Origin of the sequence: Chromohalobacter sp., assembly GCF_039830575.1 — a bacterium.
In the GTDB taxonomy this organism is placed as follows: Bacteria; Pseudomonadota; Gammaproteobacteria; order Pseudomonadales; family Halomonadaceae; genus Chromohalobacter; species Chromohalobacter israelensis.
The window spans coordinates 112,433-168,259 of the sequence record NZ_JBDOOX010000017.1 but is presented as its reverse complement, the minus strand read 5'-3'; the positions used below and the strand labels follow the sequence as shown (position 1 = coordinate 168,259).

Here is a 55,827-nt window from a genome sequence, read left to right as displayed (position 1 = left end):
CCCCTCCCGACCGCTTCGCGGATCCCGTTGACATTGATGCTGGCGATTTTCATACATGGTCCCTTTTTCGTCGCGCGTGTATGATACCTGAGCTTTCGACGTTTAGGTAAATGTGTAGAAACGATCAGGGTGATAGGGAGTCAGCGTGACCGCTCAACTGCAGCCGTACCAGCGGGAGTTCATCGAGTTCGCCATCGACGAAGGCGTGCTCAAGTTCGGTGAATTCACCCTCAAGTCCGGGCGGATCAGCCCCTATTTCTTCAATGCCGGTCTGTTCAAGAGCGGCCGTGCGCTGGCGCGCCTGGGCCGCTTCTATGCCCAGGCCATCGCGCATAGCGGGCTCGAGGCGGACGTGCTGTTCGGCCCTGCCTACAAGGGCATCCCGCTGGCGACGACCACCGCCGTGGCGCTGGCCGATCATCATGACCGCGACCTGCCGTTCGCGTTCAACCGCAAGGAAGCCAAGGCCCACGGCGAAGGCGGCAACATCGTCGGCGCGGCGCTCGCCGGTCGGGTGCTGATCATCGACGATGTCATCACCGCTGGTACCGCGATCCGTGAGGTCATGCAGCTCATCGACGCCGCCGGTGCCGAGGCGGCCGGCGTGGTCATCGCCCTCGACCGTCAGGAGCGCGGCCAGGACGAAAACGGCCTCAAGGCGCAAAGCGCGATCCAGGAAGTGACGAGCCAGTATGGCATGCCCGTCGTCAGCATCGTGACCCTGGACCAGGTACTGGCCTACCTGGAAACGCGCCAGTCGCAGGGTGACGAGAGCGACCAGTCGCTGCGCCAGCACGCCGACGCTATCCGTGCGTATCGTGACCGTTACGGTGTGCGTCTCGACGGATAAGGTTTGAAAACGGCGTTTTTAAACTGCCGTGATTATGCCATAGTGATGACAGTGTTCACCATCTTTTGCGAGAGTTTCCCATGATCAAGTCACTCGGTTCCGTGCTTGCTTCCGCCGGCCTTCTGCTGGCCAGCCATCAGGCCATGGCGCTCAGCGTGTCCGCCAACGCGGGTGCCGACTCCCGAGGCATCGAGGCGAGCCAAAGCATCTTTCCCACGCTGCGGGCCAGCGTCGGTTACTTCACGTCGGACGACAGCGGTCACGATGCCGATACCTACTCCGGGTCGTTGATGTTCTCGCCGTACCTGCCGCTGGTCGATCTGTTGGTGGGCGCGCGCTATCAATACCAGGACACGCATTTCGGTGATGGCGGTGGTGTCGGCCTGGGGGGCTCGGCCTTCGTCGACACCCCGATTCCACTGACCTCGGTGGGCGGCTACGGCTTTTATACGCCGGATGGCCTGAGTCACGGCGACATCAAGAAGAGCTATGAGTACGGTGCCCAGGCGCGGGTCAACGTCGTCTCGCAGACTTACCTGTATGGCGGCTACCGCTATTACCGCACCGACTTCGACGAGAGCGGCGAGCATACCCTCGACAGCGGGCCGGTGGTCGGCGTCAGCGTCGGCTTCTGAGGGCGCTGCAGAAAGCTCCGATCGGCGTCCCATTCGGGGCGCCGATTGCGTATCATGGGGGCTCATCGCCGCCATGGCACAGTGATCCTCATGCTCGATATCGTACTCTTTGAGCCCGAAATTCCGCCCAACACGGGCAATCTCATCCGTTTGTGCGCCAATACCGGCTTCCGCCTGCATCTGATCGAGCCGCTGGGCTTCGCGCTCGACGATAAGCGTCTGCGTCGCGCGGGGCTCGACTACCACGAGTGGGCGCGGGTCAAGGTACATGCCGACTGGCGCGCCTTCCTGGAAAGCGTGCAGCCGGCGCGCGTGCTGGCGGTGTCCACGCGCGGTCGCACCGGCTATCACGAGGTCGCCTACCGGAAAGGCGATGCCCTGGTCTTCGGCCCCGAGACCCGCGGGCTTCCGCAGGCCATGCTCGATGCCTTGCCGCCGGCGCAGCGGCTGCGCATTCCCATGCTGCCCGACAGCCGCAGTCTGAACCTTTCCAATGCCTGCGCGATCCTGGTCTTCGAAGCCTGGCGCCAGCTCGAGTTCGCCGGGGCGGGGATCGCCGATGCGGAGGCGGTGCCGACGTCATGAGCACCTCTCCCTCGATTCGCCAGCGCCTCGCCAAGCTCAATCCCCGCCAGCAGGAAGCCGCGCGGTATATCGACGGCCCTTGCCTGGTGCTGGCCGGTGCCGGGTCCGGCAAGACCAGCGTGATCACCACCAAGATCGCCTACCTGATCCAGGAATGCGGGATGAGCGCGCGCAAGATCGCGGCGGTGACCTTCACCAACAAGGCGGCGCGCGAGATGAAGGAGCGCGTGGGGGAGATGCTCCAGGGGCGCGAGGGCCACGGCCTGACGGTGTCCACCTTCCACACCCTGGGGCTCAACATCATTCGCGGCGAACTGAAGACGCTGGGCTACAAGCCGGGCTTCTCGCTGTTCGATCCCGAGGATGCCAAGGCACTGCTGCGCGACTTGATGCAGAAGGAAGCGGATACCGACGCCGAGCAGATCAACGCGGTGCAGGGGCAGATTTCCCAGTGGAAGAACGACCTGGTGCTGCCGGGGCAGGCGATCTCGCACGCCGCGGATGAAGACACGCAATACGCGGCGCGGGTGTATGAAGCCTACAGCCGGCATCTCAAGGCCTACAACGCGGTCGACTTCGACGACCTGATCCTGCTGCCGGTGGTGCTGCTGCGCGACAATCCCGACGCCCTGGCCCGCTGGCGGCGCAAGATCCAGTACATGCTGGTCGACGAGTATCAGGACACCAATGTCAGCCAGTATCAACTGGTCAAGCTGCTGATGGCCGAGCGCGCCACCTTCACCGTGGTCGGCGACGACGATCAGTCGATCTACGCCTGGCGCGGCGCACGCCCCGAGAACCTGGTCACCCTGGGGGAGGACTTCCCGCGCCTGAACGTCATCAAGCTCGAACAGAACTATCGCTCCACCGGTACCATTCTGCGCGCGGCCAATACCCTGATCGGCAACAATCCCCACGTCTACGAGAAGACCCTGTGGTCGGAGATGGGCCAGGGCGATGCCATTCGCGTCATCGTCAATCGTCACGAAGAGGCCGAGGCCGAGCGCGTGGCCAGCGAGATCCTCACCCGGCGCATCAAGGAGCGTGCCGAATGGCGCGATTTCGCGGTCCTTTACCGGGGCAACTTCCAGGCGCGGTTACTGGAGCTCAAGCTTCAGCATTACCAGATTCCCTACAAGCTCTCCGGCGGCACGTCGTTCTTCTCGCGCAACGAGATCAAGGATGCCATGGCGTACCTGCGCCTGTTGATCAACCCCGGCGACGACAACGCCTTCCTGCGTATCGTCAACGTGCCGCGTCGCGAGGTCGGGCCGGGAACACTGGAGAAGCTCGCCAACTATGCCACCGAGCGGCAGGTGTCGCTGTTCGCCGCATGTCACGAAATCGGCCTCGAGCAGGTGCTGCCCACGCGTGCGGTGGAGCGCCTGTCGCGCTTCACGCACTTCATCGACGGCGTGCGCCGGCGCATGGACCAGGGCGATGCCATCGCGGCGATTCGCGACATGCTGCGCGAGATGGATTACGAGGCCTGGCTGTTCCAGAACGCCAGCGCCCCGACCATCGCCGAGCGGCGCATGGCCAATGTGTGGACCCTGATCGACCAGCTCGAGAAGTCGATGCAGCGCGACGATGACGACGCCGACGAGACCGACGACGTGGAGTCCGCGATTTCGCGGCTGGTATTGCGCGATATCCTCGAGCAGCAGGCCGAGGAGGACGACTCCGACCGGGTGCAGCTGCTCACCATGCATGCCTCGAAGGGGCTGGAGTTCCCGCACGTCTACCTGATGGGGCTGGAAGAAGAACTGCTGCCGCACCGCAATGCGATCGAAGCCGGCACCATCGAAGAGGAGCGGCGCCTCGCCTACGTCGGCATCACCCGGGCGCGGCGCACCTTGACGCTGACCCTGGCCCGCCAGCGAAAGGCCTATGGCGAGCTGCTGGACTGCACGCCCAGTCGCTTTCTCGAGGAGCTTCCGCCCGACGATCTCGAATGGGAAGGTCGCGCCGACAAGGAAGACCCCGAGAAGAAGCAGGCGCGCGGCAAGGATGCCATCGCCGGACTGCGCTCGTTGCTGGGATAATCTGCCATTGCCTGAATGCCAACCGTGTCATTCGACGGAGCCTTTTATGAACCCGCACGCCCTGCGCTCGCTACTGTTCGTTCCGGCCACGCGGCCGGACCGCATCGCCAAGGCCTTGGCCAGCACGGCGGATGTCGTGATCGTCGATCTGGAAGATGCCGTGGCCGATGGCGACAAGGCCGCGGCCCGGGAGGCTCTGGCGGCCTTTCTGGCGGACAACCCTCAGGCCTCGCTCGTGGTGCGCGTGAATGCGCCCGCTTCCCCGCATCATGCGCTCGACCTGGCGCTGTGCGCGCGTGAGAGGGCCGTCACGCATCTGCTCGTGCCCAAGGCTGAAGCCGTCCCAGCGCTTGAGCAGGCCGCCGCCTGCGGCAAACCGCTGTGGCTGCAGATCGAAACCGCGCCAGGGCTGCTGGCGTTGCCCGGCCTGGTGGGCATGACCGGCGTCGAGCGGCTGAGTTTCGGGGCCCTGGATCTGATCTCCGAGCTGGGACTCACACCCGAGACGTCGGGGGCGCGCCAAATGCTCGACCAGGGGCGCTACCAGCTGGTGGTCCATTCGCGCGCGGCGGGCCTGGCCGCGCCGTTCGAAAGCCCGCATCCGGCCATCGACGATACGGACGCCGTGGCGCGGGCGGCCGTTCACGCCAAGGAGATGGGCTTCGCCGGCATGCTATGCATCCATCCTCGGCAGTTGTCCGCCGTCAATCGGGCGTTTTCTCCCAGCGAGGCCGATGTCGCCTGGGCCAGGCAAGTGATCGACGGTGCCGACCGCGAGGCCGGCGCATTCAGCGTCGCGGGCCAGATGGTCGACGCGCCGGTCGTCAGCCGCGCCCGGGGCATTCTCGCCAAGCACGAGGCGAAGGGGTAATGGCCGCAAATCCCCGAAGATAAGTAGGAAGCTATGGCGCTATCGCGGGAGGCGCGTATACCGATTGGGCCCTGTAAAAAGAGGTGGGATAGCAGAAGGAAGGCGTGGTTGCTAGAATGCTGCAGAAATGAATTCAAAATATAAAATTCGTTATTAGCCATCATAGTGCGGTTGAAGCATCACACGGTCAACTGGGTCGCCGCGTGCTTGTCATGTAGTGCGATACTGTGTACTCGGACATCGGATAGGTCTATGGATAAGATCAAGCAGAACACGCTACATGGTGAAGTCGCTGTACGTATCCGTGATATGATCGACGCGGGTACGCTGACACCCGGAAGCCGTGTTCCTGAAAAACAGCTCTGTGAACAATTTGGCGTCTCGCGCACCCCCCTGCGAGAAGCATTGAAAGTATTGGCTTCGGAAGGATTTGTAGAACTTCTGCCGAACCGAGGTGCACGCATCTCCAAACTGACCATCGATACTTTACAGAATACGCTGGAAGTTATGAGTGCACTCGAGGGGTTGTCCGGCGAACTGGCTTGCGCACATGTTTCCGATGCCGAACTCGCTAATATAGAAGCATTGCACTATCAAATGCTGGCTCATTACAAGAATTCCAACATGGCTGAGTATCTGTTGACCAACCAGCAGATACATGAAGCAATCGTGGTTGCCTCCCGCAATGATGTACTGATTGATGTCTACAAGAACTTGAATCAGAGGGTCCGGCGTGTTCGTTTTTCCGCCGAGCTCAGCAGAGAGTACTGGGCTAAAGCGGTACAGGATCACGAGGATATTATCGATGCCCTTCGTCGCCGAGATGGCGAGACACTGGGAAAAATTCTGCGCCGCCATCTCAGCGATAAAGTTGAGGTGTCTTCCCTGTCTGATATGGCGGAGCCCAAGAGTATGTCATGATGCATCTCGTTGGTGTGTGCAGGCCACCTTTTAAAAAGCAGGGTGGCCTGTTTTTTGAGTTGCTTTCAGGCTTTTTTGGCGCTCAGTTTCCGTATTTTTCTATATGCTTTTGATAATCGCGGGCCATAAAGAATGAGCGCGGCTAACGCGAAAAGTATCATGGCGATTGGGCGGTCAAGGAAGATCGTCAGGTCGCCGCCCCCCATGGAAGAAGTCTGGATTAGCGTCTTCTCGAACATCCCGCCAAGAACGATGCCGAGTATCAAAGGCGCAGTGGGATAGTCATAGCGCTTCATGAAATAACCGATTATTCCGAAAGCCAGTGCTAGCCAGACTCCCCACATACGGTTTTCAATGGCGTAAGCGCCGATGAAGGAAAGGAACAAGATACAAGGGTAGATCAGTTCATAACGGAAACGCAGGATCGAGGCAAATAGGGGGACTAGAGGCAGGTTTAGCAACAGCAAAATTACACTGCCGATAAAAAATGAGGCCATCAACCCCCAGACCAGATCAGGCTCGTTGGTGAAAAGTAAGGGCCCAGGCTGAATGCCGAACACAATGAAGGCGCCAAGGAGCACTGCGGTGGTACCCGACCCGGGAATACCCAAGGTAAGGGTTGGGACGAAGGAGCCATTGACGGCTGCGCTGTTCGCGGCCTCCGGTGCGGCCACTCCCTCTATCGCTCCCTTGCCGAATTCGCTTTTGTGCTTAGAGAAGTGGCGTGCCAGATCGTAACCTAGAAAAGAAGCGAGTGTGGCCCCGGCGCCCGGGAGCACTCCGATGAAAAAGCCAAGTAACCCACTACTGAATATTGTGGTCCGACATCTCCGCCAGTCCTCCCGCTTCAGGATCATATCGCGAAACCGTGTACGTATTGGCTCAACTTTGCCGCTACGGACTTGATGCAGTACTTCGGCAACCGCGAACAGGCCAATCACGACTGGCAAGAAACCGATACCCCCGAAAAGGTTAATGAAGCCGAAGGTAAAACGTGTGCTGCCGCTTTGAGGATCGAGGCCAATAGTGGTGATAGCAACGCCGAAAGTGGCCATGGCCAACCCTTTGATTCTCGACGTGCCACTGAAGCCGACGATGCTTGTGAAGCCAAGAACGATCAGTGCGCAGATTTCGGGTGGCCCGAAATGCAGCGCCAGCGAGGCAAAGACTGGCGCTAACGCCATGAGGAGAATCAAGCTGGTGATGCCCGACACAAAGCTTGAGACCGCACCGATGGCCAAGGCTGGTCCGGCCCTGCCTTGTCGAGCCATCGGATAGCCGTCGATGGCGGTGACGACGCTGGCCGAGTCGCCAGGCGTTGCAATTAAGACCGAGGTGATCGTCGCGCCATACTGGGCTCCATAGTAGATACCCGCGAGCATGATAAGCGCAGTGATCGGGCTGAGAGTGAGCGTTAGGGGTAATAGCAACGCGACGCCGGTGGCTGAGCCTAATCCAGGGAGCAGGCCAATGACCGTTCCGAGCAAGACCCCGATGAAGCAATAGAGCAAGTTCATGGGGGATAGCGCGGTGCCAAACCCCGTTATGAGGTGTGAGAAGAAATCCATTATTCAGCCTCCAAGCAGCGGGGCACTGATGCCGAGGGGTAAACGGATCCCCATGAATTGGTAAAAGATCAGCCACGCGAGCAGGCCTATACCCAAGCTGATAGCGAAACTGAATCCGATGTGTTCGCGCTCTACACCGGCCAAGATCACGAAGACAAGAATGGAAAAGGTTATAAGGAATCCAAGAATAGGCGCCAAGATGACCGCTATGAGCAATAACCCAAAGACGAGTGCCACGGTTTTTGTAGTGTTGTAGCGTAATTCTTTGCTGGTTATTGAACTGGACTCAGTGTCATTTTCTGATGGGGGCGTTGTAGACTTAACTCTTGATCGCCAAGTCTCCCAGCCGATCATTGCACCGAAGGCGACCAATAGCAGGCCGACTACGAAGGGGACGAAGCCCGGAGTAATTCGGGCTCCCTCCCCCCAGATGCCGTAATCGACCGAGAGGGTGGAGAACGCCGCTCCCACTGCGACGAGGATCAGCGCTCCCACATAGTCTCCTCTCGGTTTCATGGTGATTACCTCTCAGTCCGTTTCAGTCAGGAGCGGGGCAATAGTGTTATGTTGTTTTTCGAGGAAAGCGGCGAATTCTTCACCGGTGCGGACCTTGGGGGTTAGGTAATTGTTTTCGATGTAAGTCTTGTAGCCCTCGGTTTCAGACCACGACTTGACGGCGTTTTCCCAATAGGTTTTTTGTGCCTCGCTGAGACCGGGAGAAGCGAGTATTCCACGGAATTGCAGGGTGGGTGTGACATCGACATCGATTCCCGCTTCGGCGATTGTCGGCACTTCGGCCAAGGGGCCTTGGTCGAAACGTTCCTCCTTGAAGATAGTCAGGGCGCGGACTTTATCGGCCTTGATGAGTTCGATAGCCTCACCGGGGTTGGCGCCGGCGGCGGCGACATCACCGCCGAGTAGAGCTGCGTTGTTGGCCGATCCTGATTCGAAGACGACGCGGTTGAACGTTACGTCCTGGTTCTGTTCAATCAGTTGGAAGGCTAGTGATGCTGGGCTCCCCTTGCCTGAGATAGCGATGTTCACTTGGCCTTGCTTTGCCGCATCTACCAGGTCGCTAATGGATTCATGCGGAGAATCATTGGCGACGATGATCATTGTGTGATCTTCGGCAGCTTCAGCAATTGGCGTTAGCTTGTCCCAGCTGTACGGGACGTCGTTCATGAGGGGCAGGATGATGGCTGCCCCTGTCTCCGAGGCGAGCAGGTAGTGGGGGTTGCCATCTCGTTGCAGGAGTGTTGAGTAACCGATGGCTCCTGAACCACCTACAATATTATTGACGGAGATCTCGACATCTTCCCTGACCTCCTTGATTCCTGATGTAGCTGCGCGGCCGAACGTGTCGCTACCACCGCCTGGTTTAAAAGGCACCACCATCGATACGTTCTGCGAAGGAGACCAAGAGGACTCTTCGGCCTGGGCAGAGCTTGCGAATGTTGCGGAACCCAATGCAAAGGCTACTGCCATGGTACCGCCGATCTGTAGAAAACTGTTGCGTTTTGTTGTGATAGTCATGGTAGTTCTCCCGATATGTCTGTGAGCTGAGCGATTGTTCTTGTGAGCGTAAAGCGTTGACTGCCTCCTCTACTGATCAAAGAATGAATATTGCCGTCGAGAATTGCCTACTCGACGATGTGGAACTGGTCAAAATTGGTTTCACTGAGTGTGAGCCCAAGTCCTGGAAGGTCGTCGTTTAGGTCGAGATATCCGTCGATGGGCTCTGGATCGCCCTCGAACAGGTAGTAGAAAAGCTCATTGCCGATCTCGACGTCATGCACCGGGAAGAATTCGGACATCGGCGAGGCCAGCGAGGCCATCGTCAGATGGTAGTTGTGCATCTGCCCCGCATGCGGGATCACCGGTACCTCGAAAGCCTCGGCCATGGCGTTGATCTTGCGCGCCACGCTGATGCCGCCGACGCGGTTGGTATCGTACTGAATCACCGAGACGGCTTTCTTCTCCAGGAGTTGTCGGAAACCGTGCACGGTGAATTCGTGCTCGCCGCCGGAAATCGGCATGGGGGCGATGCGGTTGAGTTCGGCGTAGCCGTCGATGTCATCGGCGATCACCGGCTCCTCCAGCCAACGCAGCTCGAAGGGTTCGAGGCGGGGCAGCATGCGCCGGGCATAGTCGAGATTCCATCCCATGTAGCAATCGGCCATCAGGTCGATGTCCTCGCCGATCACCTCGCGTACCGCGGCCACGCTCTTGAGGTTCTCGCGCATGCCGCGGGGCCCATCCTTGGGCCCATAGCCGAAACGCATCTTCATCGCCGTGAAGCCCTGGTCGAGATAGACTTGCGCCTCGTGCTGCATCGTCTCGCGATCGGTGTTGTAGAGTTTGGAGGCGTAGCACGGGATCTTCTCCTTGGTCCGCCCGCCCAGCAGCTTGAATACCGGCTTGCCAAGCGCCTTGCCCATGATGTCCCAGATGGCGATGTCGACGCCCGAGATCGCCGCCATGCCGATACCGCGCCGTCCCCACGCCAGCGTTGCGCGATACATGCGCTGCCACAGGTACTCGTAGTCGAACGGGTCCTGGCCGATGACCAGAGGAGCAAGATGCTGATCGATGATCGTCTTGGCGACACGTGGCGCCAGGGCCACGTTGCCGAGCCCGACGATCCCTTCGTCCGTTTCGACCTCGACCACCGTCCAGCCATGAAACCGGAAACTGCCCATGGCATCGCCCCGATCCCACAGGGCATCCATGGCATTGGTGCAGAAATGCGGCTGCGGTGGCACTGTGTCGCCTTTCCATTCGAAGACGCGGGCTCTTACGCGCGTGATTTTCATAATCTTGTCCGTCTAGCGTCGTGATGAGGAGTTAGCTGGAAAGCCGGTTGCTGGCCGCCATTTGGCAAGCCAATTTGAAAGCATTGTGAGTGGGGCGCAGGTTGGCTTTCCCAGAGCTGGCGATGTCATAGGCCGTACCGTGTGCTGGTGTGGTAATGGGCACCGGCAGGCCGCCATGAACCGTGACCCCTTCATGAAAACCGAGAAGCTTTATGGCGATCTGCCCTTGGTCGTGAAACATGGTGACCACGGCGTCATATTCCCCGTCGCGCACTTTGAGAAATAATGTGTCAGCAGGGTGAGGGCCGGACACTGTGAGCCCCTCGTCTTGCGCTTCTTCCACTGCCGGGGCAATAGTGTCAACTTCCTCGCGACCGCAGGTTCCACTCTCGCCACCATGTGGATTGAATGCCGCGACGGCGATGCGTGGTTCAGCAAATCCGGCCAAACGTAGTGACTTATCGGTGAGGCGTGCCGCTTTCAGGATACGTTCACGCGTGACGTAGGAAGGCGCATCCTTCAATGGAATATGTGATGAGATACGCGAGGTCCAGATACTTCCGAATGTATTGAACTCGCAGGTGTAATCATTGACACCCAAATAATCGGCGAAGAATCCCAGTTCGTCCTCGAAGTTCATGCCTCCGAGCTTCATGGCATACTTGTTCAGCGGGCCGAAGCAAATCCCGTCGATATCACCCCGTACGGCGGCATCTAGACATTGCGTCAGGGCATGGCGCGCAGAACGTCCGCCCGCCGCGTTCGCTTCGCCGTAGCGAGTCTCGTCGCGAGAAATACTATCGATGGGCATCAGTACGGGGGTCGTGTATTCGCGTGCCTCGGCGAAGCGTTCGATCACAGGTAAATCGAGCCGAGTGCCGGCGATGCGCTGGCCTTCTTCCCAGAGCCAAGTGTCGGCAACCAGCACCGCATGGCCGCTTTCCTGAGAGGCAGGGTCCGCCAGAAGCTTGGCGATCAACTCCGGTCCAATGCCAGCTGGGTCGCCCAGGACGATGCCGATGAGGGGGCGGACACGAGTATCTTGGTTGTCGTTATGCGGTGTCATGGGGGCTGGGTCCTTTAATGCTGCATCGTGCAATTGGTGATGCTTTTGCCGTTATCTGGTCTTCTGGTTGTATTACCAGTCCAGTTAACGTCAAGCCTAGTTGCCAGCACGGGAGCGTCAAGGCCAAAAGTGCGTCGTTGTCTTATACTTAGGTAGCAATAACGTTGTGGTATTTTGATTCATGGACTAAAAGTTAGACCAGTTGGTGGGAGGTGATCTGAGATGGATAACCCGGCTTTTGCGTTCGAGCAGGCGCTGAGAAACAAGACCAAGAAAGAGTTGCTGGCCGACAAGTTGGTGGACATGGTGCGCAATCGGCTGCTCCAGGATGGTGATGAACTACCCAGCGAGCGTGAGATGGCGCAGCTTTTCAGCGTAAGTCGAGAGACGATTCGTGGTGCCGTGTCTCACTTGGCAGCCCTGGGGATGGTCAGCGTATCGCATGGTAGTAAGACTCGGGTGTGCGTCGATGAATCGGCACTCCAACATTACCGGCTTATGCAGGGCGAGGAAGCAACTGGCCCTGTCGGTGAGTCTCGCTATGACATTGATAGCGTTTACGAGAGCCGCCTGGTGATAGAGTCGGCGATCGCACGGCGTGCAGCCTTGAAGATCGACGATCATGGCGTCGCCCAGTTGGAAAAGATGCTCAAGACTCAGTCCGAGTGTAATGGCGAGTACCCAATACCCTTCCAGATGTCGGACAAGGCGTTCCACCGATTGATTTCGGAATATGCCGATAACGATATCTTGGTCAAATATGCCGATGAACTCTACAGCTTTGACCTGTACGTGAGGCGACGCGTATTGCTCGAGCCTGGAGCGGTCGAACGCAGCTACCGTGAGCATATATACATTGTCGAGGCCTTGAAGAGAGGCGATCCGGATGCTGCTGAAAGAGCCATGCTCGCCCATCTCGATAGTGTTTACCGGACGACCAAAGAAAAAATGGCGGGTGGGTCTGGCTAAACGCGTTCATGCGTCGCTGGGATCGGAAAGTCACCGGACAAGGTTATTGGTGCGTGGCTTCGACAGGGGGAGCGGCATTATGAGGCCGCCTGTAAAGCCGCACCCACTGGTCAATCTGAAAGCGTGACGAACAATGAAAGGAATGAATTATGCACGTACTGATAACCGGCGCTGCTGGCTTTCTCGGGCAGCGCCTGATTGCGGCACTACTCGACCGCGGACGCCTCGATGGGCAAGCGTTGACGCGATTGACATTGATCGACCCAGCTGCCCCCGCCCTGGAGTCACTTTCTAATGATGCCATCGATGTCGAGTGTCGCGACCTGGATATTGCCGAGCCTGGTGCCCTGAATGCATCTCTCGGTGAACGGCCCGATGTGATCTTTCATTTGGCCGCTGTGGTCAGTGCGGAAGCGGAGGCCGATCTTGACCTGGGTATGACGGTTAACTTCGATGCCACGCGTGCCTTGCTGGAAGGTTGTCGTCGTTATGCTCTTTCCGCAACGCGCCTCGTCATGACGAGTTCGGTCGCGGTTTACGGAGGTGAGTTACCTGAAGTGCTCGATGACATGACGGCGCTGACACCGCAGAGCTCGTATGGCACCCAAAAAGCGATGTGTGAACTGCTGATCAGCGATTACAGCCGGCGGGGTTTGATTGATGGCCGTGTACTGCGCTTGCCAACCATCATGATTCGCCCGGGGCGGCCCAATGCTGCTGCCTCTAGCTTCGCCTCGAGTATCCTGCGCGAGCCGCTCGGTGGTGAGACTGCCATCTGTCCGGTTTCCACCGAACTGGAAATGTTTGTGATGTCGCCGGGCAAGGTGGTCGCCGCGCTAATCCACGGTGCGGAAGTGTCCGGAGATGATTTTGGCGCCTCACGCAGTGTCATGCTGCCGGGCCTTACAGTGAGCGTTGCCGAGATGCTGGAGGCGTTGCGCCGTCATGGTGGCGAGCAGGCCTTGGCACGAGTGGAGCACCACCACAACAAGGATATCGAAACCATCGTTGCCAGCTGGCCAGCTCGTTTTCGCACCGACAAGGCAAAACGGCTGGGCTTCGCCGGGGACGACGACTTCCGGGAAATCGTAGAGAGCCACCTGCGCGAACGAGCCGCCTCAATGTAAGTACGCCATCGGCCCGGGCGGTACCCACAAGACCAACAAATAAGGAGTGGTAGTCCCATGAACTTGCAAGACGATGGCCTTTTCAAACAACGATGTTACATCGGTGGACGCTGGATCGAGGCTGATGATGGGGCGGCCATTGATGTCGCCAATCCTGCCACTCAGGAGCGTCTGGGCCGCGTGCCTAGCCTGTCCCGAGAAGAGGTGCGTGCGGCCGTCGATGCTGCCGACGCCAGCCAGCCAGCCTGGCGAGCCAAAACAGCGAAAGAGCGTGCCGTCATCCTGCGTCGCTGGTACGACCTATGCATGGAGCATCAAGATGATCTGGCGACCATTCTCACCCTTGAACAGGGCAAGCCCCTGCAAGAGGCAAGGGGTGAGATCGCCTATGGTGCTTCCTTCATCGAGTGGTTCGGTGAGGAGGCCAAGCGCATCTACGGCGATGTGATCCCTGCACACGCCGGCGATCGCCGTATTGTCGTCACCAAGGAGCCGATCGGCGTGGTTGCGGCGATCACGCCCTGGAATTTCCCCAACGCCATGATCACCCGTAAAGCCGGTGCTGCCATGGCGGCGGGTTGCACTGTGGTGGTCAAACCCGCATCGAGTACGCCTTATTCAGCGCTGGCGCTGGCCGAACTGGCCGAGCGTGCCGGCGTGCCCGAAGGAGTGCTCAACGTGGTGACTGGCTCGGCACGCACGGTGGGGGGCGAGCTAACCGACAACCCCATTGTCCGTAAACTCTCTTTTACCGGCTCCACCGAGGTGGGCAAGGTACTGCTCAGCCAATGCGCCAACACCGTCAAGAAGGTTTCGATGGAACTGGGTGGCAACGCACCGTTCATCATTTTCGACGATGCCGACCTGGACCAAGCCGTGGCTGGGGTGATGGCCTCTAAATTCCGCAATGCCGGCCAGACGTGCGTGTGTGCCAATCGTATCTTCGTTCATGACAACGTTTACGACGACTTCGCGGCCAAGTTGTCCCATGCCGTCAATGCGCTACGTGTCGGTGATGGCATGGAGCCGGATGTCACCATTGGCCCGCTGATCGATCAGGCAGCCGTCGAAAAGGTCGAGCAGCACATCGAGGACGCGCAGGCGCGGGGTGCCACGGTCTACCTGGGTGGTAGTCGTCACGACAAGGGCGGGGGCTTCTTTACGCCTACCATTCTCACCGAAGTCCCCGCTGAAGCTCGTCTTATGAACGAAGAAACCTTCGGTCCGGTGGCACCGCTGTTGCGCTTCAGTGACGAGGCCGAGGTGATCCGTCAGGCTAATGCTACTGAATTTGGTCTCGCCTGCTACTTCTATAGTCGTGATATTGGCCGTGTATGGCGTGTCGCCGAGGCTCTGGAGTACGGCATCGTCGGCATCAATGAAGGGTTGATTTCCACGGAACTGGCGCCGTTTGGCGGTATCAAGGAGTCCGGCATAGGGCGTGAGGGCTCCAAGTACGGAATCGAGGACTATATCGAAATCAAGTACATGTGCATGGGCGGTCTGTGAGTCTGCAGGAAGCTTAGCTGAGGATGATAACGACATGAATGACAATCGAGCGGATATACGGGTCGGCGTGGTCGGCATCGGCCTGATGGGGCACGGTATCGCCAGCAACATTCAGAAGCATGGCTGGCCGCTGGGGTTCCTCGATCACCCGGGTAACCAGCCAGTAGACACGCTCGTGGGCAACGGTGCCCAGCGCTTTGCCACTGGCCGGGAGCTGGCGGCTCATTGCGATGTGGTCATTGTCTGCGTCACTGGCTCGCCGCAAGTCGAAGATGTCTTGTTTCGCGATGATGGTGTGCTCAAGGGCTTGAAGCCGGGGGGAGTGGTGATCGACTGCTCTACGGCGATTCCCAGTTCGACGGAGCAGATAGCTGACGCCGTTGCGACAGCCGGTGGGCGCTTTCTGGACGCGCCGATGACGCGCACGCCGAAAGAAGCTGCAGAAGGTCGGCTCAACCTTATCGTCGGTGGCGATCGCGAGTTGTTCGAGAAGCATAAACCTCTACTGGAGAGTTTTGCCGAAAACATTACCTATGCGGGGCCGGTGGGAGCAGGCCACAAGCTTAAATTGCTGCACAACTTCGTGTCGGTGGGATTTTCTACTGTCCTGGCCGAGGCCGCGGCTTGTGCACAATTGGGTGGTATCGAGCCAGAGACACTGGTGGAGGTGCTCGCCAAAGGTGGCGGTGCTGGCGCTATCCTGCAGCGCCTGCAGCCGTACATTCTCGAACGAGACAGTTCCGGCTTTCGCTTCAGCATTGCCAATGCACACAAGGACCTGGGCTATTACGTGGCCATGGCGGGCGACCTGCAGGCCAACAAGAACGCAGCCAACGGCATCCTTGCAGTGCTCGAGGACGCGAGAAACGCGGGGCATGCCGAGGCTGCGATTCCTGAATTGATCGGCCTTCTCGCGGAAGGCGAGAGAGACGGTTAAGCGGCGCGCGCCAAAACGGAAAGGGCTTCGTCATGTCGAGCGCGAATGGCTCATGGCTGCGGGCCGCTTGATTAGTGTTCCGCTTAGGTATCGATTCGTTGGAGTTCGTGCCGGTAACGCTCCTTGCGCTCGACATAATTCTGGCTGCTTTCTTGCAGGCCTGCGATTTCTTCATCGCTGAGTGTGCGAACCACCCTGGCCGGCGAGCCTAAAATAAGCGAGCAGGGCGGGAACTGTTTATTTGAGGTGATCATGGCACCGGCGCCGACCAGGCTGTTCTCGCCAATGACGGCACCGTTTAGCACGGTAGCGTGCATACCGACCAGACTGCCGTTGCCGATCGTGCAGCCGTGCAGCATGACGAGGTGACCCACGGTGACGTTGTCGCCGATGGTCAGGGGAAAACCGGGATCGACATGCAGTACGCAGTTCTCTTGTATATTGCTGCCTCTGCCGATAGTGATTGCTGCGTTGTCTCCTCGAAGTACGGCTCCAGGCCAGACACTGACGTCCTCGCCCAGCGTCACCTCACCGATGATCACCGCCTCGGGAGCGGCGTATGCGCTCGGTTCTAATGTGGGAGATGCGTCTCTCAGCGAATAGCGAGTCATCTATGTTCTCCTGATCGTTGTTGATATGGCACAGCCTAGTGCAAGCGAGTAAATCATTGTACTTTGGAATTATGAATTCAAATTTGCTTTCACGCCACTTTCTGTTCCATACAGTAAGTCATTGTTTATAAAGCATTTGTAACTCTTTTTGGCCGGTAGACTAAAGTCTATTTTGTAAAAATGAATTATGAGTTCATTCTTTGAAGGCGAGTGTCGACCCAGGCCAAGGCCTTGCAGCGTGCAGCCGAGAACCGAGGAGAAGAGCATGGAACAGCAAGCGGAAATCGAGTGTGTTCGGGAAGGGCGACTGGCATGGGTGACATTCAATCGTCCCGAAGTCCGCAACGCCATGACATGGGGCATGTACGACGGTCTTGAGCGGCTATGTGACGAGCTGGAGAAAGACGACAGCGTCGATGTCGTGGTGTTGCGTGGCGAAGGAGGAGAGGCCTTCGTCGCTGGCACCGATATCAAGCAGTTCACGCAATTCGATGATGCGGCTGATGCAATCGGCTACGAGCGACGTATCGATCGCGTCATTGAACGTCTGGAAACCCTCCAGAAGCCGACCATTGCGCTGATTGAAGGCTTTTGTATCGGAGGAGGGGCGGCGATCGCCATGGCCTGCGACTTCCGCTATGCGACGCCAGAGCTCAAGTTTGGTATCCCCATCGCGCGCACCTTGGGTAACTGCGTATCGATGAACAACATTGCGCGACTCGTCGGCCTGGTAGGGGCGGCACGCGCCAAGGAAGTATTGATGCTGGCCCGGCTGCTCAAGGCGGAGGAGAGCTATAACGCCGGCCTGGTCACGCAAATCTGTGCGGCGGGCATCATCGAAGAGGAGGTGCGTGCCGTTGCTGACAAGTTGAGCAGCTTCGCACCGTTGACGCTCAAGGCATGCAAGGAAGGTATCCGACGAGTCCAAGCTCATCAGCGGCCCGCGCCGGGGATGGACGAGGACCTTATTGCGCTCTGCTACACCAGCCAAGATTTCCACAACGCCGTGGATGCCTTTATCCACAAGCAGACGCATACCTGGCTAGGAAAATAAAGACAAACGATAGACAGGAGGTTAGGAAATGCTCGCACTGCCAAATATGAAGGTGCTGGATATCTCGCAGATCATGGCCGGGCCTTACTGCACTATGGTGCTTGCCGATCTTGGCGCGGAGGTGACCAAGGTCGAGAAGATCAATGGTGGCGACGATAGCCGCCAGATGGGCCCTTACGTCAATGAGGAGTCGACGTGCTTTGCTCAGATCAATCGTAACAAGAAGAGTATTTCCATAAATCTCAAGGACGAACAGGGCAAGGAACTTTTCTACCAGTTGGCAAGAGATGCTGACGTCATCGTCGAGAATTACCGCCCGGGTGTCACCAAGTCGCTGAAGATCGACTACGAAACTCTCAAAGACATCAATCCGGGCATCATCTACTGCTCCATCTCTGGATACGGACAGACAGGACCTTATAGTCACAAGGGAGGCTTCGACCTGGTGGCCCAGGGCATGACCGGGCTGATGTCGATGACCGGTGAGCCAGGGCGTCGGCCGTTGAAGACCGGGATCGCCGTGTACGATATTGGCGCCGGTATCACGGCCGTCTATTCCATTCTCGCGGCCTACATCCACAAGATGAATACTGGCGAGGGGCAGTTGGTCGATGTTGCCATTGCCGAATGCGGCCTCCCCTGGTTTTCTTGGGAGGCGGCTGCATACTTCTCGGAAGGTACTGTTCCGCAGCCCACTGGCTGGCGACATCGCGTGTCGGCTCCTTATCAGGCGCTTCAAGCGCGCGACGGTTACTTCATGCTTGGTTGCGCCAATCAACGCACGTGGGAGCGACTGTGCCAGGAGGTCATCATGCGCCCCGACCTGCTGGAAGACCCACGCTTCACGACCAACTACCACCGTGGGCAGAATGTCGAGGCCCTCGAGGCGGTTCTGGAAGAGATTTTCACCACCGATGACATGCATGTCTGGTTGGCAAGATGTGATCAGGCGGGAGTCCCGGCCGGTCCCATCAATAACTTCGCCCAGGCAGTGCAAGATCCTCATTACCAAGAGCGCGGCATGGTGCAGGAGGTCGAGCATCCGGTGATCGGCAAGATGCAGATGGTGGGCTTTCCCAGCAAGTTGTCACTGACGCCACCTTCCATACGCCAACCAGCGCCAGTATATGCACAGCATACCGACGAAGTGCTGCAGGGCCTGGGATTGTCCGCCGAACGCTTGGCGGTGCTGCGTGAGCAGGGCGTGATCAAGTAGAGTGCTGTATCGCGCGTATCATGCGTAAAGTGGGCTCTTGGTTGCAGTGCCATCGTCATTGCTTGCCTTTGGAGCGCTCTTCCAGGAGTGCGGCGAAAGGAGAGGTGGCCCGATACGGTGATCAAGAGGCGTTGTCTGCCTTGGCGGTGGACAACCCTGTCCTGACATCGCAGCAGGGCATGTCGCGCTCCGCCTTGGCTTCGCTGGTTAGAGCGCTGCTCTCGGAAGGCAAAGGCCGAAGGTGCGAATTCTTCAGGGGGCCAGAATATCGAGAGCCGTCTCACACCCGCGGGTGCCCAAGGCCAGTCCGTCCCAGCGCTGGAGCAGCCTGCCGCCTGCGACAAGCCGCTGTGGCTGCAGATCGAAACCGCGCAAGGGCTGCCGGCATTGTCCGACCTGGCGGGCCAGGGGGAGATGCGCCGGCCGTCAGTCGTGCCCGGGGCACTCTCGCCAAGCACGGGGCGAGCCGCCATGGTGGACAACCCCTATCCTGACGCAGTAGGATATGCCGCGTTCCGCCCTTAGCTCAGCTGGATAGAGCGTTGCCCTCCGGAGGCAAAGGTCGAAGGTTCGAATCCTTCAGGGCGGGCCACGAATCGATGCCAAGCCCGCGAGTTCTCTCGCGGGCTTTTTCGTTTACAAGCCCCCCCCGCATAGAGCCGATACGTTCTGCCCCTCGGTATGATAGAGCACTTCGATGGCTGTATTAGCGATGGGTAGTGAATCACGCGGGGCTGATAATCAAATCGATTGTCGAAACGGGAGTCGTGGGCCGGGTTTATGTTTCCAGGTTTTTAATCCTCATCAATCAATGCGTTTGTCAGAGTCCATCTCCCTGCTACGTTGAAATAGCCATTTAAGTTCGCGAAAAAATGGAATTTCTCGTCAAGGAAATGGAGCACACCATGGTTATCAAGACCCCGAATGATCTTTTCGTTCGCCTGCTTTCTGAAATTAACAGCGCAGAAAAGTAGATTACGCGCGCATTGCCGAAACTGGCCCGTGCAGCGGACGACTCCAATCTGGTCGATGCCTTCAAGGAGCACCTGGAAGAAACGCGTGGTCAGGTGGAACGGATCGAGCAAGCGGCGGATACGATTCCCGACATTCGCGTCAAGCGTATCAAGAGCTATGCGATGGAGAGCCTGCTCGAGGAAGGCCAGGAGCTGATCGAAGCCGGTGAGAAGGGGCCATTGCTGGATGCCGCGCTGATCGGTGCTGCCCAGAAGGTCGAACACTTCGAAATCGCCGCGTATGGCACGCTGTGCTCGCTGGCCGAGCAGCTTGGCTACACCGAGGCGAGGGATATCCTTGCCGAAACGCTCAAGGAAGAAAAGTCCGCGGACGATAAGCTGACCAAGCTGGCCAAGAAAGACGTGAATAAAAAGGCGGGCTAAACCACTTCGATTGACTGAAATTTTTAATTTTTATCAGCCCGTCATAAGGTCCCGGCTCGCTCCATGCGAGCCGAGACCTTTCCTGTACTCATTTAGCACCATATGACAACGCAACGGTGCCACTTTTCCCTGGCTGCCGTACCGCCGACATGTGGCCCCTGAGCCGTTCCAGAACGTGTGTGGACCGGGCGCTCGGCGATCGTGGCGACCTGCGTGTCCGATTACTCGAGACGCTGGTGCTACTTGAACCGGCAGCCCGTGAAACTGCCGAGCTCGACGTCAGGCCCGAGTGCATCGCCGGGGAGGGCTCGGGTGGCGCACGATGGCTTGCTGGCCTGTCTCTTGCTCTTCGATTCTTGATTGCCGTATTGGCTTGCGCACACGCGCCGAGCGCGATTCTGTTATCCTGCCGCCATTCCATCCCGACCACCGTTGTTCATCATCGCGCACTGATTTTGCGTGACGCATGACGTGGTCGACACCCTTTACAGGATCGCCCAGTGTCCGACTTATCCCCTCGTCCCGACTTCGCCACCTTGCCGCTGGCGCCTGCGTTGCTCGCCAACCTGGCGTCGCTGGGCTACCACGCGATGACGCCGATCCAGGCCGAGAGCCTGCCGGCGATACTCGCCGGGCGCGACGTGATCGGCCAGGGCCAGACCGGCTCGGGCAAGACGGCGGCGTTCGGTCTGGGCGTGCTCGCGAAGCTCGAAGTGAAGGCATTTCGTGTGCAGGCGCTGGTGTTGTGTCCGACCCGCGAGCTGGCCGATCAGGTCGCCGGTGAGGTGCGTCGGCTGGCGCGTGGGCTGGGCAACGTCAAGGTGCTGACGCTGTGTGGCGGGGCGCCGCTCAAGCCGCAGCGCGATTCGCTGGAACATGGCGCGCATGTAGTGGTGGGAACCCCGGGGCGGATCGAGGAGCACCTGCGCAAGGGCTCGCTGACACTCGGCGCGCTGACCACGCTGGTGCTGGACGAAGCCGATCGCATGCTCGACATGGGCTTCCAGGCGGCGATCGAGACGATCGTCGGCCAGACGCCGACCTCGCGTCAGACGCTGTTGTTCAGTGCCACCTACGGCGAGGGCATCCGGCCGGTCGCCGAGCGTCTGATGCGTGAACCGCTCGCCGTGGAGGTCGCCTCGACGCATGACGACACCAGCATCCGTCAGCATTTCTTCCGGGTCGCCGACGAGGAGGCTCGCCTGCCGGCGCTGGAGCGGCTGTTGCTGAGCCATCGCCCGGAGTCCAGCGTGGTGTTCTGCAACACCAAGCGCGAGACGCAACAGGTCGCCGAGGCCCTGAACGCGGCGGGCTTTTCCGCGCTGGCGCTCAATGGCGATCTTGAGCAGCCCGACCGCGACCGCATCCTGGCGATGTTCGCCAACAAGAGCGTGTCGGTTCTGGTCGCCACCGACGTGGCGGCGCGCGGGCTGGACATCGATGCGCTGGATGCGGTGTTCAATTACCAGATCGCCCGCGAACTCGAGGTTCACGTACATCGCATCGGGCGTACCGGCCGGGCCGGTGGGCGCGGGGTGGCCTGTACACTGGTCGCCGAGGGGGAGCGCTATCGACTCGAAAAGCTCGGCGACTTCCTCGGCGAGCCGCTGGCCTGCGAACCGTTGCCGACGCTGCGCGGCAATCCGCAGCCCTTCACGCCGCGGATGACGACGTTGCAGCTCGGCGCCGGCAAGAAGCAGAAGGTACGTCCGGGAGACATTCTCGGCGCCTTGACCGGCGAGGGCGGTATCGCCGGCGACCAGGTCGGCAAGATCCAGATCACCGAGCGCAGTGCCTTCGTCGCCGTCGAGCGCGAGGTGGCCCGTGCTGCGCTCGATCAACTCGCCAATGGACGGATCAAGGGGCGGTCGTTCCGGGCGCGCCGCGTCACTCGCTGATTTCCCGATGGTGCTTCTGATGCTTGCCCCGATTACCGGCGCCTACTATGAAAAGGTGATATGAAAGTCCCCAAACGACTCCAACCGCTGCTCGAAGATGGACTGATCGACGAGGTCGTCAGCCAGTTGATGAGCGGCAAGGAAGCCCAGGTCTACGTGGTGCGCTGTGGCGCAGAGCGGCGTTGCGCCAAGGTGTTCAAGGAAGCCAGTCAACGCAGCTTCAAGCAGGCCGTTCAGTATCAGGAGGGCCGCAAGGAGCGTAACAGCCGGCGTGCCCGGGCGATGGCCAAGAAGACCCGCTATGGTCAGAAGGAGCAGGAAGCGGCCTGGCTCAGCGCCGAGGTGGATGCCCTGTACCGGCTGGACGCGGCGGGGGTGCGCGTGCCTCGGCCGCATGGCTTCGTCGACGGCGTGCTGCTGATGGACCTGATCGGCGACGGCGAGGGCGGTGTCGCCCCGCGCCTGAGCGAGGTGACGCTGAGCCCGCAACAGGCGCGCGATTATCACGACCGTGTCATCGCCGACGTGGTGCGCATGCTGTGCGCCGGGCTGGTGCATGGCGATCTTTCCGAATTCAACGTGCTGGTCGACCGCGAGGGCCCGGTGATCATCGACTTGCCCCAGGCAGTCGATGCGGCGGGCAACAACAGCGCGCCGATGCTGCTGGTGCGTGACGTCGACAAGATGCGCGACTGGTTCGGGCGCTTCGAGCCGGCGCTGCTCGACACCGACTACGGCAAGGAGATCTGGGCGCTTTTCGAGACCGGGGAACTGCATCCGGATAGCCGGCTCACCGGGCATTTCGAACCCGACACGTACAGCGTCGATGTCGTGGAGCTGATGGCGGTGATCGACGATGCGCGCGAGGAAGCCGAGGAGCGCCGCGAGCGCGCGCGCGACGACATCGAAGACGACGACTGAGGTCTCGACTGTCGCAAGCACCCTTGTCGGCATCGTTGGCGTCAATGATGCCAATGCGAATATTTATCATAATCATTGACTCTTGAGTCGAGGGTTTCCATACTTCGCGCTTCGGAAATGCCTCATGAAAGTGACGCCCATGACGCGTCCTCAAGGGAACACAATGAACAAACCTTCCTGTCGGCCGCACGAGTCAGGCCAGTCGTGCGGCCAAGCCCGCGCGCATTTTCTTCGCAGCCGCGCGTTACCGATCGCGTTGTTCTCCACCGTCTCGGTGCTTCCCCTCTCCTCGGCATGGGCACAGTCCGATGAGGCACCTGAGCTGGAGACGGTGACGGTCACAGCCGTGAACCTCTATGACAATGTCGGCTACACGCGCCGCACCACCGCGGCAGGCACGCGTTTCGAGCTGAGTCCCAAGGAGGTGCCGCAGTCGCTCAGCATCGTCACCGAGCAGCGCATCAAGGATCAGGATCTGCAGGACATCGAAGAGGTCCTCGCCAACACCACGGGCATCTCCGCCAGCCGCATCGACAGCAACCGCGTGTCGTTCTACTCGCGCGGTTTTCGCATCAACAGCTATCAATACGACGGCATTCCCACGCTCAACACGGACAGTCGCTGGTACTTCGGCGAGGGCTCCCAGAACACGGCGATCTATGATCGGGTCGAGGTAGTGCGCGGCGCCAACGGCCTGATGACGGGCGCGGGGAACCCTGGGGCCTCGGTCAATTTCGTGCGCAAGCACGCGGACAGCCGCGAGCTGACAGGGTCGGTGTCCGGCACGCTCGGCAGCTGGGACCAGCGCCGCGGCGTGGTCGATGTCACCACCCCGCTGACGGCGTCCGGCGATGTGCGGGCGCGGTTCGTCGGCGGCTACGACGATAGCGATTCCTATCTGGACCGCTACGCCGAGCGTGAGAAGTTCGGCTATGGGGTGATCGATGCGGACGTGACCGATCGCACCACCCTCTCGGTGGGTTACGACTACCAGAACACGCATGCCTCGTCGCCGACCTGGGGCGGATTGCCGCTCTGGTACAGCGATGGCAGCGAGACGGATTACAGCCGCTCGTTCAGCGTGGCCCCGGACTGGTCCTACTACGATTTCGAAGCCAGGAAGGTGTTCGCCCAGCTCGACCATCGCTTCGACAACGGTTGGGAGCTGCGCGGCACGGCGACCCACGAAGAGACCGACATGGACGGCAAGCTGGCCGCACCTTACTACGAGCCCTATTTCTCGTCTCCCGACCCCGTGACGGGACAAGGTCCATTCTTCTATACCGGCTGGAACCGGGGCGAGCGCGAGGTGGACTCGGTCGACGGCTATGCGAAGGGCCCGTTCGCACTGTTCGGTCGCGCGCACGAGCTCGTCGTGGGCGGCAGCTACAGCGACCAGAGCAATGACTACGAGAACACCTTCATCGACGGCTTTGCTCCCGGCGATTTCAATCACTGGGATGGCACGGCACCGAATGCGGGATGGGCGGATTTCACGCCGTCGGAGAGCGCCAGTGTGCGGCAGAAGTCGGTCTACGGCGTCACGCGGTTCTCGCTGGCCGATCCGCTGACGCTGATCGTCGGCGCACGCTATACCGACTGGCATGGCAGTACCTGGTCGAGCGGCCTGGGCAGCCATTCTCAGGACGAAGACGACATCACGCCGTATGGCGGCCTGGTCTACGACATCAACGATGTCTGGTCCACCTACTTGAGCTATACCGAGATTTTCCAGCCCCAAAGCTATCGCCTGGCAGGCGGTAACGGCTATCTCGATCCCCTCGTGGGCAAGAACTACGAGACCGGCATCAAGGCCGCCTGGTTCGATGGATTGCTCAACGCCTCGTTCTCGGTGTTCAGACTCGAGCAGGATAACGTGGCCGATATTGTCAGCACCCCCGGCTCGCTCATCACCACCGCCCCCCCTGTCAGCGACGTGGTCAGCGAAGGTTTCGAGGCCGAGCTGACCGGTGCGGTGACCGACGATCTCGATATGACCGTGGGAATTACCCACTACACGGCGACCTCCGCGGAAGGCTCGTTCAACACCGACCGCCCGCGTACCCAGGCCAACCTTTTCGCCAGCTACCGTGTACCACAGTGGCGTCAGCTGACGATCGGCGGGGGGGCCAGGTGGCAGAGCGATACCTTCATCGACGACCAGGCTGCGCCCGGCGGCGGAACCCGCGATTACGAGCAGAGCAGCTATGCGGTCGCGAATGTCTTCGGTCGTTACCAGTTCACGCCGCAGCTGGCGCTACAGGTCAACGTGAAGAACCTGTTCGACGAGAAGTACTACAGCTATTTCGACACCTACGGTGTCTATGGTGAACCACGACGGGTGACCTCGACGCTGACCTACGCGTTCTGAGTGTCCTGGCGGGCTCCGGCGCACGTGCCAACGCCGGCGCCCGCCAGCGTCTCGGCCGCTAGCCGGCTGGCCGTTTCCACGCCTCGAACCATCCCAGTCCCGCCCGGGTGCCGGCGCGGGGCTTGTATTCACAGCCGATCCAGCCCTCGAACCCGTCTGCGTCCAACTGCTGGAAAAGCCACGGATAATTCACTTCCCCGGTATCGGGTTCGTGACGCTCGGGCACGCCGGCGATCTGAATGTGGCCGACCCCTGCGCGATGACGCCGGTAGGTCGTCCAGAGGTCCCCGTCCATGATCTGGGTGTGGTAGAAATCCATCTGTACCTTGACGTTGGGCTCGCCCAGTTCGGCCACGATGGCGTGCCCCTCGGCCTGATGGTTGAGGCAGTATCCCGGCATGTCGCGGGTATTGATGGGCTCGATCAGCAATTCGAGGTCGTGTTCGGCGAGGCGGCGGGCGGCATGGCGCAGGTTTTCCAGATACACCTCGCGCCATGTTTCCCGTGCCACATCCTCGGGGGCCAGCCCTGCCATGGCATGCAGGCGCGGACAGTTCAGCGCCCGGGCGTAACGAATCGCGGTCTCGACGCTGTCGCGGAACTCCGCCTCGCGCCCCGGCAGGGCGGCGATGCCGCGCTCGCCGGCGTCCCAGTCGCCCGGCGGCAGGTTGAACAGCGCCTGCTGCAAGCCATGACGTCTCAACTCGGCAGCGATGTCATCGGCCTCGAACGCATAAGGGAACAGGAACTCGACCCCTTCGAAGCCGCAGGCGGCGGCCGCGGCGAAGCGCTCCATGAAGGGCTCCTCGTTGAACATCATGGACAGGTTGGCGGCAAAGCGGGGCATGGGGAGACTCCTTTCAGAAAGTGCTTACCAGTGGGCGCCGAAGGCCTGACGAAGCTCGTCGATTTCCGCTTCGCCCAGGGTGCGTACGTCGTGCTGGCGCAGCAGGAGATACAGCTTGGCGGTTTCTTCCAGTTCCTCGATGGCGTTGCGTGCCGCTTCCAGTGTCTTGCCCGCCACCACGGGGCCGTGGTTGGCCAGCAACACCGCACCATGGGACTTGGCATGTTCGCGTATCGCGTCGCCGAGGGCGGGATCGCCGGGACGATAGTAAGGAATCAGCGGCAAACGCCCCACGCGCATGACGAAATACGGCGTGATGGGGGGCAGGCAGGAGCGTTCATCGAGGCCGTTGAGACACGAGACCGCCGCCGAGTGTGTGGCATGCAGGTGAATGATGCCGCCGGTATCGGGGCGCTGATCGTAGAAGGCGCGGTGCAGGAACGACTCCTTGGTCGGTGGCTCGCCGTCGAGCAGGTTGCCGTCCCAGTCCAGCTTGGAAATTGCGGCGGGATCGAGGGCACCGAGGCTGGCGTTGGTCGGCGTCATCAGCCAGCCGTCATCGAGTCTGGCGCTGATGTTGCCGGAAGTGCCCGGCGCCATGCCCAGTAGTCGGAAGGAACGGCCGATCTCGGCAATCTCCTCGCGCAGGCGGTTTTCGTTGATCGTGGTGCTGATGTGGCTCATGGCAACATCCTCCATGCCTTGGTCATGAAGTCCCGGGCCCCGAAGTTGCCCGACTTGAGGGTCAGGGCGAGCGGCGCCGGCGTGCCAAAGGTGGTGGTCCAGGGCACGCCGGGATCGATGCTCGGGCCGATGCGCAATCCTTGCACCCCAAGCGCGTTGACCACCGCACCGGAGGTTTCGCCTCCCGCCACGAGCAAGCGCCGTACGCCATGGTGCTCGACCAAGGACTGGGCAATCTCGGCCATGGCGCGTTCGACCAGGGCCCCCGCTTCCGCGACGCCGAGGACCTCCTGCGCCCGTCGCACGTCTTCCGGCGAGGCGCTGGCATACAGCAGCACCGGGCCACGATCGAGATGCTCTTCGGCCAGCGCGAGCGCCGCCGCGATGACCCCTTCGAAATCATCGGCCAAGGCCAGGGCGTCGAGGTAATGGCTCGGGTAGTGCTCGCGGGCATGTTCGAGCTGCGCCAGGGTGGCGCGCGAACAGCTGCCGCTCAAGATGGCCTCTCGCCCGGCGATGGCGGGCAATGCATCGGCTTGTCCTGCCGCAGGCAACCGATCGGCCAGGTTGGCGGGTAGCCCCAGGGCCAGCCCGGAGCCGGCGGTCACCAGGGGCAGGTGGCGACAGGCGCGCGCCAGGGTATGCAAATGTGGCGTGTCGATGGCGTCGCAAACGGCGATGCCCACGCCCGCCGAGCGCAGTGCCTGCATGCGGGCCTCGACGGCCTCGACACCCTCGTTGAGCGTGGCGTAGTCGATCAGATCGACCCGCTGGTGCGTCTGGGCGCCGAGAACGCGCACCAGATTGGCATCCGTCATGGGCGTGAGGGGGTGATCCTGCATGCCGCTTTCGTTGAGCGGCACGCCCCCTGCGAACAGGTAGCCGTTGTAGACGGTGCGCTGGTTGGCGGGCAGTGCCGGGCAGGCCACGGTGAAGTCGGTGTCCAGCGCCGTCATCAGCGCGTCGGTCACCGGCCCGATGTTGCCCGCGGGCGTGGAGTCGAACGTCGAGCAGTACTTGAAATAGAACTGCTCGCAGCCCTGGGCCTGCAACCACGCCAACGCCTCGAGAGACTGCGCCACGGCCTCGTCGGCGGGCAGGGTGCGCGACTTGAGGGCGACGACCACGGCCTCGACGTCATCGTCCAGCGCCGTCGACGGGACGCCGATGGTCTGCAGCGTGCGCATGCCGGCACTGACCAGCATGCTCGCCACGTCCGTGGCGCCGGTGAAATCGTCGGCAATGCAACCGATGATGGGCATCGTCATTCCTCCTCCCCTGTCTCGTCATCGTTGGCCGCGAGAGACGGCAACCCGAAGCCCGGAAACGTCTTGATCACGGCAGCGTCATCGTCGCCGCCATGGCCTTGTGCCGAGGCTTGGGTAAACATGGTGAGCGCCTGACTGGTCAGTGGCAGGGGAAACTTGTCGCGGTGAGCGGTATCGTGAACCAGACCCAGATCCTTGACGAAGATGTCCACCGCCGAACGCGGCGTGTAATCGTCCTCGAGAATGTGCGGCACGCGATTCTCGAACATCCATGAGTTGCCGGCGCTCTGGGTGATGACTTCATACAGCACCCGTGGGTCGCAGCCGCCACGAATGCCATAGGCCATGGCTTCGGCGGCGGCGGCGATGTGCACCCCCGCCAACAGCTGGTTGACCAGCTTGACCTGCGATCCCTGTCCCATCGCGTCGCCAAGCCGAAAGACCTTGGTGGCGAGGGCGTCGAGGACATCCTCGACGCTGTCGAAGACATCGTCAGGCCCCGAGGCCATGATCGTCAGCGCGCCTTGTGCGGCCTTGGCGGCGCCACCGGAAATCGGCGCATCGAGCAGACGCAGGCCCCGGGCGGCGAGCTCCTCGCCCAGGGCGACCACGGCCTCCGGCGCGCAGGTAGCGCACGAGACGATGACGCTGCCGGGCGCCAGGCCGTCGGCGACGCCCTGGGGGCCGAACAGGACCTCGCGAGTCTGTTCGGCATTGACGACCACGCTGACGACGATATCGACGTGAGCGGCCATCTCGGCGGGCGTGGCGACCGCCCGGCCACCGTGGGCGTCGAATGCCTGTCGGGCGTCGGGTCGCAGGTCGCATCCCCAGGTCGTGAAGCCGGCATCGACCAATGAGGTCGCCATGCCCATTCCCATCGACCCCAGGCCGATGACCCCCACCCGCGCGCGTCGTGCTTGTGTCATCTCGCGTTCCTCGTCGTTGATGAAACGGCCGTTGATCAGGCCGACGTGTCGGTTCCGGTGTCCTCGATGCGTTCCAGCAGGTCCGTCGGCGCCTGGCGCAGGCGCCACTCGGCATGCTCGAGGTGGCGCGCGGCGGCCTGGGCGGCGGCCTCTTCGTCGCCCTGGGCGATGGCGTCGACGATCGCTTGATGCTCTTCGATGACCTGCGCCATGAACGTTTCGCGCAGCGACTCATTGGTTCGCGTCACGGTAACGGCGTGATGCAGGAAGCGGTTGTAGAAGTCGATGATCGCCGTGAAGTGCGTGTTGTTCGACGCCTCGGCGATGGCGCGGTGAAAGGCCATGTCCTGATCGACGCCGTCGGAGCCGACTTCGACAGCCTCGTCGATGTCGGCCATGGCATTGCGAATACGGCGCAATTGGGAGGGGGTGCGGCGCTGCGCCGCCAGACGCGCCGCCTCGACTTCCAGAGCCCGGCGCAATTCGAGAAGACGGATGATCGATTGCAGCGATGGGTCAGGAATCGCCAGGCGCAGTGCCACGGTGGGGACCTCGGCGACGAAGCTGCCGCTGCCGCGACGCGATGTGACCAGGCCAGCGTTACGCAGCATGGAAATGGCTTCGCGCACCACCGAGCGGCTGATGCCATAGCGTTCGCCGAGCGCCGCCTCGGTGGGCAAGCGCTCCCCGGGGCGCATCTCGCCGGTATGGATGGCGTGCGTCAGCTGCCGTGCGACCTGTTCCGAGAGTTGGGTACCACGGGTCGGTCGAGTCTCTGGGTCGGTGATCACCGCTGCTCCCTCTTGTCTTGTCGCGAGACGCAGGCTCTCGCCGGTATCGGCGTGAGCGTCTCCGACTAATGGTGGTGTTGCTCCGACAGATTTGTCAGACAACATTATAAATAGGGTGACGACGACGCAATACGTCTTTGGACCAACGCCACACCACCATGGGTAACTCATGCGGAGCGCTGCTTCGTTCGACCGGGGAGACATGCATGCAAGTCATCGTGACCGGAGGTGCCGGCTTTCTCGGCGCACGCTTGATCCAGACGCTGCTCGAGGAAGGTCAGCGCATCGAGGGAGAAGCGATTACACGGGTGACGTCGATCGATCTCGCGCCCTGTCCTCTCGACGATCCACGCGTCGAGTCATGGACCGGGGATATCGCCGACAAAGCGCTGATCGAGCGTGCCCTGGGAGACGATACGCTCGCCGTCTGCCATCTGGCCGCTGTGGTCAGCGCCCAGGCGGAGGCCGATTTCGAGCTGGGCATGCGCGTCAATCTCGAGGCGACACAGGCTCTGCTCGACGCCTGTCGTGCCCATCCGCGCCGCTTGCGTTTCCTGTTCGCCAGCTCTCTGGCGGTGTTTGGCCCCGGACTGGCACAGCCGGTGCCCGAAGAGACCGGCCCTCAGCCGCGTTCTTCCTATGGCGCGCAAAAGGCCATCGGCGAGCTGCTGGTCAACGACTACAGCCGACGGGGCTTCATCGATGGGCGTGTCTGCCGCCTGCCGACCATCGTGGCTCGCCCCGGCAAGCCCAATCAGGCGGCTTCCTCGTTCGCCAGCTCGATCATTCGTGAACCGCTGGCGGGGCAGCGTGCCGTTTGCCCCGTGGACCCCGACCTGCCGCTCTGGTTGTCCTCGCCGCGTGCGGTGGTTGGCAATCTGCGCCATGCCTTGCAACTCGACGACGCTGCACTGGGCGAGTGGCGCACGCTCAACTTGCCGGGCATCACCGTCACGGTGACGCAGCTGCTGGATGCACTTGAGCGCCAGGCAGGCGCCGAGACGCGCGGGCTGGTGGACTTCACGCCGGATGCTGCCATCGACAAGATCGTCGCGAGCTGGCCGGGGGGACTGGAGATCGCGCGCCCGTTGTCGCTGGGCTTCCAGGCCGATACCGATGTCGATGCCGTGATTCGCGCCTATCGCGAGGATTACTCGAGCACCTGACGCCCACCGAGGCCCGGCGGCGTGGGTGGCCGTCCGTGGCAACGGTGACACTCACGCATGCTTGCACCCCTGGATACAACAGCGCTGCTCAGACAGCCACAACAGTGCAAAGGAGTACGCCACCATGACGGAAACAGCCGCAGGTCCGCAGGTCATCATCGGCCTGGGTATCGCTATCTTCGTAATGATCGCGCTGGTCTTGAAAACCCGCGTGCACGCCTTGCTGGCGCTCATCATCGCCGCCTCGATCGCCGGCTTGATCGGCGGCATGCCACCCAATGCGGTGATCGGGGCGATCACCGACGGTTTCGGGAGCACGCTGTCGACCATTGGTCTGGTCATCGGCTTCGGGGTGATGATGGGGCGCATCCTCGAGGTGTCGGGCGCCGGCCAGCGCATGGCCTACTCCATCCTCAAGATGCTCGGCAAGGAGCGCGAGGACTGGGCGATGGCGCTGACCGGGTATATCGTTTCGATCCCGATTTTCTGCGATTCCGCCTATGTGATCCTCAATCCACTGGTCAGGGCGCTCGCACGCAACAGCGGCCGCTCGATTCTGGCGCTGGGCATTGCTCTGGCATCGGGGCTGGCCATCACCCACAGTGCGGTACCGCCGACGCCCGGCCCGCTCGGGGTGGCAGGCATCTTCGGTGTCGACGTCGGTCTGATGATCGCCTGGGGGATCGTCTTCACGATACCTGCCTTGATCGTCATGGTGCTCTATGCGCGCTTCATGGGGCCGCGCATCGAGGCGATGATCGAGCGTGACGTTCCCGATTCGTTGCGCCGCGATGAAGACGAGGACGATGCTCTTCCTGGGCAGCGGCCCATGGCGGAGTTGCCCACGTTGTTGAAATCGGTGCTGCCCATTGCGCTGCCGATTGCCTTGATTTTCCTCAATACGCTGGTGACCGCGATAGTGGGCGAGAGCGACGACCCCGCCCTGGCGGTGCAGATCATCCAGTTCGTGGGCCACCCGGTGATTGCCGTGGGGATCGGGGTTCTGGTGGCGGTGTATGGGCTCGTGCCCAAGATGCCGCGTGACCGGGTATTGGCGCATCTCGAAAAAGGTGTGGAAAGCGCCGGCATCATATTGCTGGTGACCGGTGCCGGGGGTGCCCTGGGGTCCGTATTGCGCGCCAGCGGGGCTGGCGATTACATCGGCGAAAGCGTCGCATCGCTGGCCATGCCGGCTTTCCTGATTCCTTTCATCATCGCCACGCTGGTGCGCTTCGTGCAGGGCAGCGGAACGGTGTCGATGATCACCGGCGCGTCGATTTCTGCCCCGATCCTGTCGTCCATGCCGGATGTCAATCTGGTTCTGGCGGCGCAAGCGGCGTGCCTGGGTGGGCTGTTCTTCAGCTATTTCAATGACAGCTACTTCTGGGTTGTCAATCGCATGCTCGGTGTAAGGACCGCCAAGCATCAGCTGCTGGTGCTGTCGGTGCCCACGACGCTGGGGTGGGCGGCTGCACTCGTCGCCTTGTTCATCGCCAACGCCTTCGTGGGTTGAGCGACACCCGGTCCGCATGGAAGAGGAAAGATGCCATTCCCCATCATCGAGTGACAATGCGCGGCGTCGCCTTGCATGGAGAAAGCGACGCCGCGACGTAACACGCCAACCGAATGACGTTTCATGTCAATCTAAAGCGTGGCGAGCTTTCGACAATGAAGGGGTTCGACGGCATCGTGCCGCCCATTCAGACGCTCAGGACGCCACCATGAATCGAAACGTCATTCTTACCTGTGCCATCACCGGCGCGGGTGACACGGCCGACAAGCATCCCGACCTGCCCATCTCGCCCAAGCAGATCGCCGACAGTGCCATCGAGGCCACGCGCGCCGGGGCGAGCATCGTGCACTTGCACGTGCGCGATCCGGAAACCGGTGGCGTGAGCCATTCCACCGAGTACTTCCGCGAGGCGGTGGGTCGCATCCGCGAGGCGGATGTGGATGCGGTCATCAACATCACCGCGGGCGGCGGGGGCGATCTGTTCCCCGAGGTTCGCGACGGTGTCATCCATGGTCTCGAAGGCACCGATCTGCAGACGCCGGCGGAGCGCCATGAGCCGGTCGGCGAGCTGTTGCCGGAAATCTGCACCCTGGATTGCGGCAGTCTCAACTTCGGCGACATGGTCTATCTCAACACCGCCGACTGGCTGCGCGAGCATGCTCGCCTGGTCAAGGACGCAGGGGTGAAACCCGAACTGGAATGCTTCGATCTGGGCCACGTGTGGTTCGCGCGTCAGTTGATCGAGGAAGGCCTGATCGAGGGCGATCCGCTGTTTCAGCTCTGCCTGGGGATTCCCTGGGGCGCCGAGGCGGATACCGAGACCATGCTCGCGATGCGCAACAAGCTGCCCGCCAACGCGCACTGGTCGGCGTTCGGCATCGGGCGCAGCGAGATGCCGATGGTCGCGCAGTCGATGCTGCTCGGCGGTCACGTGCGGGTCGGCCTTGAGGACAATCTTTACCTCAGCCGCGGCGTGTTCGCTACCAATGCTCAACTGGTGGAACGCGCCGCGACGATTGCCGAGAACCTGGGAGGCCGCGTGCAGACGCCGGCCGAAACACGTCAGACGCTGGGACTGCGCCAGCCGTGAGCGACAAGGAGAACACGATGTCTCGACAAGACACGGCCGCGGCGGCCGATGTGCCCGCGCGGGTCGCCGTCATCGGCACCGGCGTGATCGGCAATGGCTGGATCGTGCGGGCCCTGGCGGCGGGCTGCGATGTCGTGGCCTTCGACCCGGCCCCCGGCGCCGAGGCGACGACGCGCGCCTTCGTGGAACGGGTCTGGGAATCGGTGGCGACGATGGGCCTTGCCGACACGGCGGACCCGAGTCGGCTGCGTTTTGCGGCCTCGGCCATCGAGGCCGTCGAGGAGGCCGATCTGGTCCAGGAAAACGTGCCCGAGCGACTCGAGATCAAGCATCGCGTCCTGGCGGAGCTGGATGCACATGCCCCCGAGGGCGTGGTGATCGGCTCCTCGACGTCCGGCATCAAGCCCAGTGAACTGCAATCGGCCTGCACGCGCGACCCTGGTCGCGTCATCGTCGCGCACCCGTTCAACCCGGTGTACCTGCTGCCGCTGGTCGAGCTGGTGGGCGGTGAGCACACCGCGCCGGTCGTCACCGAACGCGCCCGGGCTCAGTATGCCGCGCTGGGCATGCGGCCGCTGGTGGTGCGTCGCGAAATCGAGGGTCATGTGGCCGACCGCCTGATGGAAGCCCTGTGGCGCGAGGCGCTGCACCTGGTCAACGACGGTGTCGCCACTACCGAGGAAATCGATGCCGCCGTGGTCTACGGTGCGGGGTTGCGCTGGTCGCTGATGGGCACCTTCCTGACTTTCCACCTGGCCGGAGGCGAGGGCGGCATGCGTCACATGCTGCACCAGTTCGGGCCGGCACTGAAGCTGCCGTGGACCAAGCTCGAGGCGCCGGAGCTGACCGACGAGCTGATCGAGAAGGTCGCCGACGGCTGCGAGCATCAGGCCGCCGGGCGCAGCGTCGCCGACCTGGAAACGCGGCGTGACGCCTTCCTTACCGAGCTGCTGGCATTGACCCGCAAGTACTGGCCGGAAGCCGAGGGACTCGAGGGGCGCATCTGATGAGCCGGATACCAGACAGTTCAACGCTCGGCCCCTTGCTGGAAACCCGGGTGGCCGACGCCTGGGTCGACTACAACGGCCACATGAACGATGCCGAGTATGCGCGGGTCTTCTCGCTGGCCGTCGAGGCGCTGATGGAGCGTATCGGCCTGGATATGGCGGGACGAGCCGAGCATGGTTACACGCTCTATACCCTCGAGACGCACCTTTGTTATCGAAAGGAGGCGCATCGCGGCGAGGCACTGGCGGTGACGCTCCTGCTGCTCGATAGCGACAGCAAGCGATTGCATGTGCTCTTCACGCTCACCAACGCCGCCGGCGAGACGCTGGCGACCAGTGAGCAGATGCTGATGGGCATCGACATTGAAAGCGGGCGGCCGGGAGCGTTTCCGGCGCCGGTCGCCTCGGCGCTCGAGACGCTCCCCCGGGCAGGCGAGGAGTGGCCCCGGGCCGCCGGGCGGCGCATCGGCATACCGCGTCGCTGAGCATGCGCGAGGCAAAAAACCCCCATGGCGTGCCATGGGGGTTTTTTGTGTCCGGGGCTCGCGTGGTCAGCCGTGCGCGAGGGCGTCGACGCGTTGCCGGCGGTGGGCTCGGCGCAACATGCGCAGCCGCGAGCGGGCCTCGTCGCGCTCCAGGTAGCAGCCCTGCAGCCAGCGGCGCCCGCCCTGGCCGACATCGAAGGCATCGCGGGCGTGCAACAAGCGGCGGTTGTCGAAGATCACCATGTCGCCGGGCGCGTAACTGAAACGCAACGCAAACTCCGGCTCGCGCAGCAGGCGCTGCAGCGCCATCAAGGCGGCATAGGCCGGCTCCACGTCCTCGAACGGCGCCATCAGCGGGCCGCGCAGAAAGTCGGCGATACGTACCTCGTCGAAGTGGCCGTTGGCGTCCAGCTTGATCATCGGGTCGAACCATACGTGGTCGGTGGTGCGGGCCGTGTTGGCGTAGCACCAGCGCACGCGCGTGAGCGTCGCGAAATGTTCGGGATGACGCTCGCGCAGGGCCTCGGCCACGGCGAAGCCGTCCATCATCACGGCATCACCGCCGACGGTGTCGTTTTCCAGGCAATGCAGCAACTGCAGACCGGGCTGGTACTCGCGGGTCGGCAGATCGACGTGCGGCGGCAGGGCGATCGAGGTATAGGCATTGGAATCGGGGTCGGGCTTGGCACGCACGTCGAACAGCGTACCGAAGTTGGTGGTGCGCGGCGGGCCGATGCGCCGGGCGATGGCATCCAGGCTGCCGGGGTCGGTGGGCAGATTGCGTAGCCTCACCAGGCCTTCGCCGATGACGGCCTCGAGGGCGCTTTCGAGGCAGGCGTCCGGTGCCAGGGGATCGTCGTCGGCGCTCAGCCAGTCATGCGCATCGAGAGTGGTGGGCGCGTCGCGCTCGCTGCCTTTCCACAGCGTCGTGGGGACCAGCGGCGCGTCTGCCGTGTCCAGGTTGGCGTAATCGTGGGCTCGCAGCCAGCCGGGATGAAATCGCAGGCGGCGTTGCTCCGGGGCGAAGACGATCTCCAGCGCACCGGCGTCGTCGAGGCGCGCCTCGCTGACCGTGGGCCACGCCCCGAGGCGTGACAGGTCGAGGATGCGCTCGCGGGTGGCCGGATTGACGGTGCTGTCGTCGGCGGCGTTTTCGCGCAGCCAGATGCTGTGGTATCGACTGACGCGACCGTCTTCCCAGCGCACTTCGACCTGACGGGGAGTGTGGCTCACGTGCTGGATGACGACCTCGATAGGCCAGGCATCGTAGTCCGGTGTCGCCGGCAAGGCGTCGAGCGGGGCGGTCGTGGGGGGAGAGAATGTCATGGCGGCCTCCTGGGCAGGGGAACATGGGCCTAGCATGGCGTTCCTCGCCACCGCCGTTTACACCTCAGGCGACGTCTTCTTGCCGTCAGTCGTCATGCCGTGGGTGGAGTGTCGGGGATGGAGTGTCGGGGCCGCGGCGGGCGTGGCGCGGGCTGGCGCCGAAATGCTGCTTGTAGGCCCGCGAAAAGCTGGAGGCGGAAGTGAAGCCGCAGGCCAGGCCGATGCTGAGAATATCGCGGTCGGTTTCCCGCAGCAGTTGCCGGGCGCGTTGCAGACGCAGGCGGAGATAGTGGTCGCGTGGCCGTTCGCCCAGCTCTTGCTCGAAGAGACGCTGAAGCTGGCGCAGGGAAATGCCGATACGCGCGGCGAGTCGCGCGAGCGGCAACGGCGCCTCGAGGTGACGCTCCATCAGGGCGACGGCCTCGATCACGCTGTGCTTGTGGGTCCCCAGGCGCTGGGTGAGGTCCTGACGCTGCTGGTCGTGACGCGGGCGCATGCGGGCGTGGATCAACTGCTCGGAGACGGCCGCCGCCAGGGCCTCGCCGTGCCGGCGCGCAATCAGGTCCAGCATCATGTCCATCGCGGCGGCGCCGCCGGCACAGGAGAAGCGCCGCGGCCCGACCTCGAAGAGCGACTCGACGGCGTCGAGCTCGGGGAAGCGCTCGCGAAACGCTGGCAGGCTTTCCCAGTGCAGGGTGACACGGTGCCCCGTGAGCAGGTCGGCGCGGGCCAGGATCAGGCTACCGGTATCGATGCCGCCCAGCACGCAGCCGTCCTGGTCGCGTTGGTGCAGCCAGCGCAGCAGGCGACGGGTCAGGCGTTCCTCGGGCTCGAAACTGGCGCAGATGGCGATGCTGGGCAGGGCGGGAGCCGACTCCAGCGAATCGTCGGCGAGCAGGGTCATGTCGTTGCTGGCGGTGACCGGAGCGCTGTCCAGACTGATGACACGCCAGGTGAACAGCGTCTCGCCGGCGATGCGGTTGGCGATGCGCAGCGGCTCGACGGCGGAGAAGAACGCCATCATCGAGAAGCGCGGCAGCAGCAGGAACCCGATGGGTTCGGGCAACGGGCCGGCATAGTGTAAGCGCATCAGTCCTCCCCCACGGCGATACATCGGGCGACGGGCGCCGCGACGTGGCTACCATAGCAAATTCCCCCGGCATGAGGGACGCATCGAGAAGAGGATCGGACAGGGCAGGCGGGGGGGCCGGCCGTGATGGCCGGCCCGGCTGGATCATTCGTCGACGAGCCACTCGTCGATGAGGTCGCGGTTTTCCTCGATCCATTGCTTGGCGCCTTGCGTGGGGTCGCCGACGTTTTCGATGGTCAGCATGAGATCGGCCAACTGGGCATGGCTCATGTGCCAGGTGTCGAGCATCTCGGTGACCTCGGGATGGCGTTCGCCAAAGCCCTTGGGCGACATCCACATGATGTCGTCACCGCCGCCGTAGCTCTTCTTGGGATCCTCGAGGGCCTTGAGGTCGTACTGCGCGTAGGCCCAGTGCGGTTGCCAGAGGGTGACCGCGATGGGCTCCTCGTTGGCGTAGGCCTCCTCGAGGGCTGCGAGCATGGCCGGCCCGGAGCTGTTCAACTGACGCAACGGCAGGTCGTAACTCTCGATGGCGTTCTCGGTCTCGCCGGAGATGGCCGAGCCCGACTCGATGCCGATGATGGTGGGCTGGCCCTGATAGACGAAGCGCTCGGCGTTGTCCTTGAGATCGCTGATGGTGTTGATGTCTTCCAGGTAGGCGGGCACCACCAGCTCGTCCTGAGCGCCGTCGAACCAGGCATCGTGAACGTCGATGCGGTCCTCGTAGGGCTTGATGTACTGGGCGTCGCCATTCGGGAGCCAGACTTCCAGCGAGATATCCAGATCGCCCTGTGCCAGCCCGCTGAACAGCACGCTCTTGCCCGTGGTGGTCAGCTCGACGTCGTAGCCCTGCTCCTCGAGAAGCTGTTGCCACATGTGCGAGACGGCGATGTTCTCCGACCAGTTGTTGGTGCCGATGGTCAGCGTGTCATCGGCCGAGGCGGTCATCGAGAGACCGGCCAGGCCACAGGCAACGAAAACGGCATTCAATGATTTCATACGCGTCCTTTTTGTGTCGTGAAGCGAAGGGATGAGAAAAGTGTTGCGCGATGGCGTCATTCTGCCATCAGCGTCTCGGAATAGCCGTAGGTCGAGAGGCGATCGATACCATCTTCGGTGATCAGCACCTGCTCTTCCAGCTTGACGCCCTCGGTGCCGTCGCGGTGGCCGATGTAGGCCTCGACGCACAGCGTCATGCCGGGCTCGATGTCACCATCGTAGCCTACGTCGTCCCAGTCCATGTCGTGGGCGATCAACGGCCATTCGCCGGTCATGCCGCAGCCATGGACGATATCCAGGTAGCGGTTCTCGCGATAGCCGTCGGGGATCGGCCATGCCTGGCGCGAGTAGTCGCGGAAACTCATGCCGGGGCGCAGCAGCGCGATGTTGCGCTCGAGCTGGTCGGCGGCCATGCGATACAGCGCTTTCTGCTCGGCATTGGGCGCACCTGCGCCGGGCACGTGGAAGGTCCGCGAGAAGTCGGTGTAGTAGCCGAAGCATCCCACGATGTCGGTATCGAAGGCGACCAGCTCACCCGGGGCGATGATCTTGTCCGAACATTCCTGGAACCACGGGTTGGTGCGCGCGCCGGAACTGAGCAGGCGGGTCTCGGCGTATTCGCCACCGGTCGCCAGCACATGCTGGTTGAAGATCGACCACAGCTCGTTTTCGCTCATGCCGGGGCGCAGGGCGGCCTCCATGTGCGTCATCGCGGCTTCGGTCAGCGTCACGGAACGATGGATGAGCGCCAGCTCGTCGACACTCTTGATCGACTTGGCGCCCTCGACCACGGTGGCGGCGTCGGTCAGTTCGAAGCCGGCCTGGCCCAGTGCCTCGATGGCGCCGGTGGGCGCGGATTCGATCCCCAGGCGCTGCCCTTGGGCATGCGAGCGCGCGAACAGACCGCGAATGTCGTCGACGAAGGCCTGGGTGTGCGTCGCGCAACGCGGGCCGCTGTATTGCGGCATCACCGCCCGGGCGGGGCGGACCTCGTCGAGCAGTTCGGCGTTGGCTGCCAGGTGCAGGCAGGCGCTGAACTCAAACAGCACCACCGGGCCGTCCGCCGCAACATAAAGGTAGCGCGCCGGGTTGCGCTGCGAATACACCTGCATGTTGCGCACGCCGCAGGCATAGCGAATGTTGATCGGGTCGAACAGGATCACCGCGTCCAGCTCGTGGTGACGCATCTGCTGACGCAGCCGCTGAAGCCGATAGCGCTCGACGCGCGAGAGCAGCTCGGCATCCAGCGTGGCGTGACGAAAGCTGCCGTCGGTGTAGGGACCGCCCGTGGGGACGGACCCGGCGAGTGAAACGATATCGCCCATTGAAAGATATCCTGGTTGAAAGTGAACGAAACGCCGGGAAACGCGTGCGAGGTGTCGTCAGCCCATGAGCGCGTCGTGGCGGCGCTGATTGTCGGCGTCGATGTGCTGTTGCGTGACGCGGCCGTAGATCCGCTTGGTGTGCTCCAGGCTGCCCATCATGTCGGGAGTCTTGGCGTAGCCGAGCAGCGTGCACAGGCGTTGTCCCTTTGCGGCGGCGACGCGGTGCATGGAGTAGCGCCCCTTGAACAGCTGCAGATCGCCGGTGTTGAGCGTCAACGACTCGACATCGGTGTGATCGCCCTCGAGCACGCGCTGAACGGCCGCGAAGTTCTCGTCGCCCGGGCGACGGATGTTGGGCGCGTACTGGAATTCACCGCCCTCGTTGGGACGCCGCGTCATCAAGCTGACGATGAATTCGTTGGTATCGAAGTGCCAGGGCAGCTCGGTGTCGTCGGGCATGACGTTGATGACCAGCCCCGCAATGGGATCGGCGAACTCGTAGATCACCGGCTCTTCGAGGCAGTCGGCCACGAAGCGTTGAAAGTCGGGGTCGCGATAGAGCTGCTGGACGATGGCGTCCTCGGGGATCAGGTCGCGTGCCACGAAACCGTTGGTGTAGTGCTGGAAGAAGCGAGCGGGATGATCCTCGGGCAGTGACGGGTCATCCGGCGTGACGTAGGGATTGACGTTGTTGTCCGAGTAGAACGCCTTGGGCGCCAGGGCCTCGCTTTCCTCGCGCAGCGGCTCGATGAGATCCTCGCGAATGAACTTCGACAACAGGGCGCAGCCATCGGTACGCAGTTGCTGGCGGACGCCCTCGACCGCCGCCCGGTAGGCGTCGCTGTCGCGCTCCAGGATCGGATAACGTTCGAGATCGATGATGCGTGCCAGGGGATGGCGGTCGGCGGTGACGTCTTGCTCGGTGGCTTGTGTTGCGAGTGTTGCCTGTGACATGAGATCGCCCCTCCTGATGGGTCGTGGCCGGCCAGTCGTGACGGGTCGGTCGTGACTGGCCGGTCGTGACTGGCCGTCGTGACTGGCCGTCGTGACTGGAAAGTGGCGATACGGTAAAAGCCCGGGGAGCGTGAAACTAATGAGAATGTCCGGCCATCTGCGACGAGATTCTTATCGTTCGGTCTCAGGCCCTTGGCGGCGCGCCTCGCGATCACTCATCGGCGCGATAGAGATGGCGTAGCGTGTCCGCCAGTGGTTCGGCGACGGCGGCGATGTGGGGCGTCTGCGTATAGGCCAGGTACCAGGGAATGCGCGGGATGTCGCCGGCCAGGGGGCGCATGACGACGTGCCCGGCCTGATGGGCGTCCCGGGCGGCCCAGCGCGACAGGATGCTCACGCCCTTGCCGGCGGCGACCAGCTCGAGGATCAGGGCAACCGACTCGATCTGTACCATGTGCGAGGGATAGACGCCGGCGGGCTGGAAGAAGTGCTCGAACTCGTGGCCGGACTCGGGCGTGATGCTGTAGGTGAAGTGTCGTCCCCGGTCGAATACCTCGGCGGGGATGGTGTCGCTCTGCGCGTCGGGGTGGTCGGGGGGCAGCACGGCCACCAGTGGCTCCTCGAACAGCAACTGGTGAGCGATCCCGCGCTGCGAAGGGACTTCGATCATGCAGATCATGTCGACCCGGTTGGCGAGCAGGGCCGTGGTCATGTCCGCCATGGGCAAGCGCACCAGGTCGATGTCGCGCTCATGCTGGTCGTAGAGATGCGGGATCGCCCGCGAGAAGGTGTCGTAGGGGCCGATGCCCAGGCGCAGGGCGGGCTCGGCGCGGCGAGCCAGCTGCCATGCCTCGAGCTCGGCATTGCGCAACTGGGGGAGTACCGCATGAGCGGTGTCGAGCAGACGCTCGCCCGAGGCGGAAAGCGTCAGCCGACGGCCTTCGCGATGGAACAGCGCGACGCCCAGGCGGCGTTCCATCTCCCGAATGCGATGCGTCGCCGCGGGCTGGGTGATGCCGATGGCGGCGGCGGCATCGTGCACCGTGCCGTGGGTCGCGATGGCGTCGATCAACACGTAATACTTGATATCCAGCATGGGACTCTCGGGTCTCTTGAAGGGTGGCGCGTCGCGTGAAACGACATGCTACGCTCGATGCCAGATGCGACAAGGAGCACGACACGATGTCGGACCACCACGATACGGCCAACACCGAGTTGGACGAGGCGACGATCAGGCTGGCCACGGAAATCTTCAACAGCGCGCGCAACGGCGAGACGGAAAAGCTGCGTGGCTGGCTGTCCCAGGGATTGCCCCCCAACATGTGCAACGACAAGGGCGACAGCCTGCTGATGCTGGCCAGCTATCACGGGCATCTCGACGCCACGCAACTGCTGCTCGAACATGGCGCCGACCCCGAGATGTACAACGACAACGGCCATCATCCACTCTCCGGCGCGGCCTTCAAGGGACACCTGGCCATGGCCGAACTGCTGGTCACGCATGGCGCCTCGGTCAATGCGCGTTCTCCCGACGACAAGACGGCCCTGATGTTCGCGGCGATGTTCGACAATGCCGAGATCGTCGAGTATCTGCTGGCCCAGGGAGCCGATCCGCGTGCCACCGACAGCCGTGGCATGACGGCCAGCGAGCTTGCCTCGGCGATGGGCGCGACACGCACGCCCGCGCTGCTGGATGCCGTCTGAGCGCATCTTGGCACGCCCGCGCGAGCACGACCGTCCGAAAACGGCGAGGCCCCTCGCCGCCCCTGGCATCGAGGGGGCAGCGAGGGGCCTCGTCGCATCAGCGTGCCGGCAGGGCGTGGTTTACACCGCGTCCTTGCCGGTCTCGCCCGTACGGATACGAATGACCTGTTCGAGCGGCGAGACGAAGATCTTGCCGTCGCCGATCTTGCCGGTGTTGGCCACCTGCGTGATGGCGTCGATCACCTTCTCGATCATGTCGTCGTCGACGGCGACCTCGAGCTTGACCTTGGGCAGGAAGTCGACCACGTATTCGGCCCCGCGATACAGCTCGGTGTGGCCCTTCTGACGGCCGAAGCCCTTCACTTCCGTGACGGTAATCCCCTGAACGCCGATCTCGGACAACGACTCGCGGACGTCGTCGAGCTTGAACGGCTTGATGATGGCGGTCACCAGTTTCATCGTCTTTCTCCTCGCATCGTATGTGCGGGTGGCGCATACCACCCTCGATTATGCCCAACGATCATGCTTTCAAGCATACACCGCTGGTCGCGGGATTAAAAAAAGGCCCCCCGAAGGGGGCCAGGGGAGCACGCCAGCTCACTCGGTATGTCGGCTCTCTTACTTCTTGCCGACGGAAAATTCGGGGTAGGCTTCCAGGCCGCATTCCGCCAGGTCCACCCCTTCGTATTCTTCTTCCTCGCTGACCCGGACGCCCATCACGGCCTTGAGGATCAACCACACGATCAGGCTCGCGATGAAGCACCACAGGAAGATGGCGACGGCACCGATGATCTGTGAGCCGAAGGAGGCGCTGGCGTTGGTGACAGGCACCACCAGAACGCCCCACAGGCCGGCCACGCCGTGTGCGGAGATGGCACCGACCGGATCGTCGATCTTCAGCTTGTCCAGCGCCACGATGGAGATGACCACCAGCAACCCGCCGACGGCACCGATGAGCGTGGCGCCCAGGCCGGTGGGTGACAGCGGATCGGCGGTGATCGCGACCAGACCGGCGATGGCACCGTTGAGGGCCATGGTCAGGTCCGCCTTGCGGAACCAGATCTTGGCGAGGATCAGCGCGGCGATCACGCCCCCGGCGGCGGCGGCATTGGTGTTGACCAGTACCTGCGCCATGTTGTTGGCGGAATCGATGTTGGAGACCATCAGCTCGCTGCCGCCGTTGAAGCCGAACCAGCCCATCCACAGGATGAAGGTCCCCAGCGTCGCCAGCGGCAGGTTGGCACCGGGAATGGCGTAGATCGCGCCGCTCTTGCCGTACTTGCCCTTGCGCGGCCCGAGTACCAGCACCCCGGCCAGAGCCGCGGCCGCCCCGGCCATGTGGACGATGCCCGAGCCGGCATAGTCGGAATACCCCAGCTCGGCGAGCCAGCCGCCGCCCCAGGTCCAGTAGCCGGACGTCGGATAGATGATCGCGGTCATCACCACGGCGAAGGCCAGAAACGCCCAGAGTTTCATGCGTTCCGCCACGGCCCCGGAGACGATCGACATGGCGGTCGCCACGAACACCACCTGGAAGAAGAAGTCGGCCCGGTTGGAATAGTAGATGTCGCCGTTGCTGCCCAGGACCTGGTCGGCCGTGTTCTCGGCGCCCAGCAGGAAGCCCAGGCTCGGCATGAAGCCGCCAGCGCCACTGGAATACATCAAGTGGTAGCTGAACAGCAGATACATCGTGCAAGAGATGGCGAACAACACCACGTTCTTGGTCAGGATCTCCGCCGTGTTCTTGGCGCGGACGAGACCGGCCTCGAGCATGGCGAAACCGGCGGCCATCCACATGACCAGTACGGCGCAGACCAGGAAGTAGAAGGTGTCGAGCGCGTACGATAGCTGTGTAATATCTTCAGTCATTTATTATCTCTCCTTCAGCCCGCGCCGTTATACGGCGTCGGCCCCGCGTTCACCGGTACGGATTCGAATGACGTCTTCGAGCGGCGTGACGAAGAGCTTGCCGTCGCCGATCTTGCCGCTGTTCGCGGCATTGCTGATCGCTTCCAGCACGCTTTCCAGCCGGTCTTCTTCGACCGCGATTTCGATCTTGACCTTGGGTAGGAAGTCCACGACGTATTCGGCGCCGCGGTACAATTCCGTATGCCCCTTTTGGCGCCCAAACCCCTTCACTTCCGTGACGGTGATGCCTTGGACGCCATTGTCGGCCAGCGCCTCGCGGACATCGTCCAGCTTGAAGGGTTTGATGATGGCGGTTATGAGCTTCATGCCAGTTCTCCCGTTGTCGGCTTTCGCCTCTCTGGAAGTACGCAGAAGCTATGCCATATTGGTCATGCGCCATACAAAACAGTCGTTTATGGCGCTCAAGGGGCTGGTGGTGGCAGGCATGCACGGGGGGCGGGCCAGCGTTTGGCGGATGTTGGTGCAGGGCCGCGCCGGCCGTGCACCAACATGGCGCATGCGTATTCCGCTGGCCTTGCGTATGCTTGTGACAAGAAGGACATGTTCAATCCGAGGGAACCCCCATGGCGACACAAGACCTCTTCTCACGTCTCGCGCAGCAAGTCGGCGACCGCCTCCAGGACGCCTCGCACGCGCCGGAAGACATTCAGCGCAGCGTGCAGGGCGTGATGCGTAGCGCCTTCGACCGCATGGAGCTGGTCTCGCGCGAGGACTTCGACATCCTGATGGAAGTGCTGCAGCGCACGCGTTCCCGGGTCGAATCCCTCGAGGCCCAGGTGGCGGCACTGGAGGCGGCCCTGGACGTGGGACAGAGCGCGCCGGTGGCCGCGGCCGAAGGGGCGGAACCCGCCGCCGACGATGCGGATGACGACGCGCGCCGCAACGACGCCGCAACGTCCGGCGGCGACCGCGAGAGCTGATCCCCTCCTCCTTGATGTGACGATGCGGCCTGGCGCGATGTGCCGCATCGATGTTCGATGACTTTGCCCGCCAGGCGCCGTTTCGGTGCGCGCGATGCCCGTGCTTTCTCGTCTGCAATGAATTAGTGTATGCGAATGTTACGGTTCAATCGCGAGGGAGCTCATGGCGCTTGCCATCATCAACACGCGCGCGGGGCTGGGGCTGGAGGCGCCGGACGTCCTGGTCGAGGTGCATCTGACCAACGGCCTGCCGGGCCTGGCGATCGTCGGCCTGCCCGAGGCAGCGGTCAAGGAGAGCCGCGAACGGGTGCGCAGCGCGCTGATCAATGCCGGTTTCGATTTCCCCACGCGGCGCATCACGCTCAATCTCGCGCCGGCGGATCTGCCCAAGGAAGGCGGGCGCTTCGATCTGCCCATTGCGCTGGGCATCCTGGTGGCCTCGGGGCAGATCCCGAGCGAAGCGGTGGCGGGGCTCGAGTGCCTGGGCGAACTGGCACTGGACGGCAAGCTGCGCCCCGTGCGCGGCGTACTGCCGGCGGCCCTGGAGGCGCGTCGGGCCGGGCGCACCTTGCTGCTGCCCGCCAGCAACGCCGACGAGGCGGCGCTGGCCGGCGACCTGGACGTCCGTCCCGCTGTCGATCTGCCTCAGGTCGTCGCGCATCTGCTCAAGCAGGAGAGGATCGCACCGCACCAACTTGGTGAGCGCCCCGCACCGCAACTGGCCGAGCCGGATCTCGCCGAGGTTCGCGGCCAGCACCAGGCCCGCCGGGCGCTGGAAGTCGCCGCCAGCGGAGGCCACAACCTCCTGTTTGCCGGACCTCCGGGCACCGGCAAGACCATGCTCGCCAGTCGCCTGCCGGGCATCTTGCCGCCGCTCCACGAGGACGAAGCGCTGGAGGTGGCCGCCGTGCGCTCGGTGTGCGGGCTGCCCATTCTCGAACGCTGGGGACAGCGGCCGTTTCGCACGCCTCATCATACCGCCAGCGGTGTGGCCCTGGTCGGCGGTGGCGGCAAGCCGCGTCCGGGGGAGATTTCCCTGGCCCACCACGGCGTGCTGTTCCTGGACGAGCTGCCGGAGTTCGACCGACACGTGCTGGAGGTGCTGCGCGAGCCGCTGGAATCGGGGCAGATCGTCGTCTCGCGGGCCTTGATGCAGCGTCGCTTTCCGGCGCGCTTTCAGCTGGTGGCCGCGATGAACCCGTGCCCGTGCGGGCATCTCGGCGATCCACGCCAGGCCTGCGTGTGCACGCCGGCGCAAGTGCAGCGTTACCAGTCGCGGCTTTCCGGCCCATTGCTGGATCGCATCGATCTTCAGGTGGAAGTCCCCGCGCTGCCCGCCGCGCAACTCACCGAGCAGCGCCGCGGCGAAAGCTCCGAGGCCGTCAGACAGCGCGTGCTCGCCGCGCGCCGGCGCCAGGCCAAGCGCGGTGCGCTCAACGCCTACCTGCCTGGCAGCGCGCTGGAGGAGCTCTGCGCCCTGGACGGGCAGGAGCGCACCTGGCTGGCCGACGTGCTCAATCGCCTCAACCTCTCCGCCCGCGCCTACCACCGCGTGCTGCGCGTCGCCCTCACGCTCGCCGACCTCGCCGAGGAGCCCCGCCCCCGCCAGCCGCAGCTGATGGAAGCCATCGGCTACCGTCAGATGGATCGGCTGATCGGGGGCAGCGCGGGCAGCTAGTCCTTCATGTCCCGGTCATTCATGTCGTAGGAGGGCGCATCGGCGCCGGGGATGCCCTCGCGGATGCGGGCGGAGAAGTCCTCGGCGTCGTCCGCTTGCAGGGCGCGGGCGTTGATGTGACCGGCGGCCTTGAGCCTTGCGAAGGGCACGTGCGGTGCCAGTGCACCGACACTGTGCACGTACTCGGGCAGGTAGCCCGAGAGCAGCAGGCGATAGTCGAAGGGCAGCCCGGGGACGATGCGCCGCATCATGTCGTAGACCAGCGTGGTGCAGTTGGTGGTGAGCGTATTGTAGTAGCGCGGCTCGCGTTGCAGCCGGTGGGCCTCGTCGAGATAGGCGAGGAACAGGTCCTGCATGACCGGCTTGGACATCTTCACACGATATAGATAGACGTCCTCGCCGCGCACATTGGTCCGCAGTCGCACGATGTCGCGCTCGTCGGCGGCAATGATGCTGACTTCATATTCCTTGAAGAAGCCGCCCAGGGTCGAGAAGGCCTCGCCGCGCTCCTTGCGGATTTCCACCGAGAAGGTGACGTGGCGCCCATCGTCGAAGCCGAAGCTGACCAGCGTATGGGCAATGGCGGGGCCCATCCAGTAGGACACCAGCAGGTCGACGGAGCGTATCCGGTCCAGGTCATAGTGGCGGGTGTCCCAGTGCTCGTCGAAGTCCTGCGGGGTGCGCCATTGAAAGTGACGCACGTTTTCCAGCGTGACGCGATGATCGTCCTGGCGCATGCCGTCGACGATATGGGCGACATCCGGCGCCCAGTCGCGATCGGAGGCGGGCTGGATCGAGACCCACCAGACGCACAGCACGAGATAGAGGATGCCATAGGCCAGCATCGCCCGCTGTGGCCAGCCCTTGACGAAGAGCCCGACGCAGCACGCCAGCGCGGCGGCGATCCATATCCCCGCGGCGACGTAGCGCAGCGCGACGGGGCCGGGCAAGCGGTACCACAGCGCCAGCACCGCCCAGCCGCTGCTGGCAATGATGAGCAGCGCCATGAGGCTGGCCAGGACCCCGTGCCACAGCGATGCCACCCAGCCGCGTGTCATGCTCAGGCCCGTGGCTCGAGTGCGCACTCCAGCGCGGCCAGTCGGCCGGGCACCAGGGCGTCCTCGAGCGTACTGATGCGCAGCACGTGGCCCAGCGCCGGATGCGCGGGGCGGTGCACGAGCGTGCCGGCCTCGAGCAGCTCGCGGTGCACGCGGGCGGCAAGGTCCGCGTCGGGCAGGCGCACGGCGATGAAGTTGGTGGCGCTGGGTGGCACGTCGGCGCCCAGCGTTCGCAGGTGGTCGGCCAGGGCATCGCGACGGGCGTTCACGTCCCGGATGTGTTGTGCGGTTTCCTCCGGGTGATCGAGCACGGTCTCGGCGGCCGCCAGGGCCAGCGACGAGACGGCATAATGAATGCGCACCTTGTGCATGATGTCGATCAGTGCCGGTTCGGCAATGGTGTAACCGATCCGCAGGCCGGCCAGACCATGGGCCTTGGAGAAGGTTCGCAGACGCACCACGCCGGGCCACACCTCACCGGCGGCGGGGGCGTCGGCATCGTCACGGAAGTCGTGATAGGCCTCGTCGAGCAACAGCGTGCAGTCCTCGGGCAGGGCATTGCGCAGCGCGAGGACGTCGGCATCGCTGTGCAGGTGACCGCTGGGGTTGTCGGGGTTGGCCAGATAGACCACGCGGGCTTGTTCATGCACCGCTCTGGCGGCCAGGGCGTCGAGATCCGGCGCCAGCCTGCCGGGGGCGTCGTGGTAGTCGACCTCGATCAGGCGACATCCTTGCCCCTCGGCGAAGTAGCGAAAGGTGGGATAGGTGCCCGCGCTGGCGATCACCGTGCTGCCGGGGTCGCACAGCGTGCGCAGGGCGAGCGCCATCAGGCTGTCGGCGCCGGCATCGACCAGCAGCGCCTCCAGTGGCGTGCCGAGCAGCGAGACGAGCCGCTGACGCACCTCTATGGCCTCGGCGTCGCCGTAGGCCCGGGCAAGCTCGGCGACCGCGTCGCCAAAGCGCGCCTTGAGCGCCCGGTGCGGCATGTCGAGGCCTTCGTTGGAGCCCAGCCGATGGGGGACTTCTCGGCCCAGCTTGCGCTCCAGCGCCTTGAGGCCGGGGAAGGGATTGGTCGGGCCCGAGCGGTCTAGGTGGCGAGCATAGCGGGACATGCAAGACTCCTGAGGGCAAAAGGCGCATTGTGCGACCGTGACGGGCCTGAAACAACGTGGCCGGGCCCGTGCCGGCTACAACGCGCTGGCATCCAGTGCCCCGGCGAGGGTGGCCCGCCAGCTGGGGGCCTCCTCACCGGGGCGGCGTAGCGTGATTTCCCACTGATAGGGCAGCAGCTCGCGATCCGACAGCCGGATCACGCCGTTGCCGTCCAGGCGGCTTTCGAGGATCCAGTGATTGGCCGGCGCGTCGTCGGCCATCATCGAGGGCGTCCAGTCGAGGACCTGAGGACCGTCCTCCAGTGCCAGCAGTGCGCGGCCCAGCGTCTCGGTGAGCCTTCCCGCACTGATGCCGAGCGTCGCGTCGACCGTCGGCGGCGCGAGCATCACGACCATGTCCTGCGACATCCCCGACCAGGGGGGCGAGGCAAGCAGCGCCTCGGCGGCCTGGCTGCTCATGCCGTACACGGCCTGGCGCATGTTGCGCGGTTCTTCATCGAGCCCCGCGCACCCCGCCAGCGACAGGCAGAGCGCAAGGAGCCAGACGCGAGGACGCACGCGGTGCCGGCTCATGGCGATTCCCGTGAGCAGGCGTCGGCGGACGTGCCCCGCGAGGTGCCGGCCTGCCGCTCGTAGCGTGCCAGAAAGGCGGCCAATTCCTCGAAAAGCGTATCGCGGATGGACTGGGCTTCGTTGACGAGATGATGCCGCGCGTCGGGATGGCGGTGTATCTCGGCGTTGGGGAACTTGCCCAGCAGGGTGTCCAGGTTCCACTGCCAGTCCACGGTGAGGTCCTGTTCGCCCTGCAGGATCAACACCGGCAAGTCACTGGGTGGCATGGACAGCAGCAGGGGAATCCAGTCGCGCATGGCGCTGACCCAGGTCAGGGCCAGGCGATCGGGTTGCAAGGGGTCGCCACTGCGCAGGAAATCGGCGAAACCGAGGTCGGTGGTATTGGCGCGAAACCGTCGCGGCACCGAACGCACGAAGGGGCTGACCACCCGGTGCAGCCAGCCGGATTGCTGCCAGCCCCAGGGACGCACCAGCGGCGCCAGCAGGGCGAGGCCGGCCCAGTGGGTGCGGTGGCCCTGGGTCAGGGCATCGGTGGCCAGAATCGCCGCGCCGGTGCTCTGGCCGATCCCGATCCAGGGCGCGTCGGCGACGTCGAGGCGCGCGACCTCCTCGGTCAGCACGCTCAGGCAACTGACGTAATCGTCGAAGTCGTCGATCGAGGCACGCGCGCCGCTGGACAGCCCATGGCCGGGGAGATCCCACATCACCACCCGCCATCCGCGTGCCAGTACCAGCTCGAGCAGGTGGCGGTAGAGTCCCAGGTGATCGAAGTAGCCGTGGACCACGAAGATCGTGCCCTGCGGGTCGGGCGGACTCCACACCTGGGCCCATAGTCGGAAGCCCCGCGCCTCGATGAAACCGGCGTGCAATGCGACGTCTTCGGCCAGCAAGGGCGTCAGGCGGTAATGATCGAGATAGGCGGCCATCGCCGACGAGGGCGGCAGGCCGATCGGCGCCAGCGGGCCTAGGTGTTGCAAGTGGGTAAAGTCGGTCATGCGGTTCTCCCGGTGATGTCCATGCTAGCGCCCGCAAGGCTTTGAAGCTACCGGGAAATGGCGGTGTCTTGTCCTGCGAGATGGGCAGTGTCGCGCGGCAGGGGGCGATGCGTACACGCTCAGACCAATGGGGGAGATGACAGGACGCCCATTTCGGTCTAATTTGTGGAATTATTTTCCACGTTTGAGGCGATGCCCGAGGAGAGCCGCATGACAGACCGTACGACACGCCATCGTTTGCAGGTGGCCAGCCAGCTCGACCGTTTCATCAACGACGAAGCGTTGCCGGGAACGGGCGTCGACCCCGAGGCCTTCTGGGCCGGGTTCGATGCCCTGGTCCACGAGCTCATGCCCACCAACCGTGACCTGCTGGCCGAGCGCGAGCGACTGCAGGACGAACTGGACGCCTGGCACAAGGCGAACCCCGGGCCGGTGCGGGACATGGCCGCATATCGTGCCTTCCTGAAGGACATCGGTTATCTGGTCGAGGCGCCGGCCAAGGTGCAGGCCACCACCGCCAATGTCGATGACGAGATCGCCGTGCAGGCGGGGCCCCAGCTGGTGGTGCCGGTAAGCAACGCGCGTTATGCCCTCAATGCCGCCAATGCGCGCTGGGGCAGCCTTTACGACGCGCTCTACGGCACCGACGTGATTCCCGAGACGGACGGCGCCGAAAAAAGCCAGGGCTACAACCCCAAGCGTGGCGAAAAGGTCATCGCCTACGCACGCGGTGTGCTCGACCAGGCAGCCCCCCTGGCCGAGGGCACGCATGCCGAGGCGAGCGCTTATGCTCTGCGTGACGGCAAGCTGGTGGTGAGCCTGCAGGGCGGCGGTGAGACGGGGCTGGCCGATCCTGCGCAACTGGTTGGTTACCGAGGCGAGGCACAGGCGCCCACGGCGGTGCTGCTCGCCAATCATGGCCTGCATCTGGAAGTCCAGTTCGACGCCACCCACCCCATCGGCAAGACCGATCCGGCCCACGTCAAGGACGTGCTGGTCGAGGCGGCGGTGAGCACCATCATGGACTGCGAGGACTCCGTGGCGGCCGTGGACGCCGACGACAAGACGCTGGTCTATCGCAACTGGCTGGGGCTGATGAAGGGCGACCTCGAGGAGCGCTTCGACAAGGGCGGCAAGACGGTGACGCGCGCCCTCAATCCGGACCGCGACTACACGGTCCCCGGCGGTGGCGAGTTGCGCCTGCCCGGACGCTCTTTGCTGTTCGTGCGCAATGTCGGCCATCTGATGACCACGCCGGCCGTGCTCGATGGCGATGGCAACGAGATTCCCGAGGGAATGCTGGATGGCGTGGTCACCAGTCTGCTGGCGATTCACGACCTCAAGAAAGGCGACGGCGCAGCCCCGTCCGCCACGGCACCGGAGGCCAAGCGTAATAGCCGGACGGGATCGGTCTATATCGTCAAGCCCAAGATGCACGGCCCCAGGGAAGTGGCCTTCGCCAACAGCCTGTTCATGCGCATCGAAGACATGCTGGGCCTGCCGCGCGATACCCTCAAGATGGGCATCATGGACGAGGAACGGCGTACCTCGATCAACCTCGATGCGTGCATTCACGAGGCGTCGTCCCGCGTGGCGTTCATCAACACCGGCTTCCTCGACCGTACCGGCGACGAGATGCACACCGCCATGGAAGCCGGCCCCATGCTGCGCAAGGGGGAGATGAAGGGCACCAAGTGGATCGCGGCCTACGAAAAGAACAATGTCCAGACCGGCTTGGCGTGCGGCCTGCGCGGCCGGGCGCAGATCGGCAAGGGCATGTGGGCCATGCCGGAGCTGATGGCAGCGATGCTCGAGCAGAAGATCGGGCATCCCCAGGCCGGTGCGACCACGGCCTGGGTGCCGTCACCCACCGCCGCCGTGCTGCATGCCCTGCACTACCATCAGGTCGATGTCGCGACGATTCAGCGTGAACTGGAGGCCAAGCCCGGTGGCGACTTTCTCGACGATCTGCTCACCGTGCCGGTGGTCGAAAGCGCGGCTTCGGGCGCTAACAAGAACCCGAGCTGGTCCGACGACGAGATTCAGCAGGAGCTGGATAACAACTGTCAGGGTATCCTCGGTTATGTGGTGCGCTGGGTCGAGCATGGCGTGGGCTGCTCCAAGGTGCCGGACATCCACGACGTGGGGCTGATGGAGGATCGCGCGACGTTGCGTATCTCCAGTCAGCACATTGCCAACTGGCTGCATCACGGCATCGTCAGCGAGGCACGGGTACGCGAGACGCTGGAGCGCATGGCCAAGGTGGTCGACGACCAGAATGCCCACGATCCCGACTATACGCCGATGACCTCGCACCTGGCGGAGTCCTGCGCCTTTCAGGCGGCATCCGACCTGATCTTCAAGGGGCGTGAGCAGCCCGCCGGCTACACCGAGCCGCTGCTGCATCACTGGCGCGCGGTGCACAAGGCAAAGTTGGGTTGATCTGAGCTGGGCGCCGAGGCTAACTCTTTTCTCGGCGCTCATCATCTGAACCTGGCATCCCGTTTTCTGTCATGTCAGAATTTTTGCCGCTTTTGAACGCAAAAGTTTGGCGAGCTACGTCGCTCGTCAGGCTGCACATGGCTGCCGCATAGTGTAAGGGTGTTTTTAATACTCATTTCAGCTTTATGGGATATAAAGTATTTGTACCCAATGAAATGAGGTGTGCCATGAAAGTGAAAATGATTGCATTGACAGCTCTTATCTCCAGCGTGTTAGCAATTCCTGCTGTTGCGAGCGTTGGTCATGATGGTGGCGTTCCCGCGCTAGAAGATGGTATTTCATCGAGTCAGATGATTAGCAATGGCAACGAAAACCGATATGCTGTGTCTATTGATAAGCCGACTACTTTAACAGTAACAAGTGAGCACTATGCTGGTAGTTCTAGCCGTGGAAACTATCTGAGGGCGGTGCTCTATGACGCATCAGGAGAAATGGTTGCCACAGCGTCAGATCCTGATGGGCACTTTTCTCTTGTCAGGTCATTAGAGCCAGGAGATTATCAGCTTATGGTTACTGGAAGTACTACCATGGGAGGCGCTCATGAAAGTCGGAATACCTACCAGCTCCACACCCAATATCAATAAGTGATGCATGGTAAATTAAGGGCCGGCTGACTGGAGTTGGCCGGTTCTTCTTATAAGGTGCAATCCTAAAATAGCATAGGGTGTGGATAATGAAGGCAACGGACTCATATAAATACTATGGCGTTGTTAGTCGCGTATTACATTGGATAACTGCTATATTAGTGATTGTGCAGTTAATCGATGTATATATGCGCAGCTTGGCCCCCAAAAATATTTTCAGCCAATATGTACAGCCGTGGCATATGACGATAGGGGTTTCTATTTTGGGGGTAATGTTGCTCCGTATGATCTGGTTGTTGGTGCAGAGAAAGCATAGGCCACGAAGTAGAAGTGTAATGGCAAGGTTTGGGCATTTTAGTATATACGTTGTTCTGATCGCTATCCCGTTGAGTGGCTTATTGCAAGGTTATCCCGTTTTAGTTTTTGATACTCTTCTGACAAAAGGTCTTGACACAAAATGGGATACGATTTTTCAGGAGCTGCATGGCCCACTTGCTTATATACTGACAGCGTTGATTGCAGGACATGTGTTTATGGCGATATTGCATCGCCTAGTGCATCGTGACGGAACTTGGGAAAAAATGATAGGGAAAAAGAAATAGCTTCGGTTAAGATTTTGTCGGGTGTAAAAAGGAGGGGAGCTGCTCCCCTCTAAAAGCCAGGCTGCGATGAAAATATTTTCTAAAAAGTCATGAAAGAATGGTTTTTATTATTTTTAAATTCATAGATTTCAAAGGGTGCTTCTTGAGCCCCGGGCATGCCTGGGGATCCTTTCGGCATGCCGGCAAGGCCGATGCCATTTATATCTGGTTGTTTAGAGAAAAGCGTTGCTAGTGCTTTCTTAGGAACGTGGCCCTCGATCCAATACTTACCCATTTCAAGGGTATGGCATGAAGCCAGGTTCTTGGGCACTCCTGCTTGCTTCTTGATACTATCCAGAGCAACATCATCTACGATCGTGATCTTGACATCTTGCGTTTCAAGGTAATGTGCATAAGCCGTGCAACAGTCGCACCTTGGATCTTTGTAAAGAGTTGCCTCGGCAGGTAGGTCGTTTGCCGACACGGCCGTTGTTGCCAAGAAGCTACATGCCAGTAGTGGAGCAAGGAGTCGTTTCATGGCTGTATCCTTAATGAGGACGCCTGAAGAGATACTTAATGAGAGAAGCAATGCTCAACCCAATAAGTAACAGTAATGTTAGTGGCATAAGCCACCCTATCCATCCCATTGAACCCATTAAAGCGAAACATTCTGAATTCATCATGAAAATCCTCTTGGCAGTGCTCCTCTTGGCAGTGCTATCCTAAGGTAAAGAGTACAGCCTTTGTGTAGCCCAAAGGTCAAGCTGTAGAAATGATCATGGCTTTTTGTTAGCAAACTAAGTAGATGTATTCAGGATCATTTCAGGTTGTGCCTCTATAAAGGGTAGACATCCACTTTTGTAGGAGAACACTGATGTATAAGAAGCATCTGGTATCAAGCCTTTTGGCAATCTCGTTGAGTACGCTGGCGGCGGCTTCCTGGGCCTCGGCCGGGCATGGAAATAGCGAAAAGGTGAGTGACGCTGACGTTGATCGCACCATCACGGTGGAAGCGGGAGACATGTGGTTTGATCCTGAGGACATTGAGGCCTCTACCGGGGAAACCATTAAATTCGAGATCACTAACACGGGTAGTATAGAACACGAGTTCACAATCGGAGACGAGTCTGCTCAAGAGGAACATCGTGATATGATGCAAGAAATGAGTGAAGGCGATGGGGGACACCATATGTCGGAAGGTGGTGATGGCATGGCTTCGGTGACCATTGAACCCGGTGAGACCAAAGAGCTGGTTTGGACAGCTCCTGACAGTGATAAAAGCTTAGAGTATGCCTGCAACATCCCAGGGCATTATGAGTCAGGCATGTATGGTAATGTTACAGTAAAATGATG

The 55,827-nt window shown here is 62.2% G+C and carries 54 protein-coding genes and 2 tRNA genes (1 of these 56 running past the window's edge); 30 read left to right on the top strand and 26 right to left on the bottom strand.

Features of this window, described 5'->3' with window-relative positions:
• Positions 1–53, bottom strand: partial view of an exodeoxyribonuclease III gene (locus ABGX75_RS16365; protein WP_035414233.1) — the 5' portion only. Its footprint begins 715 nt before the window's first position; only the first 53 of its 768 coding nucleotides appear in the window; the start codon lies at positions 51–53; the stop codon falls past the left edge of the window.
• Between the two features lie 92 nt (positions 54–145).
• Here ABGX75_RS16365 and pyrE point away from each other — a divergent pair, with 92 nt between their 5' ends.
• The 6 genes from pyrE (at position 146) to ABGX75_RS16335 (ending at position 5,907) form a co-directional block, all read left to right on the top strand.
• A complete protein-coding gene (gene pyrE / locus ABGX75_RS16360) occupies positions 146–850 on the top strand; it encodes an orotate phosphoribosyltransferase (RefSeq protein ID WP_011508494.1) in 705 nt (234 codons plus the stop codon).
• Positions 851–930: 80 nt separating this feature from the next.
• Positions 931–1,485: a YfaZ family outer membrane protein gene (locus ABGX75_RS16355; protein ID WP_347411042.1), complete on the top strand. Its 555-nt coding sequence runs from the start codon at positions 931–933 to the stop codon at positions 1,483–1,485.
• 90 nt (positions 1,486–1,575) lie between these two features.
• Complete coding sequence (gene trmL, locus ABGX75_RS16350) at positions 1,576–2,070, top strand: tRNA (uridine(34)/cytosine(34)/5-carboxymethylaminomethyluridine(34)-2'-O)-methyltransferase TrmL (protein WP_347411041.1); 495 nt, start codon at positions 1,576–1,578, stop codon at positions 2,068–2,070.
• On the top strand, positions 2,067–4,115 hold the full coding sequence (gene rep / locus ABGX75_RS16345; protein WP_011508491.1) for a DNA helicase Rep: 2,049 nt from the start codon (positions 2,067–2,069) through the stop codon (positions 4,113–4,115). Before trmL ends, rep begins: the two co-directional genes overlap by 4 nt.
• A 46-nt stretch (positions 4,116–4,161) precedes the next feature.
• Positions 4,162–4,986 carry a CoA ester lyase gene (locus ABGX75_RS16340; RefSeq protein WP_347411040.1) on the top strand — a complete coding sequence of 275 codons (825 nt, stop codon included), beginning with the start codon at positions 4,162–4,164 and terminating at the stop codon, positions 4,984–4,986.
• A gap of 252 nt (positions 4,987–5,238) precedes the next feature.
• Positions 5,239–5,907 carry a GntR family transcriptional regulator gene (locus ABGX75_RS16335; RefSeq protein WP_179152371.1) on the top strand — a complete coding sequence of 223 codons (669 nt, stop codon included), beginning with the start codon at positions 5,239–5,241 and terminating at the stop codon, positions 5,905–5,907.
• Positions 5,908–5,972: 65 nt separating this feature from the next.
• On the opposite strand, the gene ABGX75_RS16330 is transcribed toward ABGX75_RS16335, so the two are convergent.
• The 5 genes from ABGX75_RS16330 to ABGX75_RS16310 form a co-directional block, all read right to left on the bottom strand.
• Positions 5,973–7,475, bottom strand: coding sequence for a tripartite tricarboxylate transporter permease (locus tag ABGX75_RS16330; RefSeq protein ID WP_179152370.1), 1,503 nt, complete (start codon positions 7,473–7,475; stop codon positions 5,973–5,975).
• A gap of 3 nt (positions 7,476–7,478) precedes the next feature.
• Entirely contained in the window at positions 7,479–7,970 is a 492-nt protein-coding gene (locus ABGX75_RS16325) for a tripartite tricarboxylate transporter TctB family protein (protein ID WP_043558699.1), read from the bottom strand.
• A 33-nt stretch (positions 7,971–8,003) separates the two neighbouring features.
• Positions 8,004–9,008, bottom strand: coding sequence for a tripartite tricarboxylate transporter substrate binding protein (locus ABGX75_RS16320; protein WP_011508486.1), 1,005 nt, complete (start codon positions 9,006–9,008; stop codon positions 8,004–8,006).
• A 107-nt stretch (positions 9,009–9,115) separates the two neighbouring features.
• On the bottom strand, positions 9,116–10,288 hold the full coding sequence (locus ABGX75_RS16315) for an L-rhamnonate dehydratase (RefSeq protein ID WP_347411039.1): 1,173 nt from the start codon (positions 10,286–10,288) through the stop codon (positions 9,116–9,118).
• A 31-nt stretch (positions 10,289–10,319) separates the two neighbouring features.
• Positions 10,320–11,354 carry a 4-hydroxythreonine-4-phosphate dehydrogenase PdxA gene (locus tag ABGX75_RS16310; protein ID WP_011508484.1) on the bottom strand — a complete coding sequence of 345 codons (1,035 nt, stop codon included), beginning with the start codon at positions 11,352–11,354 and terminating at the stop codon, positions 10,320–10,322.
• Between the two features lie 222 nt (positions 11,355–11,576).
• On the opposite strand from ABGX75_RS16310, the gene ABGX75_RS16305 reads away from it, so the two are divergent.
• From ABGX75_RS16305 to ABGX75_RS16290, 4 genes are all read left to right on the top strand, one after another.
• Complete coding sequence (locus ABGX75_RS16305; protein WP_011508483.1) at positions 11,577–12,323, top strand: FCD domain-containing protein; 747 nt, start codon at positions 11,577–11,579, stop codon at positions 12,321–12,323.
• 149 nt (positions 12,324–12,472) lie between these two features.
• The gene (gene denD / locus ABGX75_RS16300) at positions 12,473–13,450 is read left to right on the top strand and encodes a D-erythronate dehydrogenase (RefSeq protein ID WP_011508482.1); all 978 of its coding nucleotides are present in this window, start codon (positions 12,473–12,475) and stop codon (positions 13,448–13,450) included.
• 57 nt (positions 13,451–13,507) lie between these two features.
• Positions 13,508–14,959: an NADP-dependent succinate-semialdehyde dehydrogenase gene (gene gabD / locus ABGX75_RS16295; RefSeq protein ID WP_011508481.1), complete on the top strand. Its 1,452-nt coding sequence runs from the start codon at positions 13,508–13,510 to the stop codon at positions 14,957–14,959.
• Positions 14,960–14,993: 34 nt separating this feature from the next.
• Positions 14,994–15,896: an NAD(P)-dependent oxidoreductase gene (locus ABGX75_RS16290; protein WP_011508480.1), complete on the top strand. Its 903-nt coding sequence runs from the start codon at positions 14,994–14,996 to the stop codon at positions 15,894–15,896.
• An 83-nt stretch (positions 15,897–15,979) separates the two neighbouring features.
• On the opposite strand, the gene ABGX75_RS16285 is transcribed toward ABGX75_RS16290, so the two are convergent.
• Positions 15,980–16,507 carry a gamma carbonic anhydrase family protein gene (locus ABGX75_RS16285; protein ID WP_011508479.1) on the bottom strand — a complete coding sequence of 176 codons (528 nt, stop codon included), beginning with the start codon at positions 16,505–16,507 and terminating at the stop codon, positions 15,980–15,982.
• Positions 16,508–16,772: 265 nt separating this feature from the next.
• Between ABGX75_RS16285 and ABGX75_RS16280 the strand changes: the two genes are divergently transcribed.
• The 8 genes from ABGX75_RS16280 to fhuE all read left to right on the top strand — a co-directional run bounded on the left by ABGX75_RS16280 (position 16,773) and on the right by fhuE (position 25,364).
• Entirely contained in the window at positions 16,773–17,561 is a 789-nt protein-coding gene (locus tag ABGX75_RS16280) for an enoyl-CoA hydratase/isomerase family protein (protein WP_347411038.1), read from the top strand.
• A 28-nt stretch (positions 17,562–17,589) separates the two neighbouring features.
• Positions 17,590–18,777, top strand: a complete 1,188-nt coding sequence (locus tag ABGX75_RS16275) for a CoA transferase (protein ID WP_179152363.1) — start codon at positions 17,590–17,592, stop codon at positions 18,775–18,777.
• A 191-nt stretch (positions 18,778–18,968) separates the two neighbouring features.
• Positions 18,969–19,039 (top strand) — tRNA-Pro (locus tag ABGX75_RS16270).
• 253 nt (positions 19,040–19,292) lie between these two features.
• A tRNA-Arg gene (locus ABGX75_RS16265) sits at positions 19,293–19,369 on the top strand.
• A gap of 394 nt (positions 19,370–19,763) precedes the next feature.
• A complete protein-coding gene (locus tag ABGX75_RS16260) occupies positions 19,764–20,174 on the top strand; it encodes a DUF892 family protein (protein ID WP_347411037.1) in 411 nt (136 codons plus the stop codon).
• Positions 20,175–20,674: 500 nt separating this feature from the next.
• Positions 20,675–22,072 (top strand): ATP-dependent RNA helicase DbpA, encoded by a 1,398-nt coding sequence (gene dbpA / locus ABGX75_RS16255; RefSeq protein ID WP_011508474.1) that lies wholly within the window; start codon positions 20,675–20,677, stop codon positions 22,070–22,072.
• A gap of 60 nt (positions 22,073–22,132) precedes the next feature.
• Positions 22,133–22,993, top strand: a complete 861-nt coding sequence (locus ABGX75_RS16250) for a PA4780 family RIO1-like protein kinase (protein WP_224113364.1) — start codon at positions 22,133–22,135, stop codon at positions 22,991–22,993.
• A 124-nt stretch (positions 22,994–23,117) separates the two neighbouring features.
• Positions 23,118–25,364 carry a ferric-rhodotorulic acid/ferric-coprogen receptor FhuE gene (gene fhuE, locus ABGX75_RS16245; protein ID WP_347411036.1) on the top strand — a complete coding sequence of 749 codons (2,247 nt, stop codon included), beginning with the start codon at positions 23,118–23,120 and terminating at the stop codon, positions 25,362–25,364.
• Positions 25,365–25,422: 58 nt separating this feature from the next.
• Here fhuE and otnI read toward each other — a convergent pair whose 3' ends face one another.
• Genes otnI through ABGX75_RS16220 form a run of 5 tightly spaced genes read right to left on the bottom strand, consistent with a single transcriptional unit; the run spans position 25,423 to position 29,883 of the window.
• Positions 25,423–26,211, bottom strand: coding sequence for a 2-oxo-tetronate isomerase (gene otnI / locus ABGX75_RS16240; RefSeq protein WP_011508471.1), 789 nt, complete (start codon positions 26,209–26,211; stop codon positions 25,423–25,425).
• 24 nt (positions 26,212–26,235) lie between these two features.
• The gene (gene otnC / locus ABGX75_RS16235) at positions 26,236–26,895 is read right to left on the bottom strand and encodes a 3-oxo-tetronate 4-phosphate decarboxylase (protein WP_011508470.1); all 660 of its coding nucleotides are present in this window, start codon (positions 26,893–26,895) and stop codon (positions 26,236–26,238) included.
• Positions 26,892–28,163 carry a 3-oxo-tetronate kinase gene (gene otnK, locus ABGX75_RS16230; protein WP_179152359.1) on the bottom strand — a complete coding sequence of 424 codons (1,272 nt, stop codon included), beginning with the start codon at positions 28,161–28,163 and terminating at the stop codon, positions 26,892–26,894. The genes otnC and otnK overlap by 4 nt, the downstream gene beginning before the upstream one ends.
• Positions 28,160–29,092, bottom strand: a complete 933-nt coding sequence (ltnD, locus tag ABGX75_RS16225; protein WP_347411035.1) for an L-threonate dehydrogenase — start codon at positions 29,090–29,092, stop codon at positions 28,160–28,162. The genes otnK and ltnD overlap by 4 nt, the downstream gene beginning before the upstream one ends.
• A 35-nt stretch (positions 29,093–29,127) precedes the next feature.
• Positions 29,128–29,883 carry a FadR/GntR family transcriptional regulator gene (locus ABGX75_RS16220; protein WP_011508467.1) on the bottom strand — a complete coding sequence of 252 codons (756 nt, stop codon included), beginning with the start codon at positions 29,881–29,883 and terminating at the stop codon, positions 29,128–29,130.
• 206 nt (positions 29,884–30,089) lie between these two features.
• Between ABGX75_RS16220 and denD (ABGX75_RS16215) the strand changes: the two genes are divergently transcribed.
• From denD (ABGX75_RS16215) to ABGX75_RS16195, 5 genes are all read left to right on the top strand, one after another.
• Positions 30,090–31,049, top strand: coding sequence for a D-erythronate dehydrogenase (gene denD, locus ABGX75_RS16215; protein WP_301968737.1), 960 nt, complete (start codon positions 30,090–30,092; stop codon positions 31,047–31,049).
• A 124-nt stretch (positions 31,050–31,173) separates the two neighbouring features.
• A complete protein-coding gene (locus ABGX75_RS16210) occupies positions 31,174–32,562 on the top strand; it encodes a gluconate:H+ symporter (RefSeq protein ID WP_128691536.1) in 1,389 nt (462 codons plus the stop codon).
• A 208-nt stretch (positions 32,563–32,770) separates the two neighbouring features.
• Complete coding sequence (locus tag ABGX75_RS16205) at positions 32,771–33,652, top strand: 3-keto-5-aminohexanoate cleavage protein (RefSeq protein WP_179152357.1); 882 nt, start codon at positions 32,771–32,773, stop codon at positions 33,650–33,652.
• Between the two features lie 17 nt (positions 33,653–33,669).
• Positions 33,670–34,659 carry a 3-hydroxyacyl-CoA dehydrogenase NAD-binding domain-containing protein gene (locus tag ABGX75_RS16200; RefSeq protein WP_181396287.1) on the top strand — a complete coding sequence of 330 codons (990 nt, stop codon included), beginning with the start codon at positions 33,670–33,672 and terminating at the stop codon, positions 34,657–34,659.
• Positions 34,659–35,144, top strand: a complete 486-nt coding sequence (locus tag ABGX75_RS16195) for a thioesterase family protein (protein ID WP_347411034.1) — start codon at positions 34,659–34,661, stop codon at positions 35,142–35,144. The genes ABGX75_RS16200 and ABGX75_RS16195 overlap by 1 nt, the downstream gene beginning before the upstream one ends.
• A gap of 66 nt (positions 35,145–35,210) precedes the next feature.
• On the opposite strand, the gene ABGX75_RS16190 is transcribed toward ABGX75_RS16195, so the two are convergent.
• From ABGX75_RS16190 to ABGX75_RS16165, 6 genes are all read right to left on the bottom strand, one after another.
• Positions 35,211–36,470, bottom strand: coding sequence for a TauD/TfdA family dioxygenase (locus ABGX75_RS16190; RefSeq protein WP_347411033.1), 1,260 nt, complete (start codon positions 36,468–36,470; stop codon positions 35,211–35,213).
• A gap of 85 nt (positions 36,471–36,555) precedes the next feature.
• Positions 36,556–37,560 (bottom strand): GlxA family transcriptional regulator, encoded by a 1,005-nt coding sequence (locus ABGX75_RS16185; RefSeq protein ID WP_287124737.1) that lies wholly within the window; start codon positions 37,558–37,560, stop codon positions 36,556–36,558.
• A gap of 144 nt (positions 37,561–37,704) precedes the next feature.
• Entirely contained in the window at positions 37,705–38,559 is an 855-nt protein-coding gene (locus ABGX75_RS16180; RefSeq protein WP_347411032.1) for a glycine betaine ABC transporter substrate-binding protein, read from the bottom strand.
• Between the two features lie 56 nt (positions 38,560–38,615).
• Complete coding sequence (locus ABGX75_RS16175) at positions 38,616–39,884, bottom strand: Xaa-Pro peptidase family protein (protein WP_011508457.1); 1,269 nt, start codon at positions 39,882–39,884, stop codon at positions 38,616–38,618.
• 57 nt (positions 39,885–39,941) lie between these two features.
• The gene (locus ABGX75_RS16170) at positions 39,942–40,838 is read right to left on the bottom strand and encodes a hypothetical protein (RefSeq protein WP_128691530.1); all 897 of its coding nucleotides are present in this window, start codon (positions 40,836–40,838) and stop codon (positions 39,942–39,944) included.
• Between the two features lie 211 nt (positions 40,839–41,049).
• Positions 41,050–41,934, bottom strand: coding sequence for a LysR family transcriptional regulator (locus ABGX75_RS16165; protein WP_011508455.1), 885 nt, complete (start codon positions 41,932–41,934; stop codon positions 41,050–41,052).
• Between the two features lie 86 nt (positions 41,935–42,020).
• On the opposite strand from ABGX75_RS16165, the gene ABGX75_RS16160 reads away from it, so the two are divergent.
• Positions 42,021–42,542, top strand: coding sequence for an ankyrin repeat domain-containing protein (locus tag ABGX75_RS16160; RefSeq protein WP_011508454.1), 522 nt, complete (start codon positions 42,021–42,023; stop codon positions 42,540–42,542).
• 120 nt (positions 42,543–42,662) lie between these two features.
• Here the strand turns inward: ABGX75_RS16160 and glnK are convergent, their stop codons facing one another.
• From glnK to ABGX75_RS16145, 3 genes are all read right to left on the bottom strand, one after another.
• On the bottom strand, positions 42,663–43,001 hold the full coding sequence (gene glnK / locus ABGX75_RS16155; protein WP_011508453.1) for a P-II family nitrogen regulator: 339 nt from the start codon (positions 42,999–43,001) through the stop codon (positions 42,663–42,665).
• A 159-nt stretch (positions 43,002–43,160) separates the two neighbouring features.
• The gene (locus ABGX75_RS16150; RefSeq protein WP_347411031.1) at positions 43,161–44,411 is read right to left on the bottom strand and encodes an ammonium transporter; all 1,251 of its coding nucleotides are present in this window, start codon (positions 44,409–44,411) and stop codon (positions 43,161–43,163) included.
• A gap of 27 nt (positions 44,412–44,438) precedes the next feature.
• Positions 44,439–44,777: a P-II family nitrogen regulator gene (locus tag ABGX75_RS16145; RefSeq protein WP_011508451.1), complete on the bottom strand. Its 339-nt coding sequence runs from the start codon at positions 44,775–44,777 to the stop codon at positions 44,439–44,441.
• Positions 44,778–45,034: 257 nt separating this feature from the next.
• On the opposite strand from ABGX75_RS16145, the gene ABGX75_RS16140 reads away from it, so the two are divergent.
• A complete protein-coding gene (locus ABGX75_RS16140) occupies positions 45,035–45,391 on the top strand; it encodes an accessory factor UbiK family protein (protein ID WP_347411030.1) in 357 nt (118 codons plus the stop codon).
• 163 nt (positions 45,392–45,554) lie between these two features.
• Complete coding sequence (locus ABGX75_RS16135) at positions 45,555–47,069, top strand: YifB family Mg chelatase-like AAA ATPase (RefSeq protein WP_011508449.1); 1,515 nt, start codon at positions 45,555–45,557, stop codon at positions 47,067–47,069.
• Here ABGX75_RS16135 and ABGX75_RS16130 read toward each other — a convergent pair.
• The 4 genes from ABGX75_RS16130 to ABGX75_RS16115 all read right to left on the bottom strand — a co-directional run bounded on the left by ABGX75_RS16130 (position 47,066) and on the right by ABGX75_RS16115 (position 50,807).
• Positions 47,066–48,127: a DUF4105 domain-containing protein gene (locus tag ABGX75_RS16130; RefSeq protein ID WP_347411029.1), complete on the bottom strand. Its 1,062-nt coding sequence runs from the start codon at positions 48,125–48,127 to the stop codon at positions 47,066–47,068. The genes ABGX75_RS16135 and ABGX75_RS16130 overlap by 4 nt on opposite strands.
• A 2-nt stretch (positions 48,128–48,129) precedes the next feature.
• A complete protein-coding gene (locus ABGX75_RS16125; RefSeq protein ID WP_347411028.1) occupies positions 48,130–49,239 on the bottom strand; it encodes an aminotransferase class I/II-fold pyridoxal phosphate-dependent enzyme in 1,110 nt (369 codons plus the stop codon).
• A 75-nt stretch (positions 49,240–49,314) separates the two neighbouring features.
• Entirely contained in the window at positions 49,315–49,812 is a 498-nt protein-coding gene (locus ABGX75_RS16120) for a hypothetical protein (protein ID WP_011508446.1), read from the bottom strand.
• Entirely contained in the window at positions 49,809–50,807 is a 999-nt protein-coding gene (locus tag ABGX75_RS16115) for an alpha/beta hydrolase (protein WP_347411027.1), read from the bottom strand. Before ABGX75_RS16115 ends, ABGX75_RS16120 begins: the two co-directional genes overlap by 4 nt.
• 210 nt (positions 50,808–51,017) lie before the next feature.
• Between ABGX75_RS16115 and ABGX75_RS16110 the strand changes: the two genes are divergently transcribed.
• The 3 genes from ABGX75_RS16110 (at position 51,018) to ABGX75_RS16100 (ending at position 54,495) form a co-directional block, all read left to right on the top strand.
• Positions 51,018–53,249 (top strand): malate synthase G, encoded by a 2,232-nt coding sequence (locus tag ABGX75_RS16110; RefSeq protein WP_347411026.1) that lies wholly within the window; start codon positions 51,018–51,020, stop codon positions 53,247–53,249.
• A gap of 227 nt (positions 53,250–53,476) precedes the next feature.
• Positions 53,477–53,893 (top strand): hypothetical protein, encoded by a 417-nt coding sequence (locus ABGX75_RS16105; RefSeq protein ID WP_128691521.1) that lies wholly within the window; start codon positions 53,477–53,479, stop codon positions 53,891–53,893.
• An 89-nt stretch (positions 53,894–53,982) separates the two neighbouring features.
• Positions 53,983–54,495 carry a cytochrome b/b6 domain-containing protein gene (locus ABGX75_RS16100; RefSeq protein ID WP_347411025.1) on the top strand — a complete coding sequence of 171 codons (513 nt, stop codon included), beginning with the start codon at positions 53,983–53,985 and terminating at the stop codon, positions 54,493–54,495.
• A gap of 79 nt (positions 54,496–54,574) precedes the next feature.
• On the opposite strand, the gene ABGX75_RS16095 is transcribed toward ABGX75_RS16100, so the two are convergent.
• Complete coding sequence (locus ABGX75_RS16095; RefSeq protein WP_084075885.1) at positions 54,575–55,012, bottom strand: DUF411 domain-containing protein; 438 nt, start codon at positions 55,010–55,012, stop codon at positions 54,575–54,577.
• Positions 55,013–55,348: 336 nt separating this feature from the next.
• Here ABGX75_RS16095 and ABGX75_RS16090 point away from each other — a divergent pair, with 336 nt between their 5' ends.
• On the top strand, positions 55,349–55,825 hold the full coding sequence (locus ABGX75_RS16090; protein ID WP_097021406.1) for a plastocyanin/azurin family copper-binding protein: 477 nt from the start codon (positions 55,349–55,351) through the stop codon (positions 55,823–55,825).
• The last annotated feature ends 2 nt before the right edge of the window (positions 55,826–55,827 follow it).

What these genes read in the sequence shown, in the direction of transcription:
- ABGX75_RS16355 (WP_347411042.1), top strand. Translation starts at nt 931, where the DNA reads ATGATCAAGTCACTCGGTTCCGTGCTTGCTTCCGCCGGCCTTCTGCTG.
- trmL (WP_347411041.1), top strand. Translation starts at nt 1,576, where the DNA reads ATGCTCGATATCGTACTCTTTGAGCCCGAAATTCCGCCCAACACGGGC.
- rep (WP_011508491.1), top strand. Translation starts at nt 2,067, where the DNA reads ATGAGCACCTCTCCCTCGATTCGCCAGCGCCTCGCCAAGCTCAATCCC.
- ABGX75_RS16340 (WP_347411040.1), top strand. Translation starts at nt 4,162, where the DNA reads ATGAACCCGCACGCCCTGCGCTCGCTACTGTTCGTTCCGGCCACGCGG.
- ABGX75_RS16335 (WP_179152371.1), top strand. Translation starts at nt 5,239, where the DNA reads ATGGATAAGATCAAGCAGAACACGCTACATGGTGAAGTCGCTGTACGT.
- ABGX75_RS16330 (WP_179152370.1), bottom strand. Translation starts at nt 7,475, where the DNA reads ATGGATTTCTTCTCACACCTCATAACGGGGTTTGGCACCGCGCTATCC.
- ABGX75_RS16320 (WP_011508486.1), bottom strand. Translation starts at nt 9,008, where the DNA reads ATGACTATCACAACAAAACGCAACAGTTTTCTACAGATCGGCGGTACC.
- ABGX75_RS16315 (WP_347411039.1), bottom strand. Translation starts at nt 10,288, where the DNA reads ATGAAAATCACGCGCGTAAGAGCCCGCGTCTTCGAATGGAAAGGCGAC.
- ABGX75_RS16310 (WP_011508484.1), bottom strand. Translation starts at nt 11,354, where the DNA reads ATGACACCGCATAACGACAACCAAGATACTCGTGTCCGCCCCCTCATC.
- ABGX75_RS16305 (WP_011508483.1), top strand. Translation starts at nt 11,577, where the DNA reads ATGGATAACCCGGCTTTTGCGTTCGAGCAGGCGCTGAGAAACAAGACC.
- denD (WP_011508482.1), top strand. Translation starts at nt 12,473, where the DNA reads ATGCACGTACTGATAACCGGCGCTGCTGGCTTTCTCGGGCAGCGCCTG.
- gabD (WP_011508481.1), top strand. Translation starts at nt 13,508, where the DNA reads ATGAACTTGCAAGACGATGGCCTTTTCAAACAACGATGTTACATCGGT.
- ABGX75_RS16290 (WP_011508480.1), top strand. Translation starts at nt 14,994, where the DNA reads ATGAATGACAATCGAGCGGATATACGGGTCGGCGTGGTCGGCATCGGC.
- ABGX75_RS16285 (WP_011508479.1), bottom strand. Translation starts at nt 16,507, where the DNA reads ATGACTCGCTATTCGCTGAGAGACGCATCTCCCACATTAGAACCGAGC.
- ABGX75_RS16280 (WP_347411038.1), top strand. Translation starts at nt 16,773, where the DNA reads ATGGAACAGCAAGCGGAAATCGAGTGTGTTCGGGAAGGGCGACTGGCA.
- ABGX75_RS16275 (WP_179152363.1), top strand. Translation starts at nt 17,590, where the DNA reads ATGCTCGCACTGCCAAATATGAAGGTGCTGGATATCTCGCAGATCATG.
- ABGX75_RS16250 (WP_224113364.1), top strand. Translation starts at nt 22,133, where the DNA reads ATGAAAGTCCCCAAACGACTCCAACCGCTGCTCGAAGATGGACTGATC.
- fhuE (WP_347411036.1), top strand. Translation starts at nt 23,118, where the DNA reads ATGAAAGTGACGCCCATGACGCGTCCTCAAGGGAACACAATGAACAAA.
- otnI (WP_011508471.1), bottom strand. Translation starts at nt 26,211, where the DNA reads ATGCCCCGCTTTGCCGCCAACCTGTCCATGATGTTCAACGAGGAGCCC.
- otnC (WP_011508470.1), bottom strand. Translation starts at nt 26,895, where the DNA reads ATGAGCCACATCAGCACCACGATCAACGAAAACCGCCTGCGCGAGGAG.
- otnK (WP_179152359.1), bottom strand. Translation starts at nt 28,163, where the DNA reads ATGACGATGCCCATCATCGGTTGCATTGCCGACGATTTCACCGGCGCC.
- ltnD (WP_347411035.1), bottom strand. Translation starts at nt 29,092, where the DNA reads ATGACACAAGCACGACGCGCGCGGGTGGGGGTCATCGGCCTGGGGTCG.
- denD (WP_301968737.1), top strand. Translation starts at nt 30,090, where the DNA reads ATGCAAGTCATCGTGACCGGAGGTGCCGGCTTTCTCGGCGCACGCTTG.
- ABGX75_RS16210 (WP_128691536.1), top strand. Translation starts at nt 31,174, where the DNA reads ATGACGGAAACAGCCGCAGGTCCGCAGGTCATCATCGGCCTGGGTATC.
- ABGX75_RS16205 (WP_179152357.1), top strand. Translation starts at nt 32,771, where the DNA reads ATGAATCGAAACGTCATTCTTACCTGTGCCATCACCGGCGCGGGTGAC.
- ABGX75_RS16200 (WP_181396287.1), top strand. Translation starts at nt 33,670, where the DNA reads ATGTCTCGACAAGACACGGCCGCGGCGGCCGATGTGCCCGCGCGGGTC.
- ABGX75_RS16195 (WP_347411034.1), top strand. Translation starts at nt 34,659, where the DNA reads ATGAGCCGGATACCAGACAGTTCAACGCTCGGCCCCTTGCTGGAAACC.
- ABGX75_RS16190 (WP_347411033.1), bottom strand. Translation starts at nt 36,470, where the DNA reads ATGACATTCTCTCCCCCCACGACCGCCCCGCTCGACGCCTTGCCGGCG.
- ABGX75_RS16185 (WP_287124737.1), bottom strand. Translation starts at nt 37,560, where the DNA reads ATGCGCTTACACTATGCCGGCCCGTTGCCCGAACCCATCGGGTTCCTG.
- ABGX75_RS16180 (WP_347411032.1), bottom strand. Translation starts at nt 38,559, where the DNA reads ATGAAATCATTGAATGCCGTTTTCGTTGCCTGTGGCCTGGCCGGTCTC.
- ABGX75_RS16175 (WP_011508457.1), bottom strand. Translation starts at nt 39,884, where the DNA reads ATGGGCGATATCGTTTCACTCGCCGGGTCCGTCCCCACGGGCGGTCCC.
- ABGX75_RS16170 (WP_128691530.1), bottom strand. Translation starts at nt 40,838, where the DNA reads ATGTCACAGGCAACACTCGCAACACAAGCCACCGAGCAAGACGTCACC.
- ABGX75_RS16165 (WP_011508455.1), bottom strand. Translation starts at nt 41,934, where the DNA reads ATGCTGGATATCAAGTATTACGTGTTGATCGACGCCATCGCGACCCAC.
- ABGX75_RS16160 (WP_011508454.1), top strand. Translation starts at nt 42,021, where the DNA reads ATGTCGGACCACCACGATACGGCCAACACCGAGTTGGACGAGGCGACG.
- glnK (WP_011508453.1), bottom strand. Translation starts at nt 43,001, where the DNA reads ATGAAACTGGTGACCGCCATCATCAAGCCGTTCAAGCTCGACGACGTC.
- ABGX75_RS16150 (WP_347411031.1), bottom strand. Translation starts at nt 44,411, where the DNA reads ATGACTGAAGATATTACACAGCTATCGTACGCGCTCGACACCTTCTAC.
- ABGX75_RS16145 (WP_011508451.1), bottom strand. Translation starts at nt 44,777, where the DNA reads ATGAAGCTCATAACCGCCATCATCAAACCCTTCAAGCTGGACGATGTC.
- ABGX75_RS16140 (WP_347411030.1), top strand. Translation starts at nt 45,035, where the DNA reads ATGGCGACACAAGACCTCTTCTCACGTCTCGCGCAGCAAGTCGGCGAC.
- ABGX75_RS16135 (WP_011508449.1), top strand. Translation starts at nt 45,555, where the DNA reads ATGGCGCTTGCCATCATCAACACGCGCGCGGGGCTGGGGCTGGAGGCG.
- ABGX75_RS16130 (WP_347411029.1), bottom strand. Translation starts at nt 48,127, where the DNA reads ATGACACGCGGCTGGGTGGCATCGCTGTGGCACGGGGTCCTGGCCAGC.
- ABGX75_RS16125 (WP_347411028.1), bottom strand. Translation starts at nt 49,239, where the DNA reads ATGTCCCGCTATGCTCGCCACCTAGACCGCTCGGGCCCGACCAATCCC.
- ABGX75_RS16120 (WP_011508446.1), bottom strand. Translation starts at nt 49,812, where the DNA reads ATGAGCCGGCACCGCGTGCGTCCTCGCGTCTGGCTCCTTGCGCTCTGC.
- ABGX75_RS16115 (WP_347411027.1), bottom strand. Translation starts at nt 50,807, where the DNA reads ATGACCGACTTTACCCACTTGCAACACCTAGGCCCGCTGGCGCCGATC.
- ABGX75_RS16110 (WP_347411026.1), top strand. Translation starts at nt 51,018, where the DNA reads ATGACAGACCGTACGACACGCCATCGTTTGCAGGTGGCCAGCCAGCTC.
- ABGX75_RS16105 (WP_128691521.1), top strand. Translation starts at nt 53,477, where the DNA reads ATGAAAGTGAAAATGATTGCATTGACAGCTCTTATCTCCAGCGTGTTA.
- ABGX75_RS16100 (WP_347411025.1), top strand. Translation starts at nt 53,983, where the DNA reads ATGAAGGCAACGGACTCATATAAATACTATGGCGTTGTTAGTCGCGTA.
- ABGX75_RS16095 (WP_084075885.1), bottom strand. Translation starts at nt 55,012, where the DNA reads ATGAAACGACTCCTTGCTCCACTACTGGCATGTAGCTTCTTGGCAACA.
- ABGX75_RS16090 (WP_097021406.1), top strand. Translation starts at nt 55,349, where the DNA reads ATGTATAAGAAGCATCTGGTATCAAGCCTTTTGGCAATCTCGTTGAGT.